Source organism: Streptomyces sp. NBC_01296 (assembly GCF_035984415.1).
Taxonomy (GTDB): Bacteria; Actinomycetota; Actinomycetes; order Streptomycetales; family Streptomycetaceae; genus Streptomyces.
This window is the reverse complement of record NZ_CP130720.1, coordinates 452,207-509,877: the sequence shown is the minus strand read 5'-3', so window position 1 is coordinate 509,877 and position 57,671 is coordinate 452,207. Positions and strand designations below refer to the sequence as shown.

Below are 57,671 nucleotides of genomic sequence, written 5' to 3'. Positions count from 1 at the left end.
GCACACCGCTCAACAGCCTCCTGATCCTCGCCCAGCTGCTCGCCCAGAATCCCACCCGCAACCTCAGCCCGAAGCAGGTCGAGTACGCGGGCGTCATCCACTCGGCGGGGTCCGACCTGCTCCAGCTGATCAACGACATCCTCGACCTGTCGAAGGTCGAGGCCGGAAAGATGGACATCAACCCCGAGGCGGTGTCCCTGCCGCAGCTGTTGGAGTACGTCGACGTCACCTTCCGGCCGATGACCGCGCAGAAGAGCCTCGACTTCACCGTCACCACCGCCCCCGACGCCCCGGACGCCCTGCACACCGACGACTCACGGCTGCGGCAGGTTCTGCGCAACCTGCTGTCCAACGCCGTCAAGTTCACCGAGCGAGGGGGCGTCGAGCTGCGGATCGAACCGGCCAAGGCGCCGGAGGTCCCCGCCGGGCTGCCCGGCCGCGGACCCGTGGTGGCCTTCCGCGTACGGGACACCGGCATCGGCATCCCCGAGCAGCAGCTGGCGTCCGTCTTCGGGGCCTTCCAGCAGGCCGACGGCACCACCAGCCGGAAGTACGGCGGCACCGGCCTCGGCCTCTCCATCAGCCGCGAGATCGCCCAGCTCCTCGGCGGTGCCGTCACCGCGGAGAGCACACCTGGACAGGGCAGCACCTTCACCCTCTACCTGCCGGTCAGGTGGGCGGGCTACGAGAAGGACCCGCTCCCCGAGGTGCCGCCGCCCGCCACACACGCCGCGGCCGGACCCGCCGAAACGGGTCGGGCCGCTGCGCCGGCCGTTCCCGCGCAGCGGCAGGCCCGCCGCCTGCTGGTGATCGAGGAACGCCAGGGCGGCCTGCTCTCCCTCGTCGCCGAGAGCGCCGACCGGGACTTCGCCCCCGGCCACCGGTCGGCCGGGAACCTCGGAGGCATCCAGGTCGTCGGCGTCACGAGCTCGCGGGAAGCCGCCGCCGCCCTCGCAACGGATTCCTTCCACTGCGTCGTTCTCGAACTCGACATGCCCGACGGCGAGGCCCTGCGCTTCCTCGACGCCCTCGACGGAGACCCGGCGCTCTCCTCCCTCCCGGTCCTCGCTCACAACAACCCCCGTCTGAACAACGGCCAGGAGACGGCGCTGCGGGAACGGGCCGCCTCGCGCCGCCTGGAGCTGCTGTCCAGTCTGGACGAGCTCCGCGAACGCATCGTGCTGCACCTGTCCGCCGACCAGCCGGGGGACGTACTGCCCTTCGTCCACGCGGGCGCGGAGCGAGCGCAGACCCCCGCGCAGGTGCTCGACGACGGCTTGGCCGGACGCACCGTCCTCGTCGTCGACGACGATGCGCGCAACCTGTACGCCCTCAGCGGCGTGCTCGAACTGCACGGTATCCGTGTGCTCCACGCGGAAGACGGGCGCAAGGGCATCGAAACGCTCACCCGCAACGAGGGCGTCGACCTCATCCTGATGGATGTGATGATGCCGGAACTGGACGGGTACGCGGCGACCGCCGAGATCCGGCGGATGCCGGCCCACGCCGGCCTTCCCATCATCGCGGTCACCGCCAAGGCGATGCCCGGTGACCGGGAGAAGAGCCTCGCCGCAGGGGCCAGCGACTACGTGACCAAGCCGGTCGACGCCGACGACCTCATCGCCCGCGTCCGGCAGTGGCTCACGAGATGAGCGCCGCCCAGCCGACACCGTCCGCCCGCGCAGCCACCCCACGGCCCGGCCATCAGAACCGGGACCGTCCCAGCAAGGAGCCGGAAACACCGTGAGCACCCCGGACACACAGTGGCACGGCGATGCACGGGCACCGGAAGCGGCCACCGAGGAGTCTTGCCGCAAGACGGTCCCGCACCAGGCCCCGACCCCCTTGGGACGCCTCGTCGCCACCGTCGAACGCCTGCGCGGCGAGGTACGGGCGGCGCACGCGGCCGCGGACGGCAGGGCCCTGGTCGAACTGGCCAAGGGCATCCTGATCGGACAACTGAGCTGTACCCCCGCCGCGGCGGCACGGCAGCTGGACGAGCTGTCCCGCGAGACCGGGCTGTCCCCGCTCGACCTCGCCGCGGACATCGTCAACCAGGCCGCCCGCGACCACGTCAGCGAGGTCGCCGCCGAGTTCGTCGAGCGCACCGGCACGCTCGGCCCGGCCAAGCCGTCCACCAGGGTGGCGGTCCGGCTGCGCACCGCCGAGAGCGGGATGCTGGCCGCCGCCGACGACACCCAGGCAGTGGCCGAATCCCTTCTGACGAACGCCCTCAAACCCCTGGGAGCGATCGCCGTCGCCGTGTGGACCGCGGCGCCCGACGGCTCCCTGGCCCTCGCCGGGTACGCCGGGTTCCCGCCCGGGGAAGCCGCCCGCTGGCGACACGTCCCCCCGGGTGTCTCCACCGTCGCCCGCCTCGCGCTGCGCGAGCGCCGACTGGTCACCCTTGCCCGCCTGCAACGCGAAGGGCTGCCCTCGATCGCGCACCTGCACTGGCCCGACGGGGGGCGGATGGCCGTACCGGCGGGGACGGGCGGCCGCATCCACGGCGTCCTCGAAATCTGTTGGCCCGGGCCCCTGGCGCCACAGCCCCCGCAGATCGAGCGCCAGGTCGAGGCACTCGCCGAACTCTGCGCCCGCACCATGGACACCTCACCCCCGGGCGATTGCGGCCTCCCCGAAGCAGTACTCCCGGACGTCTCGGAACTGACCGACCTCGCCGAGGGGCTGCACGACCCCGCCGTCGTCCTCACCCCCGTACTCGATCCCGAGGGACGGCTGACCGACTTCCGCATCCGCCACGCCAGCAGCCGCTTCGTCGACCCCGCCGGGCGGCAGCGCGCCGACGTGAACGGCGCCCTGCTGCTCGAGGCCTATCCGATGGCCGCCGGCGAGAACGGGCTGTTCGAGATCATCGAGCGCGTGCACGCCACCGGCGAACCCTTCAGGGCCGAACGCATGAGCCTGACCGCGCTCGTCGACCAGATCCCGCTCACCTCGGTCGGGGACATCAGCGTCAGCAGGCACGGCGCGGCCGTCCTGCTGATCTGGCGGATCGAGGACGAGACGGCACGACTGGCCGACCTCCTCCAGCACGCCCAGCGCCTGGGCCGGATCGGCGGCTTCGAGGAGAACCTCGTCACGGGCGAGATCACCTGGAACGCCCAGCTGTACGCGCTGCACGGCCTGCCGGCCGGCGCCCCGCCCGTACCGCTGCGGGAACTGCCCGGCTACGCCCACCCCGACGACTCCGCGGCCCTCGGCCGTTTCCTGCGGGCCGTGCTGCGCTACCGCCGCCCCGCATCCGTCGACCTCCGCCTGCGCAGGTCCGACGGGATCACCCGCCACATCCGCGTCGTCGCCGAGCCCGTCCTCGACGCCGACCGGCGCCTGCACGCCGTCCGCGGCGCCTACCAGGACATCTCCGCCCAGCACTGGACCGAAGTCGCCCTGGCCGCTACCCGGGACCAACTCGCCCACACCGCCGCCGAGTCCGCCGAACGCAACCGCCTCACCCTCCAGCTCCAGCACGCCATCATGCCCCCCACCCCGCCGGCCGTCGAAGCCCCGGGCCTGCGCGTGGCCGTCCGCTACCGGCCCGCGGAGTCCGAGTCGCTCGTCGGCGGCGACTGGTACGACACCGTGGTCCTGCCCTCCGGGCTGATCATGCTCTCCGTGGGAGACGTCGCCGGACACGGCATCGAGGCCGCCACCGGCATGGTCGTCCTGCGCAACGCCCTGCGCGGCCTGGCCGTGACCGGCGCGGGCCCCGCCCAACTGCTGTCCTGGCTCAACACGGTCACCCACCACCTGGCGAAGCACGTGACGGCCACCGCCGTCTGCGGGCTCTTCGACCCCCGTACCCGGGTGATGCGCTGGGCGCGCGCCGGGCACTTGCCGCCCGTGCTCGTCCGCGGCGGCCGGCCAGAGGCCTTCCCGCTCATCGAGGGCCTGCTCCTCGGAGCCCTGCCGGACGTCACGTACATCGAACGGGAGGTCCAGTTGGAACCGGACGACACCCTGCTGATGTTCACGGACGGGTTGGTCGAGAGGCGGGATTCCTCGGTGGAGGACTCCCTGGGCCACCTCGTGAGCGCGGCGGCCTGCGGGGCCGACGACCTGGACCACCGGTTGGACCGCCTCCTGGCCGAGAGCCGATCCGACACGGACGACGACACCTGCGTCATCGGAATCCAGGTCGGCTGACACGGCCTGCGCGGCCCCGGCGGGCTTCACCGCTGCGTCATGCCTGCCGGGGGTTCGGGTTCGGCCGTCACGATCTCGGGCTCCAAGCCCTGGGCGGGCGTGGTGCGGGGCCGGCCGACGTCGCTGCGCCACGCCTCGAAGGCGAAGGCGGTGGCGGCGACCACCGCGATGCCGAGCAGCCAGCCTCCGACCACGTCGCTCACCCAGTGCACTCCGAGCGCGACCCGCGTGCAGCCGACGCCGATCACCGAAGCAGCGGCGAGGACCCACGGCAGCGGCCGCCAGGCCCGCGGGACCAGCGGGATCAGCACCAGCAGCAGCACGGCGCAGGACGTGGTGGCCGTCATGGCGTGCCCGGAGGGAAACGAGAACCCGGGCGCGTGGGCGACGGGATCGGGCAGGTGCGGCCGGGCGCGCGCGACCGCGTTCTTCGCCAGCAGGCCCACGAGCCCGCCGGCCGTCGCCGTGCAGGCCGCCCACGCTGCCAGCCGCAGCGCCCTCCGCCACAGCAGCCACACCACCACCGCGGCCACCAGCAGACGCATCGTCAACGGGCCCCAGACGACCTGCGTGAGGAACTCCAACACCCGCACCCGGGCGGGATGGCCGAGCACGGAACGGTGCAGCCGCTCGGCGGCGCCCTGGTCGAGCCGGTGCAGCGGAGCCCACTGCGACTCCACCAGAACCAGTGCGAGGGAGAACGGCACGGCCGCCAGGGCGGTGGCGGCCGACGTCACTGCCAGCCGCGCCCCGAACCGGGCATCGGGCCCGACGCGGCGGTTCATACCCCGGGATCTTTCTTGACCGGGCCGGCCACCCCCGCCCGTACCGCCTCGAGCTGAGCGGCGAAGGACAGGCCGAGGAAGAGGGCGAGCGAGGTCAGGTACGACCACAGCAGCAGCGACATGAACGCGCTGAGCGGCCCGTACACGGTGGTGAAGGAACTGCTCGCCCCGACGTACAGGCTCAGCCCCCACGTCGCGCCGAGCCACAGCACCAGGTACACGCCGGCGCCGAAGGCCAGCCAGGTGTACCCCGGCTGCGTACGCCGGGGCGAGCGGCGGAAGACGGCGCTGGTGGCGACCACGGCCAGCAGGATCCCGACGGGCCAGCGCAGGACGTCCCACACCCGCTGCGCGGCCGCGCCGAGGTGGTAGGTCTCCGTCATGGCGAGCCCGAGGTCGGAACCGAGGACGGTGACCGAGAAGGCGAGCCCGAGGGGCAGCCCGGCCACCACCGCCATGACCAGCCCGCGGGTGTACTTGTGGAGGAACGGGCGGTCGCGCTCCACGCCGTAGATGCGGTTCGCGCCGCGTTCCACCTGGCACATGCCGGTGGTGACGTTGGCGATGGAGAACAGCAGGCCGAGCCAGAGGGCCGCCTCCCCTCCGTCCCCGGCCTGGCGGCGGCTCTCGCGCAGGGCGTCGTCCACGACGTCGTGGCTGGGGCCGCTGACGATCCGGCGGATCGTCAGCTCGGCCATGCGTCCGATGTCCTCGGTGTGCAGCACACCGGACAGGCCGATGAGCGCGATGGCGAGCGGCAGGATCGAGAGGACCGTCTGAAGGGCCAGGGCACGGGAGTGGCTGAACCCGTCGGCGTAGCGGAACCGGATGAAGGAGTCCCGTACGAGGTTCCAGCCGCCGTGACGGCGCAGTGCGGCCCATGCCTCCTCACCGGAGAGGCCCTCGCCCTCCGTGTACAACTCGGCTTCGGCGGCCTCGACTTCGATGCGTGGCGGTACCCGTGTGGCGGTGCCCATGACCGTTCCTCCCATCCCCCTGGATGTTCCGCGCAGGCGTGCGGGTTCAGTCCACGGCCCAGAGGGCGGCCGCCCCCTGCGCCCCGTCCGTCACTAGCTCGTCCGGCATACCGCTCCCCGCGGGCACGGGGAGGCACACCCGAAGCGCCCCCGGCTCGACCTCTGCGGTCACCCGCGTACCGGCCGGGAACGCGTCACCGTCGAGCTCCCGCGGTTGAGCACGGGCGAAGCGGAGCTCGATCCGGGCCGCACTGAAGTACTCCAGCGCGCCGCGTGCCGCCCGCCGCCCGGACCTGCCGGGAGATGGACGGGCCCGCCCGCCCGTTGTGCGGGAGGCGAGGTGCCCGGCCGCCGCGAGCCACCCTCCGGCCCCGCGGGGGTCGAGCAGCACCATCTCCAGCCGGCCGCTGTCGGGCCGCGCGTCCGGGAGGAGCGGCAGCCCGCCCTGCAGCGAGCCGACGTTGCCGATGACGACCATGCGGGCCCGCCGCTCCAGCGGGGCGGCCCCGTCGAGCCGGATCGTCAGCCGCATCCGGGGATCGCGCAGATGGCGCAGGGCCGAGACGATGTACGCGGCCCAGCCCAGGCGCTTCTTGAGCCGAGCCGATGCGTCCCGCACCATGGCCGCGTCGAAACCGGCACCCGCCATGACCGCGAACCTTGTCGGCGCGAAGCCGTCGCCGCCGACCCGGCCCACGTCGAGCCCGACGGCCTCTCCGGACAGGGCCTCCTGCAGGGCGGCCGCCGGATCGGCGGGCAGCCGCAGGTTGCGCGCCAGGAGGTTGCCGGTACCGCAGGGCACGATCGCCAGGGGGATCCCGGTGCCGGCCACCACGTCGGCGCAGGCCCGTACCGTGCCGTCGCCTCCGCAGACCACGACCAGGGAGGTGTCCGCCTCGGCCGTGCGCGCGGCCAGCGCGCCGCACGGCTCTTCGACGGAGGTCTGCGCCCACACCTGGTCGGCGTACCCGTGGCTGCGCAGCACGGCTCGCACCCGTGCGGCCGTTTCACCGCCGCACGCGCGCGGATGACGGACCACCACGACCCGGCCCCGAGGCCCGGACGACGTCCCGGCGCCGCCCCCGCCGGGGCGTGCCGCGGGCAGGCCGCCACGGGCTGCCGGCTCGGGTGCGGCCCCGGTGCCCGGCAGCAACAGTGCGTGCGCCACGACGAGCAGCGTGCAGGCGCCGTTCAGCAGCCCCGCCACCACGTCCGAGGGATGATGCATGCCCCGGTAGACCCGGGATCCGGCCACGGCCAAGGGGAGCAGCAGGAGCACACCCACCACGACGCTTCGCCGGGCACCGCGCAGTCGCCCCGCCGCGAGAACGGCCAGACCCCCGAAGAGCGCCACGGAGGCCCCGACGTGCCCGGAGGGGAAACTGGACGTCGGCGGCGCCGCGTCCAGGTGGGGCACATCGGGCCTGGGCCGCTCCACCACGAGCGTGACGAGCACGAACACGGCGGACTGCGCGGCAACGGAGACCGCCAGGAACACCGCCTCCCGCCACCGGGGCACGCGGGGCACCCACACCAGTGCGACGCAGGCCAGCAGCGTCAGCGCGATCACGCTGCCGGTCCCGGCCAGTAACGACACCGCGTCCGAGAGCACGGTGGCGGGCAGACTGCGCCGGGCCGCCAGGGCGCGGTTGACGCCGTCCTCCGCGGACAGCGGCCACCGGCGTGCCAGGCGCCCGGACACCAGCAGGCCAAAGCCCGCGACGCACCCCGCCTGCAAGGGCAGCAGCAGGAGAAGACGGCCGGATCTGGTGTTCGCGTCGTGTGCTTTGCTCATTGACGGCGTGTTACCCGGGAGCGCGCGGTCATGCGTGCACCGGCGCCGGAGCCCCCGAGCCCACGGCCTGAGCATCATCCGGGTTTCGCCCGCCTCACCCCCCCGATGATCCAGCCGCGTTGATCACAGCGCCGGGGTCAGGCGGTGCGGATGGCCGTGAGCAGGCGGGCGCAGCGGGTGCTCATGTCCTGGGCGGACTGTTCGGGGTGGGCGATCCACCAGCCCATCAGGGCGCTGACGGTGCCCGTCCACACGTGCTTGAGGGCGTCGGCGTCGAGGGGGTCCTCGTTGCCGTGGCCGCTCAGCAGTGCCGCGGTGCCGGTCGCGGCGAGCCCGTCGATGGCCTCGCGGTGCCGCTGGGCGGCGAGGCGCAGTTCGGATCCCGGCGGCAAGGTCCTGTCGTAGAGGACGAACCAGGCGTGGCGCCGGTCTTCGAGGGCCGTGAAGAGGCTGGTGAGGACGGCGTGGGGGAGCCGCTCCTCGGCCATGGCGGCCGGTCCGCCGGCTATCGCCGCGTCGATGGCCGCGATGACGCGGGCGGCGATGTGTTCGAGGCAGGCGAGGTAGAGCCCGTCCTTCGAGTCGAAGTAGGCGTAGAGCATCGGCTTCGTCACGCCCACCCGCCGGGCGATCGCGGCCATCGACGCGGGCGCGTGTCCGTGCCGGCCGAACTCCTCCATCGCGGCGGCGAGGATCTGCTCCTCGCGCTCGGCGCGCGGTACGCCCTTCGTCCCCGCCGGTCTGCCTCGGCGCTTGCCCGGCGGCGGCGAGGCGGTCGGCGGGGTGCCCGGTGCGGTGCCGGCGCTTGTGGAGTCCATGAGGCGAACTATACGGTGCAGTAAATTACCAAGCGGTAAATTACCGGAGGGTTATATCACCATGGCCGAGTCCGTGCCCGCCGCCCCTCTCGCCTCGCCCCGACGCCGCCGTTCCTGGTGGGGCTGGGGCGCCGAGGACAAGGCCTTGCCCGACAGCGAGTGCGCCGCCCTCGGCGCGCTGGTCCCCGGTGCGGCCGACACCCCGCTGCCGGTGCCCGGCGTCCGCTGCGTCGATCTGCCGAAGCCGCGGGTCAGCCCGCCGTCCTCCCTCGCCCACCTGATGTCCGACACCCCGCCGGACCGGGCCTCCCACACCTACGGCAAGGCCTACCGCGACGTCGTACGGGCCCTGCGCGGCGAACTCGGTGCGGCACCGGACCAGGTCGCCTTCCCCCGCTGCGAGCAGGACGTCGTGGACCTCCTGGACTGGGCCGAGAACGCGGACGCGGTCGTCGTGCCCTACGGAGCGGGCAGTTCGGTGGTCGGGGGAGTGGAGTACCGCGGGGACCGGCGCCGCGGCGTGGTCTCGCTCGACCTCGCCGCCCTCGACCGCGTGCTCGACATCGACACCGCCAGCAGGGCGGCGCGGATCCAGGCGGGCGTGCTCGGGCCCGACCTCGAAGCCCAGCTGAGGCGGCACGGGCTGACCCTGCGCCACTTTCCGCAGAGCTTCGAGTTCTCCACCCTCGGCGGCTGGCTGGCGACCCGGGCCGGCGGCCACTACGCCACGCTCCTCACCCACATCGACGATCTGACCGAGTCCTTGCGCGTGGTCACCCCGGTCGGCGTCAACGAGTCGCTGCGCGTACCCGGCTCGGGCGCGGGCCCGTCCCCCGACCGACTGTTCCTGGGATCGGAGGGCACGCTGGGCGTGATCACCGAGGCATGGATGCGGCTGCAGGAGCGGCCCCGCCACAAGGCGTCCGCCTCGGTCCTGTTCGACGACTTCAAGGCCGCGGCCGGTGCGGTCCGCGCCATCGCGCAGTCGGGCCTGCACCCGGCCAACTGCCGGCTGCTCGATCCGGGCGAGGCGGCGCTCGCGGGCGTGGCCGGCGGCGGCCGGAGCGTGCTCGTCCTCGGGGTGGAGTCCGCGCACTTCCCCGTCGCCGACCGGCTCGCCGAACTGGTCGCCCTGGCGCAGGACCACGGCGGTTCGCCGACCGGGACCCCGACCGGGACCCCGACCGCGGCCGGTGGCCGCGCCGGTGGCCCCGCCGATGACTCCGCGGCCGGCGCGTGGCGCTCCGCGTTCCTGCGCATGCCCTACCTGCGCGACGGGCTCGCGCGGATGAGCGTGATCAGCGAGACCTTCGAAACGGCCTGCACCTGGGACCGCGCCGACGCCCTGTACGAGGCCGTGCACCGGGACCTGGGCGCCGTCGTGCGCGAGGTCACCGGCGCGGAGGGGATGATCAACTGCCGTTTCACCCACGTGTACCCCGACGGCCCCGCGCCCTACTTCACCGTCATAGCCCCGGCGAGGCGCGGTTCGGAGGTCGCGATGTGGGACGCGATCAAGTCCGCTGCGATGGACGTGCTCGGCGCGCACGGGGCGACCGTCACCCACCACCACGCCGTCGGCCGCGACCACCGGCCCGGATACGACCGGCAGCGCCCGGAGCCGTTCGCCCGGGCGCTGCGGGCCGCGAAACACGCGCTCGACCCGGCAGGGATCCTCAACCCGGGAGTGCTCTTCGACGGGGAGCGGGGCTGAGCGGTCAGTCCTGGTGGGCGCTGGACAGGGCTTCGGCGATCAGGCGGGTGGCGAAGTCGTGGTCTTCGGTGAGCCGGTTGATGTGCTCCGCGAGCAGCAGGGCGGTGGCTTCGAGGGCGTTCATTTCGTCCCCGGTCCAGTCTCCGTACTGTTTGCGCCACAGGTTGGGGCTGAGGCCGGTGCCGGCGGCGATGATCAGGCCGGCCATGGTGGGGATGACCTCGGGGCGGATGCTCTTGGGCATCATGCGCATCGAGGCCACGAAGCTGGGCACCACGTATTCGATGACGTCCCTGTCGTGGTCCTCGTAGGCCATCCGCAGCCATTGCATGAACATGTAGATGATCGTGCACGCGCCGTCCACCAGGTCATCGGCCTCCACGGGGCCCAGTGAGGCGGCGAACTGGTCCATCAGCTGCTGCTGCTCGGGGTCGGTCCCGGCCTTGCCGTCGTACACGGTTTTGAGCCGGGAGTCGATCAGCAGGAGTGCCGCACCGACATCGCCGGCGGGAGCGTGCTGGGCGTCGCAGGGCGATGACACAGGATTCCTCCTCGGGTGACCGTGGGCAACGTGACGTCTCCGTACAGTAGCCCGCGGGTGCGAGGGCGGTCTGCCGAATCCCGATCAGAGGCCCCCTCGGCTGCCCTAACCGGCCAAAGGTGCCCAAGAAGCCGACCGTCGGCGCCGCGTTGTGGACCGGGTGCGCATATTGCGTCACATGTTCGATTTGCTTCGTCAGGGCGCTATGCCGTTATTGCGCAGATATTCTGGGGGGTGTGATCGAGTCTGGACGGCCGCGGCTGCCTCGGCGTTACGGCTGGGGGACGTTTATACGGCTGTCGCCGGTCTTTCTGACCGTCGTGATCGCCAGTTTGGCCTACGCCACTCCGCCGGAAATGGCCTTCAGCCGCCTCCTGCCCGCGGCGCCGGCCCTGGCCGCCGCGATGTGGCCGGTTCTCCCCACCGTCCTGCTCGGGACGGTCTGCCTCCTCCTGATGATCGGCCTCGGCTTCGTCTTCCCCGACCTGGGAACGTGGTGGACGGCCGCGGGGATCGTCGCGGTCACCGTGGCCGCCGCCTACGGAAGCCACCTCCGGCTCCAGCGGGAGCGCACCCTTTTCCAGGTGCGGCTGGTCGCCGACGCGGCACAACAGGTGGTGCTGAGCCCCATGCCGCGCCGCGTCGGGAACGTCGAGATCGAGTCGCTGTACCTCGCGGCCGCGGCGGAAGCCCGCATCGGCGGGGACTTCTACGAGGTGGTCGACACGCCCTTCGGGATCAGGCTGCTCATCGGTGACGTGCGGGGCAAGGGCCTGCCGGCGGTGGGAGCGGCCGCGGCGATCGTCAACGCCTTCAGGGAGGCGGCCTACGGCGAGTCCGACATGGTCAACGTCGCGCGCAGGATGGACGCCAGCAGCACCCGCTACAACGCCGCCTTTCCACCGGACGGGCCGATGGAGCGCTTCGCCACCGCCCTTCTCGCCGAGATCCCCCACGAAGGCCGACATATTGACATCCTCAACTGCGGACACCCCCCGCCACTGCTCCTGAACCGCGGCAAACTCCGTGTCCTCGAGCCCGCCACCCCCTCGCCGCTGCTCAGCCTCGCGGAACTGATCGGCGATCACTACAGCGTGGACACCTTCGACTTCGCCCCCGGCGACCTGCTGCTCCTCTATACCGACGGGATCGCCGAGACCCGCGCCCGCAACGGCGAGTTCTTCCCGCTGGCAGCCTGGATGGGTCGACAGCCCCCGACACCGCCCCGCGAGCTGCTCACGGCCCTTCACCGCGACCTCGTCCACTACAGCCGGGGACGCCTCGACGATGACATCGCGGCCCTCGCCGTACGCCTGCGTGAGCCCTGAGGCACGCAGTCCCGGTCGGCGGCCCGCAGCACGCCCGCACCCGGCGCGGGTCGCCCATCTGCCCTCGTGCAGGACCGCGAAACACAACGGGGCGGACCCTCCCGTCGTGCCCGGTCCGCCTCGGCTGCGGCGCGCTCCGGCAGCTGCCGACCAGCTTGGCCGCCGCCCAGGGGAACGGATTCGCCCGCCCCTCCACGGCCGCGGCCTGGTCGCCGACCAGCCGCCCCACCCGGGCCGGGAGCGCGGGGTCGAGCCTCCTTCGCAGCCGGCTGTGCGTCTCCTGCTGCTGGGGGGGAGTACAGGTGGAACGGCAGGTACAACGTGGCGTCGTCCGGCCGCGCCCCGTGGCGCGAGGTCATGCTCCAGCACAGGGTCGGGCGCACCCCCGGCGCGTCCTCCGTCCAGGTCGAGCGCGAAGAAGGCCGGCATCAGGTGTGCCATGCCCTGCGGATCGTGGCGCTGCAGCCAGCTCCACGCCCCGCCCCGGCCGAGCCGGTCGAGCGCCGTCCCGACGGTCTCCCGGCTGTGTTCGGTGCCCGCCGCCAGCGTGTCGAAGTACACCTTGGGGCGGGCGATGCCCGAGGCGCGGACCGAAGCCGCCAGGCACATCCCGAACGCCGTCCGCTCGCTGCGCGGCCGGAACAGGTCGGCGACCTCCCGGGCCCGCTCCAGGCGCGCGACGCCCAGGCGTTCCAGCCAGTCCCGCGTACCCGGACCGCTCCGTCGTCACCGGGCGACCTGGGTCGGGACCTGGGCCGGTGTCGGCGGCAGGTAGGGCTTGGAATCGATCCCGGGGTACATCCGCTCCAGGTGCCCGATCGTCTCGTCGGTCCAGTGGTCGTCCCCGGGGGCGGGAAGCCCAGGAGGTGGCGCTGGCGCGGATCCAGTTCGACCATGAGCTCGTGCAGGGTGTTCCACTTCGGTCCGGGATGTTCGGCCTTGTCGTACGAGCCCTTGCCCGCGTCGGTCAGCAGGGGGAGCCCGTGGTGCGGCGCGGTCGACGACATAGGTGGGCGCGGTGTCCACGGTCACGTCGGTCAGGTAGAGGATGCCGTACACGCGCTGGTAGACGCCGTCCGCACGCGGGTGCACCAGGCTGCTGGCCGCCCAGGCGCGTTGCGCAGCGTCTGGTCCCGGCTCTCCCCGTAGGTCGTGCCGTACTTGGCCTGGATGAAGGAGCTCGTCAGCCGCAGGTCGGTGGTGCCGAGCAGGCCCTCGACGACGTCGATCACCCGGGTGTCCAGCCCGTGCCGGTTCAGGTCGTCGCTGGTGAAGGGGAACGGAACCGCGTGATTGAGGGCGTTGACCTCCTCGGCGGTGCTCCCGCTCGCCTCCGGATCGGGGAAGCAGGTGTCGATCGCGGGTACCAGGGCGTATCCCTGGCTCGCCAGGCCTCCTGATAGCGGAGGGCGGGTCGGCTGTCCGGGCCGCTGGCGCACCGTCAGCGGCCGCGCAGCCGGGTTCGTGGTCAGCAGCCCGGACCCGTACGGGCTGGCCCAGGACCGCAGCGCCGTCCACGGGTGGGCCGGGGGGACCGGGCGCACGCCACCTGGGCTCTGGTCGGGGGCCCGGCGGGACGTCTCTACGGCGGGGAGCGGGGCTGTGCGCCACCGACCCGGTGGACGGCAGGATCTTCGCGTACGGGGGGGGAAGGGCGAAGCCTGGTCGTACGCGGGAGCGGCGGGCGTCGATCGGATCGTCACCTACGGCGCCTTGGAGAACGCCCGGACGCTCAGGGCTTCCTGATCTGGGCGAGGATATCGGCCGCGCCCTGCGCGAGGAGTTCGCCTGCGAGGCAGGACCCCAGCTTCTCCGGGTTCTCCGCCGGGCCGGCCCCGTCCGCGGTCACCTGCCTCGAGCCGTCCAGCGAAGTGACGGCCGCCGACAGATGCAGCAGCCCGTCTTCCCTGATCGTTCCCCACGCGCCGACCGGGACGGAGCACCCGCCGTGCAGCTCGGCCAGCACGGCGCGCTCGGCCCGCACGCATGCATCCACCTGCACATCACCCGTTCCGGCGAGCAGACGAGCGGCCCCGGAGTCGGCACGGACCTGGATGCCGAGGGCGCCCTGACCGGGCGACGGGGGGAAGACAGCCGGATCGAGCACCTGGTGGACCTCGGGCATCAGCCCGAGCCGGTTCAGCCCGGCCGCCGCGAGAACCACGGCGTCCAGCCGGTCCCGGCCACGGATGCGCGCGAGTCGGCCGGGGACGTTGCCCCTGATCGGCGCCACTTCCAGGTCTGGCCGCAACGCCAGGAGCTGAGCGACGCGACGCGGGGCCCCGGTGCCGACCCGGGCCCGCTCGGGGAGTTCCTCCAGCGTGGCGCCGCAGAGCACGTCCCGTACGTCCTCGCGGGGGCCCGGCGTGGTCAACAGCACGGTGCCCTCGCGTACGGAGGTCGGAAGGTCCTTGAGCGAGTGCACGATGACGTCCACCCGACCGGTCACCAGGGCGGCTTCCTGGTTCGTGGAAAACGCGGAGCCGCCGGCCGTCTTCGCCACTTCGGCGAGAGTCGGCGTGATGCGGTCCTGGTCGCCGCCTTCCAGGATGATCTCCCGCTTGAAGCGGACGTCCGGGAACCGCGCCGCCAGCGGCGTCAGCCACTCCGCTACCTGCGTCCTGGCCAGCTTGCTCGCTCTGGAACCGATCGTCACGACGTTGCTCATCGGGTCAACTCCTCGCATCCACAGGCATGTTGACGCGTCATCCTAGTTGCACCAGAACGGCCGGGTTTCCGACAGATTGTCATCAAGCGTTCCGCGGCCTGGGAGTGTCCACCGCGACCCTTGAAGGACCACCGGGTGGCGGGCGGGTAAGGCTGCCAGGAGCGCCTGCTGCCGGAACGCCGTGCGACAGACGGAATCCGCGGCCACGCCCGGCCTGCAGCACGGCGTGCCGGTCAACCGCGGGCGGCGGTGTTTCGCCCGCACACGGTAGCTGACGGACTGCCCGCCTCGGCCTGACACCGCCAGAACGCCGGAGCCCACAGCGTCGAGCGTCGTGGAAGACGGCGGTGACGGCCTCTTCGACATGGTGGCCGAGACCGTGCGCCGCGTGGTTTCACCACGCCAACGGGTGGTCGCAGGCGGTTATCGCCGAGACCGGGCACGGCGTCTGCTGGTGCGATCAAGGCGGAACGGAGGTGGGATGGAACAGCGCCCGCAGACCGTCGCGCGGCCTGCGGCTTCCCGGAGAGTGGCGGTGACCCCCGTGACCGTACGCGCCCTGACCGAAGGACGGCGGAACGCCCGCCGCCCGCGCGAGGGGAGGTGGAGGGCGGCGGCCGCGGCTGCTGTCTGCGCGCTCTGCGTCGCCTTCACCCTCGCCCCCGCCACCCCGTCGGCGCAAGCGGCCCCCGTCCCGTCCGAGCCGTGTACATCCGGCTGGGTGTGCGGCTGGACCGGCCCCGACTACACGGGCGTGGCGAGCTTCGTCTCGCACGACATGCCGCGCTACCCGGAGACGACCGCGTACGTCGGATTCAACGGCGGTGAGTCGGTGTGGAACGGTGCCGGCACGTGGCGCCGCAACGGCAGGCTGTGGGGCCGGTGCGTCACCGTGTACAGCGGCACGGAGTACCGGGGGCAGAGCCGGACCATCCGCCCTGACCAGGGCATCGCCCGAATCCCGAAGTCGTTCGGGAACATCCACTCCAACCGGTTCCACGCGTGCCGGCTGTCCTGACCGCCCCGACCGGCCCGAACGCGCGGCCGCATGCCATCACGCCGAGGGCGGTCAAGGGGTTGTCTCAGCGCTTCCCCCTTGCCCGCGGCATGCCCCCGGTCGGCGGCTGTCCGGGGTCAGGCGTTGAGCTTGATGGTTTTGCGGATCCACTCCGCGTAGGCGGGCACGTTGGTGTAGAGGCCCGGCCCGGCCGAGCAGGCGACTCCCGGGGCGCCGGGACCCGAGGTGGCTCCGGTGAGCTCCCACCGCCCCTGCCTGCCCTTCTGCAGTTGGGGCCCGCCGGAGTCCCCGACACACGCCATGGCCTGGGGCACACGGCTGATCGTGCACAACCGGGTCCGGTCCGCATAGCCGGGGGCACACTCGGCATCGGTGCCCCTGCGTGTCTCGAGCTCCTGCAACCGCTCCGCGAACTTCAGCTCGGTGTCGACGGTGGTGCCGAATCCCAGGACCCGGGTCGGGGTGCCGGGCCGCCCGGCCCGCTCCGCGATACGGACGGGCTTCTCGGTGACCGGGCGGTCGAGGCGGACCAGGGCAAGGTCGTCCTTGTTGGCCGCCTTCCCGTCACCGTTCGCATAGCCGGGATGGACGACGATCCGCTCGATGGCCCGGACGGTCCCCCCGGACTTCCGCTGCTCTCCGCCGATCCGGACGATGCCGTCCAACTCCAGGCCGTCGCCCTGCACGCAGTGGGCCGCCGTCAGCACCCACTGCGGATCGATCAGCGACGCCCCGCACGAACCGTCGTATATCCCGTACTTCGGGGCCGACTCCGGGATCGTCGCCATGAACGGGTAGCGCTCCGTGGAATCGACCCCGTTGACGATCGCTCCGGCGCTGCCGGTCATCAGGGTGGCGCACGTCGCGACCGCGAGAGCGCTGACGGCAGTGGTGCGCGCCGCCCGGCGGCGAACCGACTTCAAGCTGAACACGGAGGGCTCCGTTCCTTGTGCATCAGGGTGTGTCCGTCCACCCTGCTTGGTTCAAGATCCACCGGACCATCCGGTCAGCGGGCCCGAGTGCGGTAGGGGTACCCCCCGTCCCCCCCGTTGATGTGGCTGCGCGATGTCGCCCGGAACGCGCCGGCCAACCCGAAGGCGGCGGCCGATTTCTGACGCTCCCTTCGGGGCCTACCCGGTGGCAAGGACCTCGCCCACGGGGTCGATCACGATGAGCAGAAGGAGGCACGCTCCCAGCAATACGGCACGGCGTGTTCTGCCACGGGAACCGACGCCGAAGGCACGTGGCTGGGGGCGGAAGGGGTGGGCGGGGTGGACGGTGAGGGGGCGGCCGAGCGACACGCACAGCACCAGCCCGGAGTAGAGCAGCGTGGAGGTGAGCCGGGAGAGTCCCCCGGCGTGGGCGAGTTCGTTCAGGAGCATGTGCATCAGCACCGTCACGGTTCCCGTCAGGATCGCGGCCTGTGTCCAGGTGCCGTTGGGTCCCCTCGGATGGGCTGGGCGTTTGAGGGCACGAATCCGCCACCACCAGCCGGGATGGGTGTGCCAGGGACGGGTGGCGCCGCGCAGCGGGCGGGTCTTCCGTGCCCAGGCGAACAGACTGATCCACCCGTCATCGGGTTCGGTGTGCCAGTGTTCCAATTCCCACTTCGGCCCCATGCGGCGACTGGCCTGTTCCTCAGCCACGGCACTCCACGCTTCCGGAGCAGCGCCCCAGTCGACCGCATCCAGGTCGGCGCACAATTCGCGATGCCTCAGGATGTCGGTATAGGCCACGTACACCATCGCGACCAGAATGGCCACCATGGCCGCTTCCCACAGGGGCGACCACTGCTGCCCCGACCAGGAGTGCCGGGCGCCGGGGAACTCGCTCCAGGACAGCCACGCGAGCAGTGCCGTGTAGGGCAGGACGGCGGTGGCAACGAAGGCCAGCCACATGGCCCGCACGCCGCTGCCCAGTTCGACGTCGCGGCTGCGAAGGTGGGCCAGCTCATGGAGCACCACGGCCGCGAAGATCGCCCCGTCCCTGGACTTCAGGAACCACGGGCTGAAGTCGGGACGTATGTCGAGTCCCTCGTCGACGGTGAACCGAAGGCCGGTCACGCGCGCGCCCTCGAACATGGCCACCAGGCCGTTGTCGAGGGCGATGCAGTATCTGCCCAAGGAGCCGAAGGCGACAGCCCCTGTGCTGATGCGATGCGGATCATGGTAGAAGGCCGGGAACCGTTTGACCCCGGCCCGGAGCGTCAGCTGTAGGAGCGCGCCGTGGAGAAAGAAGCGGTCGGGGTCGATCCGGACAAGACGGTGCCTGCGCAAGGCGGGCCAGCACAGATGGAGTGCGGCGGTGGTCAGCAGCATCAGCCCGCCGGCAGTCATGGCGATCGCCTCGGCGTTGTCCAGGAGGTCGGCCTGGTAGGGCCGGGCAAGCTCCGGCTTGAACAGTCTGAGGGTGTTCAGAGGCAGGGGCCAGGAGGGACGGTTGCCCGGAGTGTCCAGGAGATCCGGGTCCTGTCCGCTGGAGACGAGGACCCGAACCGCGCGCAGGGACAGTCCCACGACGAGCGTCACGACCAAGACCAGGAACAGCGCGCATCGCCGGGTGGTGCCTTGGCCGAGCAGGCGCTGGTCGCGGCGGGGAGGGCCGCTGTCAGCCATCGCCGGGCGAAGTGGCGAGCCGGGCCACCACCGCGTCGGCCAGAGCCTCGGCCGCTCCCGCTTCCATGCCTGACGCCTGTGCGCGCTCGAGAACCCTCCGGCGTACGTCCCCCAGCTGGCCGCTGGACAATGCCGGGACCTCTGCCGGCAGATCGGGGAGACGGCGCACTCGACGGAGCCAGGCGCTGCCCCAACGGCTCGCCCCGTCCACGGCTGCTGCCGCTGACCGTTGGGCCACCTCGTTGACCACCACCCACACCACGGGCGCGATCAGCGCGACCACCTCGGCGGTCCCGAATCCGAGTGGATCCCTCCGTGAGCGGGAGCGGCGGAACACTCGCGTGATCTGCCTGTCGCTCAGCGACGCCATGCCATCGAGCAGCCTCGCCTCCTGCGGAGCCTGCTCGGCGAGGATGTCCCGAACCACTTCTCGTACGCACTGGCCAGGCACGTGCCTTCCCTCCCCATCGGTCATCTGCCCTGCTGAACGAGACGACCACGAGAAGGGGAACGCCCGGCAGCAGGCCGAATGCCATTCGCCCACGCCGCTTCCGGCCCCAGCCCTTGTCCGCTGGAGGATGACAGCGATGCCGATGCCGGGGATCATCACCACCGCGGGGGAACGATCAGACAGACATTCGTCTCATCGTTTTGTCTCTTGGAGGCTCCGCCAGTGGGTGCGGTATCGGGCAGGGCAGTGGCACGCAGGGGTGTCGGGTCAGGGGCTTCTCGCGACCGGCTTCTGGAGCGCAGTAGGGTCCAGGAACTGGGAAAGGGGGGCAAGTGGAAAAGGTGCGAGTCCTGTTGTTGGATGCGGCTCCTGGCGAGCTGCTTGACCGGGAGCTGGAGCGTCTGCTCGGCCATGGGCTGACCGTGACGCTGAACCTTCGACGGGTGGCCGACAAGGCCGGGGCGCGGGCCGCCTGGGCCGGCCGGGTGGACTTCACCGATTTCGACGGCTTCGACGAGCCGGCGCTGATCGCTGAGACCGTCAGGGACGGGATCGGCTACCACGCGGTGAAGTCCCGCGCGGGTGTCCCGCTGCGTGCAGCGTTCCTCGCGGCGGCGACCGACCACGTACTGGCCAACCGGCTCCGTGTGGTCGGCCGGGCCGGGGCGGGCACCGACCATGTCGAGCTGGCCGCCGCCGCTCACCACGGCGTGGCCGTCACCCACACTCCGGGCTCCAACGTGAACGCGGTCGCCGAGTTCGTCCTGGCCCAGTTGCTCGCCCTGATCCGGAACCTCCCGGCGCACAACGAGGCCGCGCACCGGGGCCGCTGGAGCGCTCCGGCCACCCCCGCGTTGGAGTTGTCGGAACTGACCTTGGGCATCGTCGGGTTGGGCCGGATCGGCCTGGCCCTGGCCGAGCGGGCTACCGCCTTGGGCATGGTGGTCCAGGGCTTCTCACGGCGCCCGGCCGAGACCTCGGTGCCGCAGGCGCAGTCCCTCACCGCTCTGCTGGCGACCACTGACGTGGTCTCCCTGCACCTTCCGCTGACCCCGCAGACCCGAGGGATGATCGGTCGGGCGGAGCTGGCGGTGATGCGGCCGGGGTCGATCCTGTTGAACACCGCCCGGGGTGGGATCGTCGACGAGCAGGCGCTGGCCGACGCACTGGGCGATGCGGCACACCCGCTCGCGGCGGCAGCCGTCGACACCTTCGAGCACGAGCACGCCACCTTCACCTCGCCGCTCTTCGGCCTGCCGAACGCCCTGCTCTCCCCGCATCTCGCCGGGATGACCAGGAGCGCGATGGCCACGGCGGCGATCCGATGCGCGGACCACATCGCGGCCTTGCTCGCCGGCCGCCCGGACGGCGTGCCCGTGGCGACCGTCTGACACGTGGTCCCCGGGACGCTTTGGAGGTCGGCGAAGCGGTCGAGGGCGGCGGGCAGCAGTGGCCGGTGCGGGACCGGTGACCCGTGGTATGCCGTACCAGTCCGTCAACTGCGGGCGTTTGGTGCCCTGTTCGGCCCGGTCGACGGGGCTCTACGGATGACGGTGATGGGACGGCAGGCACGGATCCCCCGGTGATCATGAAACGTGGAGTCCTCCATGATCGAGCGAACCGTGCCTGCACTACTGCCACTTGTCGCAACCCGCCCTTCCTACTGGCGGACGCCCTCAGGTCGAAACGATGACCGCAAGAGAAGGTTCGATGAGCGGCATCCAGGCCGACGGCGCCCACCGCCCACCGCCTACCGTCTGCTGCCGGCCTGATGGCCCGGGGTCACTTCAGGTGCCGGGCGAAGAACCGGTTCCCGTCGTCGACCTCGAACCACGGGGTGCCGGCGTGCCCGCCCATGTTGGCGTGCAGTGTCTTCTCCTTGGTGCCGAAGGCGTCGAAGAGGTCCAGGGCGCGTTGGCGGGGGTTGCCTTCGTCGTCCCACTGCAGCAGGAATTGCACGGGAATGGTGACCTGCCGGGCCTCCTCGCGCTGGGCGCGGGGCACGTACCCTCCGGCGAAGAAGCCGGCGGCCGCGATGCGCGGTTCGACCACCGCCAGCCGAATGCCGATGGCGGTCATCCCCGAGTACCCGACGGGGCCGCCGATCTCGGGCAGCGCAAGGAGGGCGTCCAGGGTGGTCCGCCATTCCGGGACGGCGTTTTCGACCAGCGGGACGATGAAGGACTCGAAGATCTCGTCGACCGGCTCGCCGGACTGCATCGCCCGGCGGAGGTCGGCGCGGGCCTGCTCGTCGACGGCGGAACGGGGCCGGCCGCCGTGCCCGGGGTGGTCGATGGCGGCCACCGCGTAGCCGTACTCCGCCGCGGAGTGCCGGGCCCGGGCCACCAGCCGGGCCTCCCGCTTGTGCAGGCCGCCGTTGTGGCCGATCAGGATCAGCGGGGCCGGTGCGGTGGATTCAGGCGTCCACAGGACGCCGGGGATCTCGCCGAGCGTGAATTCGCGCTCGAGGACGCCGTCGTCGAGGCGCTGTTCAGACGTGAACTGCATGGTCGTGCCTTTCGGGAGTGCTCATGAACGGCGCTCCCGGACGACCTATCGCCCGACCGTGACCCCGGAGGGGAGCACCCATGTCGATACTGTGTTCACGGGTACCACCTCCTCGTTCTCTCGCACGGCCTCCGGGAAAATAGCAGTGGTCGCCGTGGTCCGCCAACAGGCTTTTGCGGAGTCGCCGCCTACTGCCACCGAATCTCTGACTCGCGTCACCGGCTCCGGGTGTCGGTGACCGTGAAACCGCCCTCGGTGGCGTTCGCGTCGGGGCTGTTGGCCGAGCACTTCGGGAGCTCGGGCTGCCCGTCCGGGGTGGGGGCCGTGATCCCGATCCGTGTTGCGCCACCGCCGGCCGCCGGGACGTGGAAACTCAGGCCCATGCGAGCGGGCTGCTTGCGGTGGAGGAAGTCCTGCCAGTACGGACCCGCATCGACGATCCTGCCGGTCACGGCCACGTCCGGTCCGTTGACGCTCACGCAGTCGACCTTGAAGTTCCCCCAGTTGAACGACGGCTTCCCGTCGCCCTTCGGGGGCCATCGGTGCTGGATGCGGAACGTGCCCCAGGACTTGGCAGGGACGCCCTGGTCGTGTGGCGTGAACAGGCCGTACGCATCGACGAAGATCCGGATGTCCTCACCGGGGGCGGGATAGTCCATACGGGCCCACCCGCTGATGCCCGCCACGGCCGCAGGCGTGGCGGCCGTGGGGCGGTCGGTCGGATGCGGGGGAGCGGCGGTCGCCGGCAGGGCGGCCGCGACCGTTGCCGTGGCGGCAAGAGCAAACGGGACGGCGGCCAGGCGCAGGGACATTTTGATCGCCATGATGGTTCCCCTCCGAGAGTGGTGTGAGATCACCTCCGATCCTTGCGAACCCGCCCGCCCCTGCCGTCCCGCCCGGGAGTGACGCTGCCTCCCCCGGACGGGGGGAGATGCCTACGCCTGAGGGACTCCGACTACGAGGCGGGCCGTCGAGCCCCGTGGAACCGGCCGTCTTCGAGCGCCTCGACGAGTACCTCGGCCTGGGGCCACGGACCGTGGCCGGAAGCGGGGTTGAGGTGTCCGACGGGGCCGAGTTCCACCAGGCGGCTTCCCCACTCCCGCGCGAGTTCTGCGACGCGCCCCAGGGATCCCAGCGGATCGTCGGAACTGGCCGCGACGATGCTGGGGAAGGGCAGGGGCTTCCGGGGCACCGGTGTCCAGCCCTGCACTGCCAGCTCGTCGGGGGTGGGGTAGCCGTCCGGCAGCGGCGTCCCGAAATCCGGGGGCGCGGCGAGCAGGGCGCCCCGGACGTCCGCGTCGTGCCACCGGGCCCACTGCACCGTGGTCATGACGCCCGCACTGTGGGCGACGATGATCACGGGCCCGGTGATCTGCACCATCACCTCGACCAGGTTGGCGACATGGGCGTCGCGGCTGAGCCGGTTGCGCACCAGCGGGGGAACGGTGCGGACGGTGCGGCCCGCATCGCCGAGCCGCTCGGCCAGAATGGTCTGCCAGTGGTCCTCGACGTGTTCCCGCATGCCGGGAACGATCACGATCGTCGGCACTGTGGTCCCGGTCATGGAGACGTCTCCGGTTCCTCGGCCCGCCCCGTCGCGGCGGGCGCGGTGAGGCGGTGGAGATCACGTGTGTACCGGCGGCGGCCGATCAGGAAGGCCGCGGTGGCCGCGAGCGCCACGAGCGGGACGAGCCGGAGCGCGCCGAGCAGACCGAGCCGGTCCGCGAGCATGCCGGTGACGGCCGGGCCGGGGGCCAGTCCGAGCAGGCTCTGGGCCAGCGTGAGCGTGGCGAACGCCGTCGCGGCGATGGCCGCGGGGGTCAGATTCGCCACCATGGCGGCTCCGGGCCCGGCCGTACCGGCGCACAGCAGGGCTCCCAGCGCCAGCGCCAGCAGCTGCACCGGGCCGGCGGGCAGGCGGAACGCGGTCATCAGCAGTACGAGTGAGCCCACGCTGCAGCAGATGGCGACGGACCACTTGCGGATCGGGTCGCGCCGACTGAAGCGGTCCGAGGCGATTCCGCCGGTGACCATGCCGATGCCGATCATCAGGGCGAAGAGCCCCGCGGTCGCACCGGCCTTCGCGGTCGGCATCTCGTAGTAGCGGTTGAAGTAACTGGGCAGCCAGGCGATCAGGGCGCCCGCGATGAACAGCTGCAGACCGCTGCCGATGTAGGCGCTGACCACCGAGACGGAGGAGAACAGCCGCGGCAGGAGCACACGGAGCCGGTCGTCCGTGTCCGTGCGACCCGCCCCGTCTTCGGGCGGGTCCGTCCGAGGCGTCAGCCTTTTCTCGGTGACCACGACGGCGTAGACACCGGCGAGCACCAGACCGAGGACACCCATCACGCCGAAGGCCCAGCGCCAGCCGTACGCCTCGGCCACGGCTCCGCCTATGGATATGCCCAGGACCGAGCCGAACGCCCCGCCGGCGATGAAGGCCCCCGAGAGCGTCGCCCGCAAGGCGCGCGGGAAGACGCTGAGGACCACGGCGATGCCCACGCTGCCGTACGCGGCTTCACCGATGCCGACGAAGAGCCGGCCGGTGAACATCTGGCCGTAGCTCGCCGCGACCGCGCAGCACAGGGTCGCCAGGCTCCATATCGTCGCCGCTACGACGAGGGACCTCACCCTGCCCCACCGGTCGGCCAGCAGCGAGAGGGGGAAGGTGAGCAGACCGACCATCAGAGCCACGACGCCGCTGAGGGAGCCCAGCCGGGCGTCCGAGAGCAGCCAGTCGGCCTTCAGCATCGGGAAAACGGCGTTGAGCACCTGACGGGACATGTAGTCCGAGAGCAGGAGTGCGAAACTCAGTGCGAAGACCACCCAGGCGTAGCGCCGGGACACGGGCCATTCCGAGGAGCCGGTACCGGTTCTCTCCGGGGCGGGTGCCGCAGTGGTGAGAAACCCCATTGTCATCACCTCAACTGCTGTTGATGGAAAAGCAGGGTCAGAAGGTCTTGTCGCCGACGATTCCGGCGCGCTCCATCTTGCGGACGGCGGGCCAGTAGTCCTGGACGGCGTAGTGCTGGGTCGAGCGGTTGTCCCAGATGGCCACGCTGTTCTTCCGCCAGCGCCAGCGGACCTGGTACTCGGGCACCGAGGCCTGGCTGATCAGGTAGTTCAGCAGCTGCGCGGCGCCCGGCGCGTAGTCCTGGCCGAAGCGGACGTTCGCGGGCGTGTGGTAGTTGACGAAATGGGTCGTGAAAGCGTTGACGAAGAGGATCTCCTCGCCGGTCTCCGGGTGGGTGCGCACCACCGGGTGCTCCGCGTCCGGGAACCGGGCCGCCAGCGCGTGACGCTGCTCCCCGGGCATGACCGCGCCGAAGGTCGCCTCTATGCTGTGCCGGGCGCGCAGGTCCTGGATCTGCGTCTTGATGTGCTCCGGGAGGCGGCGGTGGGCCTCGACCATGTTGACCCAGATGGTGTCACCGCCCACCGGGGGCGACTCGACGCAGCGGAGTACGGCTCCCATGGAAGGGTTCTCGCGCCAGGTGCCGTCGGTGTGGAGAGCGTTCTCGTAGTGCTCGGCCGGGCTGTCCATGTCCTTGTAGATCCGGACCAGGCCCGGGTGCTCCGGGTCGCTGCCGGCCACCGGGTGGTCCTCCAGCGGTCCGAAGCGTTCGGCGAAGGCGACGTGGTCGGCGCGCGTGATGTCCTGGTCGCGCAGGAACAGCACCTTGTGCTCGAGCAGCAGCATCTTGATCTCGGCGAACAGGTCGTCGTCACGCGCGGCGTCGGCGAGGCTCACGCCGGAGAGCTCGGCGCCGAGGGAACAGGTCAGGGGCTCGACGGCGAGGGAGGTGCGGAGCGCCTGTGGGCGCACCAGGGCCAGAGCGTGTTGCTTCGGCCGGAGGGTTTCGGGCATGGTGCTCACTCCTCGTGTGGCGTGTGGCGTGGGGCGGGGTGTCCTCAGAGGGCGAAGACGGAGGATCCGGTGGTCCGCCCGGCTTCCAGATCGCGATGTGCCCGTGCGGCGCCCTCGAGGGAGTAGCGCTGGTTGATCTCGATCGTGATGCGTCCGGAGGCGACGTGACCGAACAGCTCACCTGCAAGGGCGTCGCGCTCCGCCGGTTCGGCGATGTAGTCGGCCAGCGCCGGACGGGTGACGAAGAGCGAACCGTTCACGGCGAGCTGCATGGCGTTGATCGGTGGCACCGGACCGGAGGCCGTGCCGAAGCAGACCAGCAGTCCGCGGCGCGACAGCGAGGCCAGCGAGCCGGTGAAGGTGTCCTTGCCGACGCTGTCGAAGACGACCGGCACGCCGGCGCCGTCGGTCAGTTCGCGCACCCGCTCGGCCACGTCCTCGCGCCGGTAGTGGATGATGTGCTCGCAGCCGTGAGCGCGTGCGAGCTCCGCCTTCTCCTCGCTCGACACCGTTCCGATCACGGTGACGCCGAGGAGCCTGGCCCACTGGCTGACGATCAGGCCGACACCGCCCGCCGCCGCGTGGAGCAGTACGGTGTCACCGGCCTTCAACGGGTGGATCCGGCGCAGCAGATATGCCGAGGTGAGGCCGCGCATGGTCATGGCGGCGGCGGTCTCGAAGCCGATCTCGTCCGGCAGCTTGATCAGGTGCGAGGCGGGCATGACCCGCTCCGTGCTGTACGCCCCCAGCGGGCTGCCGGTGTAGGTGACGCGATCGCCTTCGGCGACGTGGGTGACGCCCTCGCCGACGGCCTCGACCACTCCCGAGGCCTCGACGCCGATGCCGTCCGGCAGCCGGACCGGGTAGAGACCCGTACGGAAGTACGTGTCGGCGAAGTTGAGGCCGACGGCGGCGTGCCGGATGCGCACTTCGCCCGGACCCGGGTCACCGACGGTCACCCTTTCCCAGGTCAGGACGTCGGGTCCACCGGTTTCGTAGAAGCGGACGGCGTGGGCCACGGGGTTGCTCCGATTGCTCGTGTACGGGGGCTCGTGCGGGGGCTCGTGTCCGGCTGCGGGGGCCGGGTCAGCTCTTGAGGTCGCGCAGCATGAAGCCGCGCTGCCCGGGCCTGCGGTTCGGGACCATGCCGAGACGCTCGATGGTCTCGTCGGCGTCGGGGTAGTACTCGCCGATCTTGTAGATCCTCTTGGCCTCCGGGCCGGTCGCGATGTCGCGTCCGAGGGTGTTCGCGATCCGGACCATCTGCTCGACCTGCTCGACGGAGGACATCCGCTCGCCCTTGCGCCGCCACAGGTTGTCCTCGTTGCCCACGCGGACGTGCACGCCGAGGGCGATGGCGATCGCGTTCATCGGCGCCACGGCGCGCATGGAGCTCTCGATGGTGAGGACCGCGCCGTCCGGCACGCGGCGGATGAACTCGATCAGGTCGGAGGGGTGGCGCCCGGCGAAACCGCCGCCGATCGCGACGTAGTTGAGGACCAGGGGGCCGGTGTACGTGCCGGCGCGGATGAGCCGCTCGACGGTCTCGAGCTGGGCGATGGTGGCGAGCTGGAAGTGCGGCTGGATGCCGTTCGCGTGCAGGCGCTTCAGGTGCTCGAGGTAGAACTCGGGACCGGCCTCGACGACCATGTCCCGGTAGGCCCGGTGGTACTCCGGCTTCGCGATCGAGGTGCCCTCCAGGTCGTCGTCGGTCATGATCTCGACGATGTTCATCTGGCTGGTGTTGATCGCGATGGTCACCTGGTCCGGCGCCGGTGTGAGGTCGGCCAGGAGGTGCCGGGTGTCGTAGGAGAGCCACTTGGCGTCGCCGCCCTCGCCCTCGGGGGCGAAGGAGATCGAGCCGCCGATCTGCAGGACCATGTCCGGCACCGCCTCGCGCAGCCGGCCCATCAGCTCGTTGAACATCGACATCCGCTTGGAGCCCTTGCCGTCGAGCTCACGCACGTGGATGTGGAGCACCGTGGCGCCGGCGTCGTAACAGTCGACGGCCGCCTGGACGTGCTCGTCCATGGTCAGGGGCAGATCGTCGGCGTCGCCGGGCAGCCACTCCGGCCCGTACGGGGCGGCCTGGATGACGAGCTTCTCCTGGTTCTCGGGGAAGAGCGAGTCGTCGTGAAAATGCACGGTCTTTCTCCTTCGCGTACGGGTGATCACCGCGCCGGCAGTCGGTTAGCTGCGGAGTCGGATCTTTTGGACGGCAGGGACCGGCGCGGGCGGGTCGGGGAGAACACCGGGCGTGCGGGCCCGGGTGTGTTCGGCTGGTCCGGAGGAGAGCGAGCCGTAGGGGAACGGCCCGTCTCACCTCCGGCAGCCGACCGCCTTGAGCGGTGCAGCCAAGGTAGGGCCGGGCGGGTATGGCTGCTTGACCCGTGGTGACGGGCGACTTGTCATTTGGGGACAGGGGCGAGCGGCGGCCGAGGCGCCGTCCGCGCTGCGTGCCGGCGTGGGCGTCAGCCCGGGCCCGCGTGCTGCTCCTGGCCCTTTTCCTTGCGCCACTGCCTCGGACTGCACCCGAACTGTTCGTGGAACCACCGGGAGAACGCGCTCAGGGACGAGAAGCCCAGGAGGTCCGAGATCTCCGTCAGCGAGCGGCGGGGATGGGCCACGAACTGCTCCGCGAGCCGCTTGCGCGTGGCGTTGAGCAGCGAGGAGAACGTCTCTCCCGAGTGGGCCAGATGACGGTGGACGGTGCGCCGGTCGACGCCGAGGCTGCGGGCGACCTGCTCGACGGAGCATCGGCCGGTGGGCAGCAGGGCCTCGATGAGTTCGCGCACCCGGTCCGCGACCGAGGTGTCCCGGGGAGTGGCGGCGATGGCGTCGAAGTACTGCCGGGCGTAGTTCCGCAGCTGCGGGTCCGCCATGGCGTTGGGGGCGTCGAGGTCGTCGGCGTAGAAGACGATGCCGTTGAACTCGCGGTCGAACTCGACCCCGGGGCCGAACAGGCGGCGGTGCCTGCCGGAGTCCGCCGGAGGGCTGTGGGTGAACCACACGGACAGGGGCTGCCAGCGCGTGTCGAGGAATCCTCGCAGGATGCGGGAGAAGGCGCCCACGACCAGTTCCGTGGCCTGCCGGGCCGGCGTCGCCTCGCCGACCCTGAGGTCCACCTTGATGGTGGCCAGGCCGTTCCCCTCGGCCAGGCGCGTGTGCAGGAGCTCGTTGTACATGTGCTCGTGGCGCAGCAGCAGTGCCAGTGCACTGCGTACGTCGGGTTCCTCGCGGACGACCAGGCTGATGGGGCCCAGGTTGGAGAAGCGGCGCAGCTCGGCCATGCGCAAGCCGAAGTCGTCGTGGTGCGAGGCGGCCGCGGAGATCTCCAGGAGGCGGACGGCGGCCGGACCGGAGATCCACCGGTCCTGGACGGCGAGGTCCGCGGTGTCCAGCCCCACGCTCTTCATCAGCGCGCGCGGGTCGACGCCGAGGGAGCGGCTCAGCTCGACGTAGCCGTTCAGCGCTGCGGTGCGGACGAGGGGCCTCATCGAAATGCTCCAGGTGTTCGGTCCCCAGAAGTTAAGTTTCCCGTCCCGGCACGTCAAGCATCGGGAGCGCGCCCGCCTTAGCATCCCCTCAGCGCGGCCCCGACGAACGGCGTGCGGAGCCCCGGGTGCGCCCGGGACGGACGCCGGTCCAGGGGCGGCGGCGGATGCCACCACGGCCGCCTGCACCCTGCCGACGGCTGAGATGAACAGAACGAGAGAGGAGACTGTCGGCATGACCAACCTCGCCGCATTTCTGGTGAACTCCGCGGCGGCCCGCCGCGATCACGTCGCCGTGCGCCACGACGACACCACCCTGACCTACGCCGAACTGGACGACGCGAGTGCCAGGTTCGCCGCGGTGCTGCAGGGCCGCGGCGTGCGGCCGGGTGACCGCGTGGCGATGACCATGCCCAACGTGCCGTTGTTCCCCGTCGTCTATTACGGGGTCCTGCGGGCCGGGGGCGTGGTCGTGCCGATGAACCCCCTGCTCAGGGCCCGGGAGGTGGCGTACGTCCTGCGTGACTCGGGGGCGCGTGTCGCAGTGGCGTCCCCGCTGTTCGCGCAGGAGGTCGCGAGCGCCGCCGCCGAGCTGGGGACCGAGTGCCTGGTGACGGAGCCCTCGGCGTTCCACGCCCTGCTCACGGCCGCCGAACCGCTGTCCGGCCTCGTCGACCGGCAGGACGGGGACCCTGCGCTGATCCTCTACACCTCGGGCACCACCGGTACGCCCAAGGGAGCCGAGCTGACGCACGGCAACCTGGTCTCGAACACGGCCACCACCGCCGAGACCCTGATCCAAGTCGGCCCCGACGACATCCTGTTCGGCGGCCTGCCGCTGTTCCACGCGTTCGGGCAGACCTGTGCGCTCAACGCGTCCGTGGCCGCGGGGGCGACGCTGACCCTGCTGCCGCGGTTCGATCCGCAGCGGGCGCTGGAGGTCATGCACCGTGACCGGGTCACCGTGTTCCTCGGCGTACCCACGATGTACTCGGCACTGCTCCACGCCGCACTCCCCGACGGCTTCGACGCCTCCCGGCTGCGCCTCGCCGTCTCGGGCGGTGCCGCGCTGCCCGTCGAGGTGCTGCAAGGGTTCGAGCGGCGCTTCGACGCCACGGTGCTGGAGGGCTACGGCCTCTCCGAGACGTCGCCGGTGGCTTCCTTCAACCACCCGGACCGCCCGCGCAAGGCCGGCTCCATCGGGGTACCGATCCGCGGGGTCGAGATGAGGCTCGTCACAGAGGACGGCTCCGAAGCGGGCCCGGGCGAGGTCGGCGAGATCGCGATCCGCGGCGAGAACGTGATGAACGGCTACGTCAACCGCCCGAAGGAGACCGCGGAGGCCGTACGCGACGGATGGTTCCACACCGGCGACCTGGCCCGCGTCGACGAGGAAGGGTTCTACTTCATCGTCGACCGCAAGAAGGACCTGATCATCCGCGGCGGGTACAACGTGTACCCGCGGGAGGTAGAGGAAGTCCTGTACGAGCATCCGGCAGTCGCCGAGGCCGCAGTGGTCGGCGTGCCGCACGAGGTGCACGGGGAGGAGGTGGCGGCGGTGATCGCCCTGCGCGAGGGCGCCGACGCGACGGCCGAAGAGATCCGGGCCTACGTCAAGGAGCGGGTGGCGGCGTACAAGTACCCGCGGATCGTCACCTTCACGACCGAACTCCCCAAGGGCCCCACGGGGAAGATCCTCAAGCGCGAGATCGTCGTCACGCCCTCCGGAGGAGGCGCCTGACGGCCGGAGTCACCCCGCCGTCCTACAGCACCACGACCCCCAGGGGCCGTGCGCCCGCCTCGAGTCGGCGTGTCGTACCGCTCGGCAGGTCCACGACGGTGATCCCGTTCCAGTGGCCGTCCCGGGTGAAGCCGCCCGTGACGTACGCGGTGCGGCCGTCCGCGGTGACCGCGACGTCCTCGTGCGGCCCGTCCAGCGGGACCGTGCGCTCCGTCCCACCGGGGGACCGGACCGTCAGCGAGGCCGTGTCCTGGTCCTCCGCCGCGCCGACCACCAGCAGCGTGCCGTCGGGGGCGAGGGCGGCCCCGTGCTGGTGGATGTCCGCGGTCATCGGCTCGACGGCGACCCGGCCCGTACCGGGGTCGAGGACCGCCAGCCTCTCACCCTCGAACGGCAGCAACAGCCGCCCGTCGGAGGGCCGCACCACCGCGTAGTGCGGTTTCAGCCAGGAGCCGAGGCCCTGCTCCCCGTAAGGGGCGACCACCAGTCGCCGCGCCGCCAGCGTGTCGGCGCGCACCGCCGTCACGTCGTAGGAGTCGTGCCCGGTCGCGTACACCTCGCCGCCGTCCGCCGCGACGTCCACGTCGAAGGGGCGGCGGCCGACGGGCACGGTGGCGGTCACCGTACGGGTGGCCGTGTCGATGACCTCCAGCACCCCCGGGCCGCCGGGCACGTTGACCCCCACGTAAAGGCGCCGCCCGTCGGGCGCGAGCGCGATGCCCATCCCGCCGCCCCGGTACTCGCCGGTGGTCACGGGCCCGCTGCGGGTGCGGTACGGGATGCGGCCCAGGCCGGTACGCGTGGCGGTGTCCACCACCGCGACGCCCTCCGCCGTCGCGACCCACGCCCGCCCGTCCGCGCCGAGCGCCAGCCCGTACGGACGGTCCCCACCTCCACCGAGCCGACCGGGCCGCGCGCGGGATCCACGAAGGTCACGGTCGAACCGCCGAAGTCGTGACCAGGAGCGTGCCGCGCGCCGTGGGCACGGCCGCGTCGGCAGCCGATGGCTCGATCCGTGGTGCCGCCGCGGCCCCGGCTCCCTCCGGGCTGCTCGTACGACCGCCACCGCCACCGCCCGCCGCGCACCCGGCGAGCACGCCGACCCCGGCCAGGACCAGCGCCAGCCGATGCCTTCCGGGCCGGGGAACGCGCGGCGCGCTCACCGCAGCAACTCCGCGATCTCGGTGTACCCGCGCCGCTCCGCGTGCGCGAGCGCCGTCACCCCGTCGCCGTCCGCCAGGTCCCGGTCCGCTCCGGCCGCGAGGAGCAGCCGTACGATCTCCTGGTGGGCCGGGCCCCCGTCGCCGAGGATCACGGCCTCCAGCAGGGCGGTCCAGCCGAGCCGGTTGACGTGATCGACGTCGATGTCCGTGACCGCCAGTACCTCCCGTACGTACGCGACGTGCCCGCGCTCGCTCGCCGGGATGTGCGACACGCCGCCGAAGCGGTTGGTGCGCCGCAGGTCCGGCCCGGCCGGAAGCAGCACGCGCAGCATCGCCACGCTGCCGGTCACCCCGGTGACCAGCCAGGCGCTGTCCTGGCGGGCATCCTGGGCGTCGACGTCGGCGCCTGCCGCCACGAGTACCCTCGCCACCTCCACGCGGTTCCCGAGGGAGGCGAGCAGCAGCGGCGTGCGCAGTTCCTCGTCGCGCACCTCGATGTTCGCGCCCCCTTCGACCGCCGCCCGTACGGCAACGGCGTTCCCGGCCCGCGCGGCGTCCAGCAACCGGCGATCGACGTCCTTCATCCCGTACCCCTCATCCGCTCCACGGCCTCGCGGCCACCTGTTCTGACTTCGATCCTCTCCCCGTGCTCAAGACCGCCCCGCCCCCGGACCGGCTCCTGCTCGTCATCCGATCGGCCGATGCGCAAAGGACCGCTGTCCGCTTTCATCGGCGACCGGTACCGTCAGGCGCCCTTCGCCCCCGCGAAGCGCAGGCACGAGCGGACGTCGCGGCGGAGCGAGCGGACCGCGGGCGGTGGGGCGTACGACAGCCGGACCAGGATCAGCTCGGCGTTGTCGGGGCGGTGCGGCAGGATCTTGGCCAGCCTGGTGCGCAGGGCCTGCAGGGTCGCGATCTCCTCGGGGTCGAGCCCGGCTCCGCCGCCCCGCTCGACGCGCGCGAGGAGGTAGAGCAGCGCGGTGAGCGGCTGCACCGCCAGCCCGCGCGAGGCGGCGGTCAGCCACAGCCGCTGGAGCGCCCGGCCCCCGCGCGCGTAGGCGTCGGGCGTCGTGCCGGGAATGCTCAGGACGCCGATCGCCGAGGACGCGGCGACGAGTTTGCGGGCGCCCTCCTCGAACGAGGCACCGCCCCCGATCCGCCGGATGAAGGCGAGGTTCGGCCAGTGCCGGGCGATGGAGATGCCGGCCAGGTCCGTCCGGTCGAGCTGGAGCGTGGCGACGTCGATGCCGTCCCGGGTGCGCCGGACCTCCTCCTCGTCCCAGCGCATCTCGGCCATCATGTCGCGGTGCAGCGCCGGTGACATGATGCGCAGCCGGTCGCAGGCGCCCAGGATGCGGCCGGCCTCTTCCAACCCGTCCCGTTCGGTGACCAGGTCGAGCAGTGCTCCGCTCTCCTGCGCGCACCGCGTCAGCGCGTCGGCGTCCGGACCCGCGAGCGGAGTGTCCGTGCCCGGGGCGCGATTGGTCGTACGGCGCCCGATCCACCGGGCCAGTGGCACCCGCGGCCCGTCCGCCGCGCCCGCCTCGTCGTCCCCGTCGTCCCCGTCGTCCCCGTCCGTGAAGGAGAGTTCGAAGACCAGGCCGGGATCGGCCGGATCCGGGAAGACGCGGGCTCGGCAGGCCCATCCGGCGGCGCGGGCGGCCAGGTCGATGTTCTCCACCGCCGCTCCGATCGCCAGATGGCTGCCCGACCGCTCGAAGTCGAGCAGCGTCGGCGCCAGGTCGTCGTCGATCCGGCACTCCAGCACCCGCCCCCGCGAGACGAACCGCCACGGCTGGACGTTGCCGCCGGACGGGGCCTGTATCCCGTACGAGACGAGGCGGCGTACCGCCTCCTCGTCCAGCGGACGTCCGGCCTCGGGGAGGTGGAGGGGCGCGGCGGCCTCCTGCGCCGCCACCTCCCGCGCGGCCCGGGCCGGGGGAGGCTCTTCGGATCGCAGAATCGTTTCCGTGCCGTCGCGAACCAGCTCCGCGGGATCGACGAAGTAGCGCCCCGACGCGGTGAACGTCCCCAGGAGCAGACGACGTGCCGTGTCGGTGACCAGTGCGGCGCCGAGCGCCACCCCCGAGGCGAGCTGCGGCCAGGAGGAGATGGTCTGCCCGATCTCGACCAGCGACGGTACGAACCGCTCCGACGGCCGTTCCTGGTCGAGGATCCGCAGGACGTACGGCACCTTCTCGCGTGTGGACAGCGTCTTGAGGTCGGCGGCCGCCACGCCGCTCAACAGCCCGTGCAGCAGCGGGCGGTGCGGCTCGCGGTCGAACCGCTCGACGTCCAGCATGCCGCGCTCGTTGGTCTCCATCAACACGGGGATGCGGTGCGCGCGGGCCCGCTCGCGGGCGTACACCTTGATGTACAGGTCGTCGCACTCCTCCACCAGGAGATCGGCGCGCCCGCCGCCGGTCAGGAACGCGTCGACGTTCTCCTCGGTGAGCCCCTGCGGCCAGACCTCGATGTCGAGATGGGGGTCGATCTCGTACATCTGGCGTGCGGCGATCACCACCTTGGGCAGGCCCACATCGGCGACCGAGGCCCGCAGGCGGTTGAGGTTCGAGAGCGACAGCCGGTCGAAGTCGGCGAGCCGGAACCGGCTGCCCACACCCTCCTGGGCGAGCGTGACCGCGCTCGCCGCCCCGACCGAGAGGCCGATCACGGCGATCGTACGGCCCGTGAGGAGCTCCTGCTCCTCGGCCGTGATCTTGTACCGGTTGCGGGACTGCCGCAGCTCGCGGTACTCGTCCCGGGGCAGTACGTGGACGAGTTGCCGTGACCACGGGTACCAGGCCCACGACCCGTACGCGCTCGCCGGCCGCCCACCCAGGTGCGCCTCCACGGCGGCGGCGAGCTCATCCGGGTCGGGGGACCAGTCCGGCCTGCGTGCGGTCAGCAACTCCGCCACCTGCTCGGCCAGCGCGTCCCGGACGGCGGCCACCTCGCCGCGCTCCACGAGCGCACCGAGGGCCGTACGCTGCGCGGGGTCGTCGAGCGAGTACAGCGTGGGCCGCAGCGGGGCGTCTTCGTCGGCGGTGGCCGCGGTGAGTGAACCGATCAGTGTTTCCAGGCTCATGGGGCACTTTCGTGAAGTCCCGTGCGGACACGGGCAAGGGGCGCCCGCCGTCGGCTGCCGTCGGCGGTTACGGGTACGAGGCGGAGCCTACGATCCGGCCGTCCTTCCCTGTACGGAAAGAGCCGACATCCTGAGCAAGTCTGTCGGCGCTCGTGCGGGTGGTCCTGCGGTACCACCCCCGGATGGGGGAGAGCGGGTGCGGCCGGCGGGGGATGTGGCCGGCCGGGGTGACGTTCGAGGATGGGATTCCTGCTGGCGGAGGGGGAGTTCGGGTGGATCGGTGGGATCGGGTCGGGCGCAGTGCGGCTTATGGGGCGGCGTTGGCGCTGCTGCCGTACTTGTTGATCAAGGTTTCGTGGGTGGTCGGCTCTCTGGTGGGGGTACTGCCGGTCGGCAACGGGTTCGGTGTGGCGGAGTGGGTGGTACTCAATACCGTGACGATCGGCATGGCCGCGATCGGGATCGCGTTGGCGCTTGCTCTGGTGCGGCCATGGGGGATGCGGATACCGGGGGCGCTGGTCGCGTTCTGTGCGTGGGTGGGGTCGGGGTTCCTCGTCTCGATACTGCCGTTCGCTGTGTTCGGTGCACTCCTGGACGGGGGCGGCGGTTCACAGGGCGGCGGCGAGGATCCGGCCATGCCGGTCTGGGAAGGCGTACTGGTCCAGTTCAGCTTTCTGGGGATGGGGCTGGGGCTGGCCCTCGCAGTCCCCGCGTACCTGCGGCGGCGCTGGCCGGAAGCGTTCGCCGGGCGAGTCGGCGACGGCCCGCGCACGGCGTCGCCATGGGCGGCTGCCGTCGGTGCGGCGGTCGGGCTGGTCTGGCTCTACTGGGCGGTCGGCGGCACGGTGGGAATCGCGCACCCGGCCGGGCGGGTCACCGACTGGTACGTGCTGGGAGCCGTCTCCGGTTTCTGGGCGCTCGCCGGATCCGCCGCCGTCGGGATGGTCGCCCGGGCGCGACCTGCCCGGTTGCCCCGCTGGCTGCCGCTGGTGTTCGGCTGGGTCGGGTCGGGGTCGCTGTTCGCGTGGAGCAGCTGGAAGCTGCCGATCACGCTGTATACGGCGTGGGCGGACCCGGTTGGCGCCGGCCGGCCTGAGAGCCTCGCTGTCGTGGTGGTGCTGCTCCTCTGCGCCGTAGCGGCGGGCGCGGCGATGCTGCGGACGCTCGTCCGCACGCGTATCCGCGTCCCATGACCAGCCCGAGACCGCCGATCCCGAACCACTGACGCGCCTTCGGTACCGCGCCTCCGCTCCGCAGCAGCCTGCCGCTCACTCCGTCTGGCAGCACCGATTGCACCGTCTCCACGGGCAACCGGTGGTAGCGACCGCCAACTCATGCATGATTACCCACACTTAAGGATTCCCATGAATCGCAGGACACTCTTGAAAAGCGTCGCGGCCGTGACCGTCGGCGCTCCCCTCGAGTCACTGGCGACAGCAGCGAGAGCGGGAGCCGCCGGCACCTACCACGTGGCCGTCTGCGAGCAGACGAGGAATCAAATCCTCATCCATCCGGGCGGTCCGGTGCTCTGGACCCCGGCCAATCGGCTGTGGAGGTGGCAGGCGCCCGCCACTTCCGACTGGAATCTCCTGTCGGACATCAAGTTCCGCGAGACGACCGCGTTCGGCTGGGTTGCCCTGGTCACCGCCTCGGGGGGCCGGGTAGGCATCGTGAACATGGGCGACGGAGACGAATTGCTGTGGTCCGCCGCTCCCAAGGGCAACCCGCACTCCATCGAACGGATCCCCGGCATCAGCGCCGTCGTGACCGCCTCCACATCCCCTTCGGGCAAGATCACATACCCGGGGTTCCTCACCGTGTACGGGCCCACCGACTCGGATGACCCCAGCACTCTCACCAACGTGCAGGAGATCGCTGTCGAAGGCGCCCACGGGCTCTGGTACGACGGCAACTACCTGTGGGCGTTGGGCACCTGGACCATCACCAAGTACCAGGTCACCGGCAGCCACCTCGACACCAGACTCGTCAAGGTCTGGGGACACACCTTCCCCGCCCCCGACCCCTTCAACGGTCACAGCCTGGACGCCGACTACAGCGACGCCGCTTACCTGCTCGTCACCGGAGGCGGCTCCGTCCAACGGTTCAACAAGGCCACCGGCGCCCTCACCAGAATGCCCCAGTCGGATTCCGGCGTGAAATCCTTCTCCCGCATCGCATCCGGTGAATCCTTCTGGCAGCAAGCCAGCGGCATCGGGAAGTACAGCTGGTGCAACAGCGAAATACAGTTCTTCGACAGTGTCGGCAACAAGTCCTTCCGCCGCTCCTTGGAGGGCTACGGGTATACGGGCCAGTTCTACAGAGCGCGCCTGTCCAGCGTGAACTTCAGCTGAGACCGCGCAGGATTTCGGGCTGTCTCACGCCGCGGCCGGTCACTCTTGTCTCAGGACCCAGGGCGGTGGTGAACCCCCGGACCGGGGCTCATCACTCGCATTCGTTGTCGAAGTCGTAGGGCGGGATGGTCCATCGCATCACCATCTCTCCCGCCTTGTCGGCTTCGAACGTGACCGGATAGGCCTGGCCGGCATCCCGCTCACCGCGGTGCCTGATCGAGTGGTCGCCTTGGTCCCATTCGATGCCGAGCACATGGCAGCCGCCGACCTCGACCGCGCCGACGCGAAGCGGATGGTGCCACCCGGCCCGCCGGAAGAGGTGGAAATCGGTGTGCTCGTCGACCGAGACCATGAGGCCCCGGCCCCAATAGGACACATCGGCGAGCCCGTCGGCCGGCTCGTCGTCCCTTCCCCCACGCGTCCAGCCCTGTGGCGTCGCCGACAACCATGCCGCACCGGTCGACGGGCAGGTCCTCGAGCCGGACCGGGACCGTCCGGTCCGCGGTCTCGGGCCACGGAAGACCAAGACTGACCTCCAGGGTCGCGATCGTCGGTTCCTCGTCGAACGGGGACGGCGAGGACTCAGGTCACTGGCGGACGGCCGGGATGCGTTCCGCCTCGGGCGCGGAGGCCTGCGCGGGAAGCAGGTCGACCAACGGCCCGCACGGGGTGCCCGACCGGATGTCCTGCACCCCGCGGCGCAGGCGGTCGCGCAGCAGCCGGCCGAGCGGGCGCTCCACGAGCCGGTGGATGAGCCAGGCGAGCAGCAGCATCGAGGTGGTCACTGCGATGACCAGGGGTACGGGCGCCATCTCGCGGCGGAAGTGGTGGATGAAGGTCAGCCCGGCCATCATGTGGATCAGGTAGAGCGGGTACGTGAGCGCACCGGCGTGCGGGAGCCAGCGCCACTGGATGCCGTCGAGGGCGCCGAGCGCTATGGCCGCCATGACGGCGAAGCCCGCCGCGATGATCAGATGGGCGGGCCAGGCGGGCGTCCGGTCGGTGGCGGCCCGGCCCAGACTGGAGATCATGCGGGCGTGCACATGGTGTTGTGCGAGGAGGAACTGGACGCCGACGACGGCCCACAGGACGGCGTTCGGCCGGAATCGGCGCATCAGGTAGAAGGCGATTCCGGCAATGAAGTACGGGGACGCGGACGAGGCCGCGAAGAAGGACAGCACGCCGTCGTCGGCGGAGGGGGCCACGATGCCCGCGAGGGTCCAGGCCGCGCAGAACAGGACGCAGTTGCGGTAGGTCACGCCGCGCATGACCACGATCGCGAACAGTACGTAGAACTTGAGCTCGACGAAGAGGGTCCAGTAGGCGTCGTCGATGTTCGGGACCCCGATGCCGCTCTGGAGCATCGACAGGTTCACCATGACGTCGCTGAACGCCTTGACCTGTCTGACCTCGGGCCAGCCGAACAGCACCAGGGAGGTGAAGACGACGGCCGCCCAGTACGCGGGGAAGAGCCGGGAGACCCGGGACACCGCGAAGTCGCCCGCGGTGCGGCCCCAGGCGCTCATACAGATGACGAAGCCGCTGACCAGGAAAAATATCTCGACGCCGAGCCAGCCGTAGACGGCGAGCCGGTGGGCGGTCGGGAAGATGTCCTCCGGCGGTTCGCCCCAGGCGGTCGCGAGGGCGAAGTAGTGGTAGAACAGCACGCCGAGTGCCGCGAGGACCCGGACCCCGTCGAGGGCCGCCAGGCGCCCGCCGGGGGCCGCGGGCGCCGCTCCGGCGGGCGTGCGGCGGCCCTGGCCGCCCGCCCGCGAATCTCCGGCTGAACTGCTCGAGTTCATGCCCCGACCGCCCCCTTGAATGTACGACTGCCCGATCAACGACTCGGATCAGCGGAACATTACAGCGCACGTACAAGCAGCTCACAGCGCCTGCCCGGCAGCTGGGGAGGGGTACGCCCGGTTTGTCGGACGCCCCCCTGACGAGCTCGTGCACGGTTGGCGGTCGGGCGCCGAAGGCTACGGCGGGACTCGGTGTTCACTCCTGCCGTGCCGGGGCGGCTGTTCAGAAGCCGGCGCGGCTTCGGTCCCCTACGCCACCGTGTGCGGCACCCAGACGGCGGCATGGAAAGGGCCGTTGGCAGTGAACGGGTCAGCGGGCGGAAGTGCCGCACTGCCTGCGACGACGCCGCGGGAGTTGACCTGCGTCGCGGAGGAGTTGAGGCCGCCGAGGGAGGCCAGGTAGGTGAAGTCGCTGTTGTCGACGCGGGTGACGAAGGCGAAGGAGTTGGGGGCGAAATTGTCACCGACCATGACGTTCCCCGTGATCTGCTTGACCTCGGTGACACCACGCCCGGAGCCGATCATGGCGCTCGCGTGCGTCATGAGGTCGAGCGAGCTGGAGAGCAATCCGTCGCCGCCGACCACGGTGCTCCCGCTGATCAGCTGCGCGGTCAGGAAGTGGGACCCCAGGTCCGTGCGGATGCCGGTGCGGAGGTCGTAGGCGTATCCGGTGAGTCCGTTGCCGGCCGTTCGGGACTGGCCGACCACGGTTGAGCCGCTGATGTCGTTGGCTGTGCTGGAGCTGCCGCCGAGGGTGCCGAGATCGGTCATGGTCCGGGTGCGGAGGTTGTACGCGAACCCGTGCTGTGTGGCGGCGGGCGTGTTCGGCAGGGAGGAGCTGCCCACGACGATGGCACCGCTGACGGCCGCCGCGGTGCTGTTGCCCGACGGGCCGGCGAGGCTGCCGAGATCGGTCATGGTCCGGGTGCTCAGGCTGTACGCGAACGCGTGGGTGACCATGTCGCCGGAGAGCGAAGACGTGCCCACCACGGTGTCACCGCCCAGGCCGGTGACGTTGGTGGTGCTGCCGCCGAGCGTGCCGATGTCGAGGAGCCGGCGGGTGCGGACGTTGTAGGCGAATCCGTGCGTCGGGCCGTGGGCGGAGAGGTCTGACTCCCCGACGATGTAACCCCCCTCCACGCCGGTCGCCCGGCTGGAGTCCCCCAGCGTCCCGAGATCGGTCATGGTGTGCCGGCGCAGGTCGTACGCGAAGGCGTGTTCGGCGGCGTTGCCGCTCGTCTGCGAGCTTCCGACGACCGTGTTGCCGTCGATGGCGGTCGCCTTGCTACGGGTACCACCCAGGGTGCCGAGGTCCTGCACGGTGTACTGCACGGACCCCGCCGCCGAATCGGCCGAGGACGTGTCAGCCCCGTACGCCGGACCGGCCCCCGCGGCGAGCAGGCCCGCGCCCACCAGAACCCAGGCACGTAAACGCATGCGCATGTTGCCCCCTGAAATGATCGGACGAAACGAGCACGGTTCGGCCGACCGCTGTGCCTTCCCCGAGCACGGGCCGGCCGGATGTTGCACGGCCTTCACTTGTACGTCAGTTCCGATCGACCAAACAGTGGGCGGTCGGCCACAAATGAGACGCTCGTGCCGATCAGGCGCTCGCCGCGGTCCGCGCCTCGGCGATGACCACGTCGAGCAGGGTCAGCAGGGCGTCGCGGGCGTCCGTACGGGAGCGGGCGTCGAGCAGGCGAACGGGCGTGGCCGGGTCGCGCAGGTGCAGTGCAGCGGCGATCTCCTCGGCGGTGTACGGCTGCTCGCCGTGGAAGCAGTTCGCGCCGACGATGAACGGCAGCCCCCGGCTCTCGAAGAAGTCGATGGCCGGGAAGCCGCGGTCCAGGCACCGCGTGTCGACGAGTACGAGTGCCCCCAGGGCCCCGTTCAGCAGGTCGTCCCACATGAACCAGAACCGCTCCTGGCCGGGTGTGCCGAACAGGTAGAGGACGACTCCGGCGTCGGCGAGGGTGATCCGGCCGAAGTCCATTGCGACGGTGGTCAACGTCTTGGACTCGATGCCGTCAAGGTCGTCGACACCGACGCCCGCGCTCGTGAGCCGCTCCTCCGTACGCAGCGGCTCGATCTCGGAGACCGCCTCGACCAGAGTCGTCTTGCCGACCCCGAATCCACCGGCAATGAGGATCTTGACGGGGGATGCCTCCGGGGCCGGAGCATCGGAGGTGTCATATCCGGGCAAGGTTGTCCCTGATTTTCATGAGCAGGTGGACATTGGTGGTCTCGGCCTTTTCCAGGGGCGGCCGATGGTGGATGAGCCCCCGGTCCGCGAGTTCGCCGAGGAGAAGCGTCATCGGAGTGAGGCGGATCTGCATCCGCGCGGCGATCTCGGCGACCGCCAGTCCGCCCGACGGCGCGCACATGGCAAGGACGGCACGCCATTCGGTGGGCAGGCCACTGAGTGCGTCGTCCTCGGAGACCGCCGCCACGATCGTGGTGTCCATGGTCAGGACGGTCTGCGGAGCGGCGGCTGTACGTCCGTCGGTCAACGCGTACAGCCGGGTCCGGCGGAGGCTTCGGCGAGGCTGCGGCTCGTCCGGCATTACGACGTCGACGTCGGTGTCGACGTCGGCAGCGGGGTGCGCTCGGGGGTGCCCAGCCACTCGCCGAGCGCCTGGGCAGTGCGGACCGCCTCGCCTCCCAGCTCCCCGAGCCGTGCCTTGCGGGAGGTCACCACGATGAGCGTGCTGCCCTCCCCGCACCCGACGATGCAGAGATACCGGTCGTTCATCTCCACCAGCTGGCGGATGACCCCGCCGCCGCCGACCTCCCTCGATATCGCCTTCATCGTGGCGGCGATCCCGGAGGACGCGGCCGCGATGCGCTCCGCCTGGTCCCGCTCGAGCAGGTAGGCGCTGAGCTTGATCCCGTCGTTGGACAGGAGCACGGCTCCCTGGATGCCGGCGATCCTGCTCAGGTTGTTGTCCAGGACGCTGTAGATCATGTCGTTGGCTGTCGTGGTCATGGCTGATCCTGTCTGAGCTCTGCTTCCACTTTCTGGGTCCCCTCTTCGTAGTCCGCCCAGGCGTCGGCCACCTCTTCGGGTGTCGCCGTGTCCTGGCCGGCATCCGGCTCCGGGGCGCGGGGCCCGCGGAGTTGCCGGGTGAGGTGGGTCTGCGGGACGCGCTCGGGCAGGGGCGGCCGCGCGCCGTCACGGGGTCCGGAGCGAGCGGGCAACGCCCGCTCGGTTCGCAGCCGTACGGGCATGAGGGCGGGGGCCGCCAGGGCCTCGGGGGCGGGGCCCCGTACGGGCATGAGTGCGGTGGCGGGATCCGGATTCCGGTCGGGTGCCGGCCCGGGCCCCGACGCAGGGACCAGCGCCCGCTCGCCCTTCCGTTCGGTCGGCACGAGCAGCTCGCCCGGCAGGACCACCACGGCCGCCGTCCCCCCGTACACCGAGCGCCGCAGCGTGACCCGGGCCTGGAGCTGGTCGGCCAGGTGGCCCACCACGAACAGGCCCAGCCGGTGCGCGTTCTCTGCGAGGACGGAGTACGGCGGCGCCGTGTGCAGGCGCCGGTTCATCTCCTCGTACCCGGCGGCCGCCACGCGCGGTCCGCGGTCCTCGATCTCGATCGACAGCCCGTCCGCCGCCAGTTCGGCGCGCACGACCACCTTCGAGCGCGGGGGCGAGAACCGGGTCGCATTGTCCAGCAGCTCGGCCAGCAGGTGGCTGATCTGACTGATCACGTGCGGCTGCACGCTCGCCTCGTCCAGCGCATGGCGTTCGATCCGCCGGAAGTCCTCGACCTCCGCGGCGGCTTCTCGCAGCAGGTCGGCCAGGCGCATGGGCTCGGTGTGCGGGTCCGGGATCTCACCACCGGCGAGGATGAGGAGGTTCTCGATCTGGCGCCGCATTCCCACCGTCAACTGATCGGACCGCATCAACTGGGCCAGGAGCGCCTCGTCGTGGCCGAAGGCGTCTTGGAGTTCCTCGGTCAGGCTCAGCTGGCGGCTGACGAGGTTTCCGGTGCGTGAGGCGATGCCCGAGGCGAACAGGCCGAACCCGTGCCGCTCGGCCGCGAGCTGCCGGTGTCCGTCGACGGACACGGCGACGACACGGGCGAAGGCGTCGCTGATCCGCCCGACCTCGTCCTGGTGCCCGCCCACGGTCGGCAACACCTCGGCGTCGACGGCCTGCCCGCGCTGGAGCCGGGCCACCACGTGGGGCAGAGTCTCCTCTGCGATGGCGACCGTACGGGTGTGCAGGCGGTTCAGCCTGCGCAGCACCGACCGCGTGGTGAGGACGACGACCGCGGTGACCAGCAGGAGGGTGCCGCCGCTGCCCCCGACCAGCCAGTACACCTCGGTCTCCAGGTCGGAGGCCTTCGCATCGGCGTGCGCGAGCACGCTCCGCGACCGGTCCGCGTTGAGCGCGGCCAACTGCGGCGCGAACGCGTCGTGGGCGGCACGCCAGCCGCTGACATCGGCCGGCAGCTTCACTCCGGACGCGGTGTCCTGGTGGTTGCTGACGACCGCATTCTCGATGCGGATCTTGGTGCGCCAGGCGTCCGAGGCGGTGAGCTTGTCGTACGAAGCCTCTTCCGCGGGCGACAGGTACGGCACGATCCAGGTGTCGTAGAGGTACCGGTGGGTGCCGAGAGCATCGAGCAACTCGGAGAAACCGGTGGCCGCCAGCTCCTTGGACGGCCCGGCCAGAGCGAGGAGGGTGTCTTCGCGCGCGACCATCTCTCCCGCGGAGTACAGCGCGACGGCGGGCCTGCTCTCCTGGGCGAGTTCCGCATCCTCCGCGTGGCTGAATTCATACTGGTATGCACGGATGATGTCGCCGATCACACCGGTGTAGTAGTCGACCACCTGGTCGGCGCTGCCGCTGTGGGCGTCCGCGCGCTTACGGAACGCGGCCAGCTGGTCAAGCCGGGCGCTCACCTCGTCGAGGTGCCCGCCGCCCTGCCCTGAAGGCTCCGCAGCGTCGCTGCCGTTGCCGGAGACCCGCCGGATCTCCACCACCGCACGGTCCGTTGCCGCCCGCTTCTCGCGCAGGTCGTCTTCGGCGACGGAGGTGCCCGCCCAGCGCGCCGCCGTCATCACCCGCTCCGCCTGCAGCTGGGTCATGAGCCCGACCAGCGGTACGCCGATGCGCTCGCCGGCTTCCACATCGGTGCGCAGGTGCTCGGACTGGGCCAGCAACCGCTGGGCGGTCACGGTCACCTGGGCGGCCATCGCCACGGTCGGGACGACGGCCAGGCAGACCAGCATGGTGCGCAGGCGCACGGTGCGGCGGCGCCGAGGGGGAGGCGGGCTTGGTGGACCTTCGGGTTCCATCGGAGACATCGGTCCTCGGGAGCGGTGGAACGGGGAGGGGCCCACGGACGGCCGAGCACGGTCCTCGGGAGAGGGCATGGGGGAACTGCCGACGCGGCCCCGTGGGGTGAGGGTGCAGATCGATCATATCCAGCCAGTCCGAATAAACGGAGAGCTTACTTCCCTGCTTATGCGTGGTATGGGTACCGATACGTCACCGGCCGACACATCTGCTGCGGCCCGTATCGCCAGATCCTGCAGTGGGTGCCTGCGGGCCGCAGGTCACGGGTCATTGTCGACGTTGCGGCTGTGGCAGCGCACCTGCGGCCCGTCGGCGAAGCGCAGGGCGATCAGGGTGCCGGGGTCGGCCCGGGTGTGCACGAACCCGACGGCGCAGCCTGCGCGTTGCGGGTCTCTCCGGCTGCTGCCGGGTACCGGCACGCCCGTTCCCGACGGCCCGCCCGTCGCAGCGGCGGCCGCCCGCTCCGCGTAGCTGGTGCGTCGCTTGGCAGCCCAAATCGCGACTGGATCGAGGCTGACCTGCTCGCCGAAGGGGCGTCCGCGAAGGCGGTGTGGAAGGCCGACGCCCCGGCCGCCGTACGCCGGTGACCGGCGTCGACCGGGGGCGGGCCACGAAGTTGCGCAGGCAGAAGTCGAAGTAACGTTTTGGCATACTTCTGTCGGTAGGGTCCGCCACTTCGGCGGGACCGCGCTGACCAGGGGATTTCAGTCATGAGCAACGGGGGGTTCGCCGCGCGCCTGTATGCCCTGCGGACGGGCGCAAGGCTCAGCCAGGAGGAGCTGGCACAGGCCGCGGGGGTGAGCGTGCGGGCCCTGTCGGACATGGAACGCGGGCGCTCCCTGGGCCCACAGCGACGCACCGTCCAGGCCCTGGCCACCGCCCTGTGCCTGGACACCGCCGCCGCCGGGGAACTCGAACACGCCGCCGCCCTGGGCCGTCCCCGCTCTCGCCGCGCAGCCGGTCCCGCCGGGCCCGCCGGCCCGTCGGCCGACCGCTCCAGGACACCGGCCGCCCCGCACCACATACTCGAATTGCCGCGCGATCTCAGCGACTTCACCGCCCGCGGCCCCGTCCTGGACCGGCTGCGCACCCTGGTCGAAGACCTCGACCCCGCCCACCCGCCCGTCGCGGTGGTTTGCGGACAGCCCGGCCTGGGCAAGACCGCCTTCGCCGTCCACGCCGCCCACTCCCTCGCCCCCCACTTCGCGGACGGCCAGTACGCCCTCGACCTGCGCGGCATGGACCCCCGGCCCACCCCGCCGCGTGACGCACTCGCCCGGCTCCTGCGCGCCCTCGGCACCCCCGATAGCGCCATCCCCACCACCACGGACGACCGCAGCGGCCTGCTGCGCTCCCTTTTGCGCGACCGCCGGGTCCTCCTCCTCCTGGACAACGCCGCCGACGAGGACCAAGTCCGCCCCCTGCTGCCCGGCCACAGCCCCACGCTCACCCTCATCACCAGCCGCAACACCCTGGCCGGCCTCGAATCCGTCCACCGCCCCGAACTCGCGCTGCTGCGCCGCGAGGAAGCAGTCGAGCTCCTCACCCGCGTCATCGGACCGCACCGGGTCCAGCAGGAGAGCCAGGCCGCCCGCGACCTGGCGGACCTGTGCGGGCACCTCCCCCTGGCCGTCCGTATCGCCGCACAACGCCTGGCCTCCCGCCCCGGCGAACACCTCGCCAAACTCGTAGCCCAGCTCGCCGAACACACGACGCGCCTGGACATCCTGCAAGCCGGCTCACTGCAGGTCCGGGCCGCCTTCGCCCTGTCCTACCGGCAGCTGTCCGGGCCCACGCGCGCTCTCTTCCGCCGGGCCTCGCTCGCTGCCGGCCCCGACTTCAGCCCCCAGAGCGCCGCACTGCTGACCGGCCTGCCGCTGCGACAGGCAGCCAGGTGCACACAGGAACTCACCGAAGCAGGACTGCTTCAGCCCCACCCCACCGCCGACCGCTACCGCTTCCACGACCTCCTCCACCTCTTCGCCACGGAACAACTGGCCGAAGAGGACGAGCCTGCGCACCTCACCACGGCCCAGAGCCGGGCCGACCTGTGGACACTGCGCCGGGCCACCGCCGCCGCGCGGCTCTTCGACACCGAACCCCACCCCGGCGCCACCCCCGACGCCGACCCCGACCCCGACCCCGCCACCGCGCCCGCCGACCACGACCAGGCACGAACCTGGCTGGAGGCCGAGCGGGCCCAGTGGCTCGCGGCCTTGGGCCGTGCCCACGCCGACGGCCTGCACCAGCAGGTCATCGACACCGCCGAGGCGATGCACTGGTTCTCCGACCGCACCCTGCACTGGGAACTGTGGGCGCAGGTCTTCCAGTGGGCCGTCGACTCCGCCCGCGCCCTGGGCAGCAAACGCGACGAGGCCATCCACCTCAACTACCTGGCCTGGGCCTACAACATGTGCCTCTACGACCACGCCGCCGCCCTGACCACCGCACAGACCGCCCTGGCCGCGGCCCGCGAATGCGGCGACCAGCTCCAGGTCGGTTGGGCCCTGGGCTACGCGGCCGGAGCACTTCACCGGCTCGGACGGACCGAAGAGTCCATCACCCGACTCCGAGAAGCAGCGGACCACCTCGGCAAGCAGACCGGCGCACAAAGCCGCCTCGCCGAACTGACAGCCCTCAATACCCTCGGCCAGCACCTGCGCCAGGCCGGCCGCGCCCGGGAAGGCCTGACCATCCACCGACGCAGCGAAGCCATCTGCCGCGCCGGCGTCCCGGGAAAACCACAAGAACTGATCGGCCTCTACCTGGCAGTCACCCGCCAGCACATCGGCAACGACTACGCGGCCCTCCACCGATGGAACGACGCAGAAGGCCCCCTGCGCTATGCGCTCACCCGCTTCGAAGCGGCCCAGATGCCTGCTTGGAGCGCACCGGCACGCCTCGACCTCGGCATCGTCCTGCGCCACCTGGCCCGGCACCAAGAGGCCCTCGAAACCCTGACCGCGGCCCACGAGGCCCTGGTCGGGCTGAACAACCCCCGCCAGATGGAAGCAGCCGACGAACTTCACCGACTCGACTCAGCGGTTGACGTTGTTGGTCACTCGACAAGCTGAGGGAGAGCGCGCCGCCCATCCTGAGCGCGAGAAATACGCGCGGATGCGCGAGACGTGAGGGTGGTGTCCAGGGTCCGGCCCGGAGTGGATATGTTCGTCCGGTGGCGTGTTCGAAGCGCTTCGGGAGGGGAGACTGCCGGTGGACGTTGTCGCGATCATGGAAGCGCTGGCTGAACAGGGCGTAACGGTGCTGTTCAAGGCCGACGCCGAGCGGATGGCAGAGCGCCGCAAGCCTTGGACCTTCGTCGCCAGCGGAGCCCCGTTGCGTGAGGACGTCCTCGTGCGAACCGATGCCGCATCAGTGGAGCAATGCCTTGCAGCGTGCCTGCCTCGCCTTCGTGAGCTGGGCTTTTCGTTCCCCGAGTGAGAGAGCCTCGTCGTAGTCCACCGTGTGCGGAGGGACACCGATCTCACGCAGGTGGACTTGGAGGGCGCCCCTTCATCGGCTGTCTGGGCCGGAGCCCGGGGAAGAGCCGCCGTGAGCTCCTGCTGCTGGCGGGACCGGATGAAGGCCGGCATCAGGTCGGCGACGGGCTCGGGCTGACGACAGGAGCCGAGCAGGCGCCACTCGCCCTTACCCGCCCACCCGCTGTCATCCCGTCCGTCCGGACTCACCGGCCCTGAGGAACAGGACCCCGCCGTGACCAACGCCCTTGCCCGTCTTCTCGAAATCGCCCCGGCGCCGAGCCGGCCCCGCCACAAGGATTGGGGCGAGGTCGAACGCGCCCTCGCGGTCGAGCTCCCCGACGACTACAAAGAGCTCATCGGCGTCTACGGAGGAAGCCACTGGGACGACTACCTCTACGTCCTGGAGCCCCACTGCCCCAACGAACACTACGACCTCCTCGAGTGGGCCACGTACCAGTTCGAAGACCTGGAAGGCCTGTGGGAGTTCGAGAAGAAGCCGGCAGAACTGGACACCGAGGGATCCCGGGTCATCCCATGGGCGACCACGGACAACGGCGAATGCCTGTATTGGCTGGTGCTTCCGGGCCTTGACCCGAACGAATGGACCGTCATGGTGAACGAGGCGCGCGGCCCCCGATGGGAACATCACTCCGTATCGTGCACGCAGTTCCTCGCGTCTTCCCTCGATGGAGAGCTGCAGTCGAACATCCTCTCGTCATTGTTCCCCCGTGCCACCCATGAATTCAGCCGCCTCGATGAGGTGTGACGATGCGCCGCTCTGTCGACCCCAACGGACTCGGCGAGCTCCAATGACGCCGGACTGCTGACGCTGCGTCGGGTTGAGGTGGCCCTGCCGGCATCCCAGCGGCCGTCTCGGTCGCGGGGCGTAGGACCTCGGCGTACACCCGCGCGTATGCCCGGCTCACGGCGGGACGGGCGCGATACCGGAGGCCGCCCCCTGCTTCCCCAGCGCCCGCCTCACGGGGAGGACGGTGTCCTCTCTACGGGGATTCGGAGGCGCACCGGCCTTCGGTTGGGTCGGGATGTGCACGAGTCTCGGCGGTGGGCGGGGTCTGATCGGGGCGGGGTGCAGGCCTTGTCTGTTCGACTGCGAGGAACATGGATTTCGGGGTTGAAGTTGCCGCAGCGGCAGCTTCTACCGTCGTGACCAGGGCCGGAGAGACCGGCCCGGCGACACACACGTGCGGGAGGGGCGATGGACTGGCCGATCTCGGAGGTGGCCCGGATGTCGGGCGTGACCGCCCGGACACTGCGCCACTACGACGAGACCGGCCTGCTGCCGCCGGCCCGGATCGGCGCCAATGGGCACCGCTATTACGAGGAGCGCCAGCTTCTGCTGCTGCAGCAGATCCTCGTGTTGCGGGCGCTGGGCGTCGGGCTGCCGGAGATCGGCCGGATCCTGTCCGAGCAGGTCGACGAGGTGGACGCCCTGAGTGTCCACCACCGGCGCCTGCTCGAGGAGCGGGACCGGCTCGACGCCCTGGCCGGCACCGTCTCCCGCACCATCGCCGAACTGGAGCAGTCCAGGAAGGACGGCAACCCCATGGCCATCAACCGACCGGAGAACCTGTTCGAGGGCGTCCAGCCCTCCCAGTACGCGGAGAACATGCGCGACTTCCCCGAACTCGCCGAGGCGGTCGGTCGGCGCGCTGCGGAGATGAGTCAGGCAGACGCCGACGACGGGCACCGTGACCGCACCGCGCAGATGATCCGCCTGGCCGAACTCATGGCTGGGGGTCACGCGGCCGACGCCGAGCCGGTGCAGGCCGAGATCGACGCCCAGTACCGTGCACTGATGCAGCTGCGTGCCGTCTCCGCCGAGGAGTACCGGGCCATCGGACGTTCCTGCGTGGACAACGACGTCTGGCGCACCGCGTACGAGGCGATCGCCCCGGGTCTGGCCGCGTACCAGCGCGATGCCATCGAGGTCTATGCCACCACCCGGCTGAGCTGAACAGCGGCACAGCCGCCATCGCGGCAACGACCGCGATGGCGTCGGCCGCACGCCACGACCGTTTCCATGCCACGGGCGCAGACCAGACCGCCGAGGTCGAGGATGTCGGTCCAGCCGTAGCACCGGAGCAGTTCGGTGACGGTCTGCTTCGCGTCGGCGTCGTCGCCCGCTATGAACATGGTGTGGTCGCCGCCACCGATGGCAGCACACCGCACGGCCTGACGCGCACGAGGGTGGCGACAGCCGGCCACGGCGGCCATGGCCGACCGTCACGACCCGCCGAGCCAGCTCGTGGCGTCCAGCCGGTACGCCGTCTCCGCCGGTACGACGGTCCGCAGCGCGGCCTCCATGTCCCGTACGCGATCTGCGCCCAGGGTCGCGGCCCACTCTGCCCGCAGCTCGTCGAAGATCGCGGCTGAGCGAGCCAGTGCGTCGTAGCCGCGCTCGGTGAGGCGGACGAGCTTGCGGCGGGCGTCGGCGGGGTCGTCGGTCCGTTCCGCGTAGCCGACGGCGAGGAGGCGGTCCACGGTTTTGCCCGCGGCCTGTTTCGAGACGCCGAGCCGGCGTCCGATGTCGCTGGCGGTCGCCCCTTGCGTGCCGATGGCCTGCATGGCGAAGCCGTACGCGGGCCGCAGGCCGGGGTGGCCCTCGGTCGCGAGGCGGGTGTGGAGGCGGTCGATCAGGGTGCGAAAGCCGGCGAAGAGGAGGAGCGGCAGCTCGTATCCCGGTTCATACCTCTTGCCATCATCGACAACCTGGTTTACGTTCCCCTTGTCGGCGTAGTCAACCATGTTGTCTATCCTAGTCCACCTTGTCTGGAGCTGCCTTGCGTAACGACCTGACCGCCCGCACCGCCAACGCCGTCGCCCTCCTGAAGGACTCCCCGCACACCCTGGACGGCTTCCTGAAGCTCAGCGAGATCTTCGAATCCACGACACTGGACCCGCACTCCCGCGAGACCGTCATCCTGACCGTCGCCGCCCGCAACCAGTGCCATCTGTGCGTGGACATGCACGAGACGAAGCTCAGCTCGCTGGGCCCGGCTCCGGACCCGGAACGGCTCGAGGCCGTACGGCAGTTCACCCTGCAGGTCCTCGCCTCGTCGGGTGCGGTGAGCGACGAGGAGCTGGGGCGGTTCCAGGGCTTCGGCTACACACGGCAGAACGCCCTGGAGGTGGTCCTGGGCATCGGCACGTACACGGTGTCGACGTTTGCGAACCGGCTCACGCGAGCCGCTTGACGCGGAGCAAACCGGCTGCCGCCTGATGGCTGCGTGATGATGACGGGGAGAACGCGGGGGACCTCAGTACAGCGGGCCGGAGGGAAACCCGTGATCCGGCGGGAACGGATCGGGCAGGACGGGAGCCGGCTGATCGGCCCCCTGCACCCGCCCGACGGCCAGACGCGCGGGCCACTCCGCCGCCCACATGATCGCGGCGGCCCCGGCCAGCTGCCAGAAGCCGTCGGCGTGAAGACGGGGGTCCACGAACGCGAAGGCCGCGCAGATCAGCCACAACACCAGGCAGTGGTAGCCGACGAGGACGATCGAGGCGATTCCCGGTACGGGCAGTGACAGTGTGATGCGCGGCAGCATGAAGAGACACGCCACCGCACACAGGGCGAGCGCCTGCCGCCACCCCGGCGCAGAGTCGAGCCGGACGCCGTCCAGGACGAGCGAGGCGAGCGCAAGTCCGGCGGCATTGAGCAGTACGGCGGCCAGCGAGCGCGCGGCCGCGCGGCTGGTGCGGCGGCGGAACAGGGCGAGGAGGGTCCTGGCAGTAGTCGCAACGGCCGCCACCAGCAGCCCCGAGACGAAGGCCGGCCACAGTCCGGTCAGGCGCGCCGGCAGCCCTACGGCGCCGCAGGTCAGCACGCTGGCCCAGAGGGCGAGCGGATACACGGTGAGCCATATCAGCAGGTTGACGAGAGTCTGCAGCGCACCGAGGAGCATCAGGCGGCGCACCGGGGCGAAGAACTCCCGGTCCGAGCCCCAGAGGTCGGCTTCCTCGGCAAGGAGCCCCTGGGCCCGTCGCAGGGACGGCCGCATCAGGAGGGCCGTCAGGCTCGTCGTCGCCCACACGGCTGCGCTGATGAAGGCGGCCATCAGCGCCACCGCGGGTATCTGCCGGCTTGCGGGGCCGGTCAGCCGGAAGTCGACGACCAGAAGCGCGGCCACCACCACGCCGGCAGCCACGGAGGCCAGTCGTAGCAAGACGCTGACGCTCCCTCCCGTACGTCCATGCCTGAGCCCGGTATCGACCGTCATCAGCCCGCCCCCTTGTGAGTTGCGACGTCTGATAGAAGGAATGCCCTGCTTGAAACCTCACCAGCCATGTGGGGCCGCGCCGGTCCGGCGAAGCTGAACCGGCCCTGTTGGTACGAGGCCGTCTCCCGGTGCGGAAGCGGCCCAACTGCCTGCTTGATGCGCCCGGGTCAGATCCGGATTCCGCTCGCCCCGGCGGTCCTTCGTGCGCGCAACCGCCCCCATGCCCGCCCGGGTTCCGTGGCTGCGAGCCGGTGCCGGCCTGTCATTGCGTGATCCAGCGACGCTTCTCGCTCAGCCGGTGGATCGTCGCCGCGGAGTCGTACGGGGTGACACGGAAGGGCCGGCAAGGTGCAGGCACCCCTCTGGCGGTGTTCCGCCCGTGCGCGTGCGAAGCGACAGACCGGATGCGAACATTTGTTCGCCACTGCTCTTCGGGTCGTCGCGCCGGGATCCGGGAGCGTTCTACCATGAAAGACAAGGTCTTCTTGATCCCCGCACCTGCTCTCGGCGAGACGGTAGGGAGGTGGGCATGGATTTCGGGACCGGATCCGGGGGAGTGGACGGCGCACGCTACCTGCCGATTTCCGAGCATGGCCTGATCGGTGATCTTCGCACGGCCGCGCTCGTTGGGACCAACGGAACGATCGACTGGTACTGCTGCCCGCGCTTCGACGCGCCGAGTGTCTTCGCGTCCATCCTCGACGCCGACAAGGGCGGATCGTGGGAGCTGGCCGCCGAGGTGTCGGCGCGTACGCGGCAGTTCTACTTCCCCGACACCAACGTGCTGATCACGCGGTTCTACGCCGCCGACGGGGTGGCGGAGATCCAGGACTTCATGCCGGTCGTCGATGAATCGCGCGAGGCGTCCCGGCACCGGCTGGTCCGGCGGGTGATATGCGTTCGGGGCACGCTCCCCTTCAGGACACGGATAGCCCCTCGCTTCGGCTACGGCGCCGAAGCGCACACCGTACGCGCGCAAGCCCATGAGGCCGTCTTCGAGTCCCCGTCCCTGTCGTTGGCCCTGTCCGCCACCGCGCCGCTCGAGTGTGACGGCACGGACGTGTGGTCGCACTTCAAGCTCCTCGAAGGCGAGTCCGCGGTCTTCGCCCTCGACCGGATCAGCGGTGACGTTCGCCCGCGGGCCTGTCCGCGCGTCGAGGCGGAGGAGCAGTTCGAGGCGACGGTCCGGTTCTGGCGCCAGTGGCTGGGTCGCTCGCGCTACCGCGGCCGGTGGCGGGAGATGGTGCACCGTTCGGCGCTGGCGCTCAAGCTGCTCACCTATGTGCCGACCGGTGCGATCGTGGCCGCGCCGACGACCAGCCTGCCCGAGCGGGTCGGCGGTGAGCGCAACTGGGACTACCGGTACGTGTGGGTCCGCGACGCCGCCTTCGCCATCTATGCCATGCTCCGCCTGGGCTTCACGACGGAGGCCGAGGCATTCATGGGCTTCCTGTCCGACCGGGGCATCATGCGGGGCGTAGGCCCCACCGGTCCGCTGCAGATCATGTACGGCATCGACGGGCGCACCGACCTGCCCGAATCCGAGCTCCTTCACCTCGAAGGGCACCTGGGCTCCGCTCCGGTGCGGGTCGGGAACGCCGCCACCAAACAGCTCCAGCTGGACATCTACGGCGCGCTGATCGATTCGGTCTACCTGTACGACAAGTGGGGCCAGCCCATCAGCAGTGATCACTGGGACGAGGTCGGCGCAGTGGTGGACTGGCTCTGCGACCACTGGGACCAGCCGGACGAGGGCGTCTGGGAGACCCGGGGCGGCCGGAGGAACTTCGTCTACTCGCGGCTGATGTGCTGGGTGGCGATCGAACGGGCCATCCGGATGGCCAACCGCCGCGGCCTGCCGGCCGACCTTCCCCGCTGGCAGCAGAGCCGGGACGCGATCTACCGGCAGATCATGCGGGAGGGCTGGTCGGCCGAGCGCGGAGCGTTCGTCCAGGGGCTGGGGGACGACGTACTCGATGCCTCGGTGCTGATGATGCCGATGGCCAAGTTCATCTCGCCCACCGACCCGAAGTGGCTCTCGACCCTGGATGCGCTCACCACGGATCTGGTATCCGACTCGCTGGTCTACCGCTACGACCCCGAGGCCAGCCCGGACGGCCTGCGGGGCTCCGAGGGCACGTTCTCGATCTGCTCCTTCTGGTACGTCGAGGCGCTCACGCGCGCCGGACGCCTGGAAGAGGCCCGGCTGGCCTTCGAGAAGATGCTCACCTACGCCAACCACCTCGGCCTCTACGCCGAGGAGATCGGCCGCAGCGGAGAACAACTCGGCAACTTCCCCCAGGCGTTCACGCACCTCTCGCTGATCAGTGCCGCCTTCAATCTCGACCGCACCCTCGGCTGAGTCCCACGGCGGCCGACCTGGCCGCCGCGTACGGTATGGGGGCGCGGCCCCGGTGATGGCGGGCCGGCTTCTTCGTCACCCCGGCGATCGGCGGACGCTTCGCGCAGTCGGGGGCCTGGAGAGCGGCGTTCGCCGTGGTGACAACCCTCGCACCGGAGCCCCTCGTACGGCGGGTGGCTCCTGCGGGTCGCCGGACGCAGGCCTCCGGCCTGTGTCGGTGATCAAGAATCCGGCCAATGCCCGTCAAGTGCAGGTGCGAGGGTACGTACCTCCTGTGCACGCGGGGGCGAGGCGGGGCGGCTGGTGACGCTCGGGGACCGGCCATCGGCTCGTTCTCGCGGAACGGGACCACCTGGATGTGGCCGAGTCCGAAGAGTCCGTACGCCTCGGGCGGGAGCACCTCCGTCGACGGGACCACGGTCGGGTCGAGGAGCTACTACGCATTGGGCTGGCCCTGTGGCAGGGGAAGGCCTTCGAGGAGCTGACGGGCAGCGTCTCCTACGCGTAACGCGCCCGCCGGTCTGGAGCTCGGCAGGCAGAGCAGCTCGTCCCGGAACTGACCGGTTTGCTGGCCGGCCACCCACTGCGGGACGAACTGCGGCCGGCTGCTGCTCGCGCTGTACCGCTCGAGCCGGCGAACGGACGCACTGGAGGTCTTCGACGACGGAGAGCGGATCCTGGACGCCGAACTCGGCCCGGGCACCCTCGCCCGAGCTCACCGCACTGCGTACAGCCACCAGGGCACAGGCCCAGGAGCCATTCCTGCCGGGGGAGCGGCGTACGGTGCACGGTGCAGAGGCTCCCCGGCCGTCGCGGCAGCCTGTGCGGGGCCGCGCTCGGCACCGCATGCGCAGCCCCGCTGGGTCCACGACGGACCAGGCCGGCTGACGGTCACCGACCAGCGCGCGTGCAAACGGTTCAGCTCGTTGGGCATACGGGGCTCGCTGATTGTCCCGGCAGGTATGTCGTGCGTTCCTGTGAGGTGAGGTCGCGGTTGACGGCACGGCAGATCTTGTGGATCGCGGCGGAGGGTTTGGGTAGTACGACATCCCATGGCCGCACGGTCTTGTCGTCGCTGGCGGTGGCGACGGTTTTGCCGTCAGGGCTGTACGCGACTGCATTTACCGCGTCGGTGTGTCCGGTAAGGGTGGTGCGGGTTCTGCCGGTGGCCGGATCCCACATCGAGACGCACGGCGAGCCCTTTGGCCGCCGCCTGTTCACCCATCGACTCGTCGACCCGATCCAGCGCCTCCCAGCCACCAGCCGCCTGGCAGTGGGCCACGCCCCCTGGGGACAGGGCCGAGCGCACCGGCATCAGCCGGTGCGCGGCCACGGGAAAAAAGGGGTTGGGCGCGTCGATTGCCGGTTGGTACCGTGCCGGAGGACGTGACAGGACGCGAGGAGGTGAGACCCATGAACGCTGTATGCAGGTGGGTGCTCCCCCTTTCCGTCACGGTGGGCGGCTGACATAGGTGTCGCCGGGAGTGCCTCAACAGCTAGGCACTCGCGAAGGGTGAAACCTATGAATCGTACGTATTCCACTCCCGGCACGGCCGATCCCGCCGTAGCGATCACGCGGGTCTCGGAGGACCAATGGCACGCCGTGCAGGACGGTCGGGAGGTCGGCCGCAGCGATGCGTTGAGCCGGCCCGACGGGCGCCTCTTCCTCAGCATCGACGCGTGGCACGGTGTGGCCTTCGACCGGCTCGCCGCTGCGATGGTGGCGGACCTGCCGACACCCCTCCACACGCTGGTCGGCGAAAGCGACCTCGACTCGACTTCCAGGTGGCAGCGGGCCGGCTTCACGATCGGACGACGTGAGCGGGAGTACCTGGTGCCCACTGACCCGGCGGCCACGGGCCTCGGTTCCGCGCGGCCGCCGTCGGACGTGACGATCCTGCCTGTCGGAGAGGCGGAGCAGGGTCCCCTGCAGGCCTTGGACCTTGTGATCCGCGACGAGGTCGAGGCCACGGTCGGCTGGCAGCGGATGCCGGCCGAGGTGCTGCCGCGTCCGGCCGGGGTCACCGTGGTGGACCCGGCGAAGTACGCGGTGGCAGCGCGGGCCGGTCGCTACGTGGGGCTGGTCCGGTTGGCGCCCGTGCCCCGACAGCCGCGGATCGGGCTGATCGCCGTCCGGGCCGATGAGCACCGCCGCGGCATCGCCAGGGCGATGCTGGCCTCGGTCCTGGGTGCGCTGCACCGCTCCGGGGTCGCGACAGCACGGGCCGAAGTCGACGTATCCAACGAGGCGGCCGTTGCGCTGTTCGAGGGCGTCGGCGCTGAGCGTGCGGGCTGCAGCCTGGAGCTGGTGTGCCGCTGACGCGTCACCGAGCCCGCTCCGTACACCGCAATTCATTCCTTTATCGACCTCACCGTTACTGAACGGGGAAGTGAGCAAACTTGCCAAGAACAGCAGGCGCCCTCGAGACCGAGGGCACCGTCGTCGAGTGTCTGCGCAACGCCACCTTCAGGGTGGAGCTCGAGAACGGGCACAAGGTGCTCGCCCACATCAGCGGGAAGATCCGGAAGAACTACATCAAGATCCTTCCGTTCGACCGGGTGATCGTGGAACTCAGCCCGTACGACCTCACCCGCGGTCGCATCCTCTACCGCTACAGGACGTGACAGCTACTCCCAGCTCACCTGGATCAGCAGTCCCCGATGCGGTGACGGGTCAGTTGGAACGACACACAACAGAGCACCGTCGCTGCTGCCAAAAATCCTGACAGGTCGTTGGACTGCCCCATCGAGGGGGCCGAGGCAAACGGCTAAGGGTCGCGACGCCCTTGAAGCACTGGGCCCCGATGGTGACAGACCGTCGGGGCCCAGCGGTGTGCCGGCGGATCTTGCCCACCATCCTCCCGACACTGACTCGGCGTTCCAGTAGGCCACCCGGTGGGCCGTGCCGAGCGTGTCCGGGTGCTCGGGGCCCAGTACGCGGAGCCGGTCGCGCGGCAGTTCCTCGGCCAGCCGGGCCGCCGAGGCGGGGTCACACTCAAGGGCCGCGAAGGCTGGTCGAACGAGCATGAGGCGCGACCGATGCCTTCCGCCGACTGACCCGGTACAACACCCGACAACTCCACAGCAGCCTCGGCTGCCAAAGCCCTGCCGAGTACGAAGCCACCGCACTGAGCATCACATCGCACCTGTCCGCCAAACAGGATCAACCTCAGGGCCGGCCGGACGAGATCCAGACCTTCACCGTGCCGCCAGGGCTGATCCGATCGCTGCTTGTCGGCTCCTGCCGGACGACCTGCCCGGCGGGCCAGAGCGGATCGGGGCCGGTGTGCTCTTCCAGCTTCAGGCCGGCTATCTCCGCGCAGGCCCGGGCGTTCTGGATCGTGAGGAGTTCCAGCATGGGGGCCTGCGGTTTCTCGCTGGTGGTGTAC

51 protein-coding genes and 1 pseudogene (2 of these 52 running past the window's edge) are annotated in these 57,671 nt (G+C 70.9%); 19 read left to right on the top strand and 33 right to left on the bottom strand.

All coding sequences use genetic code 11. The features are described 5' to 3' along the window. Both OG299_RS02475 and OG299_RS02470 read left to right on the top strand, forming a co-directional pair. Positions 1-1,652: the 3' portion of a hybrid sensor histidine kinase/response regulator gene (locus OG299_RS02475; protein ID WP_327360262.1), read on the top strand. The gene continues 1,804 nt to the left of window position 1, outside the view; the window shows 1,652 of its 3,456 coding nt (coding positions 1,805-3,456); the start codon falls outside the window, past its left edge; it ends in the stop codon at positions 1,650-1,652. Between the two features lie 91 nt (positions 1,653-1,743). Next, positions 1,744-4,167 carry a SpoIIE family protein phosphatase gene (locus OG299_RS02470; RefSeq protein ID WP_327360261.1) on the top strand — a complete coding sequence of 808 codons (2,424 nt, stop codon included), beginning with the start codon at positions 1,744-1,746 and terminating at the stop codon, positions 4,165-4,167. A 26-nt stretch (positions 4,168-4,193) separates the two neighbouring features. Here the strand turns inward: OG299_RS02470 and OG299_RS02465 are convergent, their stop codons facing one another. The 4 genes from OG299_RS02465 to OG299_RS02450 all read right to left on the bottom strand — a co-directional run bounded on the left by OG299_RS02465 (position 4,194) and on the right by OG299_RS02450 (position 8,542). Further along, entirely contained in the window at positions 4,194-4,952 is a 759-nt protein-coding gene (locus OG299_RS02465; protein WP_327360260.1) for a phosphatase PAP2 family protein, read from the bottom strand. Continuing rightward, positions 4,949-5,929: a YihY/virulence factor BrkB family protein gene (locus OG299_RS02460; RefSeq protein WP_266637597.1), complete on the bottom strand. Its 981-nt coding sequence runs from the start codon at positions 5,927-5,929 to the stop codon at positions 4,949-4,951. The genes OG299_RS02465 and OG299_RS02460 overlap by 4 nt, the downstream gene beginning before the upstream one ends. A gap of 46 nt (positions 5,930-5,975) precedes the next feature. Continuing rightward, a complete protein-coding gene (locus OG299_RS02455) occupies positions 5,976-7,724 on the bottom strand; it encodes a bifunctional phosphatase PAP2/diacylglycerol kinase family protein (RefSeq protein ID WP_327360259.1) in 1,749 nt (582 codons plus the stop codon). A gap of 137 nt (positions 7,725-7,861) precedes the next feature. Continuing rightward, complete coding sequence (locus OG299_RS02450) at positions 7,862-8,542, bottom strand: TetR/AcrR family transcriptional regulator (protein ID WP_327360258.1); 681 nt, start codon at positions 8,540-8,542, stop codon at positions 7,862-7,864. 61 nt (positions 8,543-8,603) lie between these two features. Between OG299_RS02450 and OG299_RS02445 the strand changes: the two genes are divergently transcribed. Next, on the top strand, positions 8,604-10,256 hold the full coding sequence (locus OG299_RS02445) for an FAD-binding oxidoreductase (protein WP_327360257.1): 1,653 nt from the start codon (positions 8,604-8,606) through the stop codon (positions 10,254-10,256). A gap of 4 nt (positions 10,257-10,260) precedes the next feature. On the opposite strand, the gene OG299_RS02440 is transcribed toward OG299_RS02445, so the two are convergent. Continuing rightward, positions 10,261-10,797: a hypothetical protein gene (locus OG299_RS02440; protein WP_266637604.1), complete on the bottom strand. Its 537-nt coding sequence runs from the start codon at positions 10,795-10,797 to the stop codon at positions 10,261-10,263. A 236-nt stretch (positions 10,798-11,033) separates the two neighbouring features. Between OG299_RS02440 and OG299_RS02435 the strand changes: the two genes are divergently transcribed. Further along, a complete protein-coding gene (locus OG299_RS02435; protein WP_266637606.1) occupies positions 11,034-12,125 on the top strand; it encodes a PP2C family protein-serine/threonine phosphatase in 1,092 nt (363 codons plus the stop codon). 1,037 nt (positions 12,126-13,162) lie between these two features. On the opposite strand, the gene OG299_RS02430 is transcribed toward OG299_RS02435, so the two are convergent. After that, positions 13,163-13,669, bottom strand: a complete 507-nt coding sequence (locus OG299_RS02430) for a hypothetical protein (protein WP_327360256.1) — start codon at positions 13,667-13,669, stop codon at positions 13,163-13,165. A 188-nt stretch (positions 13,670-13,857) separates the two neighbouring features. Continuing rightward, complete coding sequence (gene hemC, locus OG299_RS02425; protein WP_327360255.1) at positions 13,858-14,793, bottom strand: hydroxymethylbilane synthase; 936 nt, start codon at positions 14,791-14,793, stop codon at positions 13,858-13,860. 535 nt (positions 14,794-15,328) lie between these two features. On the opposite strand from hemC, the gene OG299_RS02420 reads away from it, so the two are divergent. Further along, positions 15,329-15,811 (top strand): peptidase inhibitor family I36 protein, encoded by a 483-nt coding sequence (locus tag OG299_RS02420; protein WP_327360254.1) that lies wholly within the window; start codon positions 15,329-15,331, stop codon positions 15,809-15,811. A gap of 116 nt (positions 15,812-15,927) precedes the next feature. On the opposite strand, the gene OG299_RS02415 is transcribed toward OG299_RS02420, so the two are convergent. From OG299_RS02415 to OG299_RS02405, 3 genes are all read right to left on the bottom strand, one after another. Further along, positions 15,928-16,743: a S1 family peptidase gene (locus tag OG299_RS02415; protein WP_327360253.1), complete on the bottom strand. Its 816-nt coding sequence runs from the start codon at positions 16,741-16,743 to the stop codon at positions 15,928-15,930. 198 nt (positions 16,744-16,941) lie between these two features. Beyond that, a complete protein-coding gene (locus OG299_RS02410; protein WP_327360252.1) occupies positions 16,942-18,426 on the bottom strand; it encodes a M48 family metalloprotease in 1,485 nt (494 codons plus the stop codon). Next, positions 18,419-18,877, bottom strand: coding sequence for a hypothetical protein (locus OG299_RS02405; RefSeq protein WP_327360251.1), 459 nt, complete (start codon positions 18,875-18,877; stop codon positions 18,419-18,421). The genes OG299_RS02410 and OG299_RS02405 overlap by 8 nt, the downstream gene beginning before the upstream one ends. A gap of 332 nt (positions 18,878-19,209) precedes the next feature. On the opposite strand from OG299_RS02405, the gene OG299_RS02400 reads away from it, so the two are divergent. Beyond that, positions 19,210-20,268, top strand: a complete 1,059-nt coding sequence (locus OG299_RS02400) for an NAD(P)-dependent oxidoreductase (RefSeq protein WP_327360250.1) — start codon at positions 19,210-19,212, stop codon at positions 20,266-20,268. Between the two features lie 391 nt (positions 20,269-20,659). On the opposite strand, the gene OG299_RS02390 is transcribed toward OG299_RS02400, so the two are convergent. The 8 genes from OG299_RS02390 to OG299_RS02355 form a co-directional block, all read right to left on the bottom strand. Next, entirely contained in the window at positions 20,660-21,385 is a 726-nt protein-coding gene (locus tag OG299_RS02390) for a dienelactone hydrolase family protein (protein WP_327360249.1), read from the bottom strand. A gap of 215 nt (positions 21,386-21,600) precedes the next feature. Next, positions 21,601-22,209: a hypothetical protein gene (locus tag OG299_RS02385; RefSeq protein ID WP_327360248.1), complete on the bottom strand. Its 609-nt coding sequence runs from the start codon at positions 22,207-22,209 to the stop codon at positions 21,601-21,603. A 131-nt stretch (positions 22,210-22,340) separates the two neighbouring features. Next, entirely contained in the window at positions 22,341-22,949 is a 609-nt protein-coding gene (locus OG299_RS02380; RefSeq protein WP_327360247.1) for an RBBP9/YdeN family alpha/beta hydrolase, read from the bottom strand. After that, complete coding sequence (locus tag OG299_RS02375) at positions 22,946-24,232, bottom strand: MFS transporter (RefSeq protein ID WP_327360246.1); 1,287 nt, start codon at positions 24,230-24,232, stop codon at positions 22,946-22,948. Before OG299_RS02375 ends, OG299_RS02380 begins: the two co-directional genes overlap by 4 nt. A 103-nt stretch (positions 24,233-24,335) precedes the next feature. Beyond that, positions 24,336-25,253 (bottom strand): TauD/TfdA dioxygenase family protein, encoded by a 918-nt coding sequence (locus OG299_RS02370; RefSeq protein WP_327360245.1) that lies wholly within the window; start codon positions 25,251-25,253, stop codon positions 24,336-24,338. A 44-nt stretch (positions 25,254-25,297) separates the two neighbouring features. Beyond that, complete coding sequence (locus tag OG299_RS02365) at positions 25,298-26,272, bottom strand: quinone oxidoreductase family protein (RefSeq protein WP_327360244.1); 975 nt, start codon at positions 26,270-26,272, stop codon at positions 25,298-25,300. A gap of 67 nt (positions 26,273-26,339) precedes the next feature. Further along, positions 26,340-27,398 carry a beta-keto acid cleavage family enzyme gene (locus OG299_RS02360; RefSeq protein WP_327360243.1) on the bottom strand — a complete coding sequence of 353 codons (1,059 nt, stop codon included), beginning with the start codon at positions 27,396-27,398 and terminating at the stop codon, positions 26,340-26,342. 326 nt (positions 27,399-27,724) lie between these two features. Further along, entirely contained in the window at positions 27,725-28,750 is a 1,026-nt protein-coding gene (locus OG299_RS02355) for an AraC family transcriptional regulator ligand-binding domain-containing protein (protein ID WP_327360242.1), read from the bottom strand. Between the two features lie 232 nt (positions 28,751-28,982). On the opposite strand from OG299_RS02355, the gene OG299_RS02350 reads away from it, so the two are divergent. Continuing rightward, a complete protein-coding gene (locus OG299_RS02350) occupies positions 28,983-30,488 on the top strand; it encodes a long-chain-fatty-acid--CoA ligase (protein WP_327360241.1) in 1,506 nt (501 codons plus the stop codon). Between the two features lie 22 nt (positions 30,489-30,510). Here the strand turns inward: OG299_RS02350 and OG299_RS02345 are convergent. From OG299_RS02345 to OG299_RS02335, 3 genes and pseudogenes are all read right to left on the bottom strand, one after another. Then, positions 30,511-31,585 (bottom strand): annotated as a pseudogene (locus OG299_RS02345) (YncE family protein). A gap of 62 nt (positions 31,586-31,647) precedes the next feature. Next, the gene (locus OG299_RS02340) at positions 31,648-32,235 is read right to left on the bottom strand and encodes an ankyrin repeat domain-containing protein (RefSeq protein WP_266637982.1); all 588 of its coding nucleotides are present in this window, start codon (positions 32,233-32,235) and stop codon (positions 31,648-31,650) included. 161 nt (positions 32,236-32,396) lie between these two features. Next, positions 32,397-34,739, bottom strand: a complete 2,343-nt coding sequence (locus tag OG299_RS02335) for an Rv1355c family protein (protein ID WP_327360240.1) — start codon at positions 34,737-34,739, stop codon at positions 32,397-32,399. A gap of 272 nt (positions 34,740-35,011) precedes the next feature. Here OG299_RS02335 and OG299_RS02330 point away from each other — a divergent pair, with 272 nt between their 5' ends. Further along, positions 35,012-35,932 carry a hypothetical protein gene (locus OG299_RS02330; RefSeq protein WP_327360239.1) on the top strand — a complete coding sequence of 307 codons (921 nt, stop codon included), beginning with the start codon at positions 35,012-35,014 and terminating at the stop codon, positions 35,930-35,932. Between the two features lie 171 nt (positions 35,933-36,103). After that, a complete protein-coding gene (locus OG299_RS02325) occupies positions 36,104-37,090 on the top strand; it encodes a hypothetical protein (RefSeq protein ID WP_327360238.1) in 987 nt (328 codons plus the stop codon). Positions 37,091-37,181: 91 nt separating this feature from the next. Here OG299_RS02325 and OG299_RS02320 read toward each other — a convergent pair whose 3' ends face one another. The 7 genes from OG299_RS02320 to OG299_RS02290 form a co-directional block, all read right to left on the bottom strand. Next, positions 37,182-37,442, bottom strand: coding sequence for a hypothetical protein (locus tag OG299_RS02320; RefSeq protein WP_266637990.1), 261 nt, complete (start codon positions 37,440-37,442; stop codon positions 37,182-37,184). Between the two features lie 235 nt (positions 37,443-37,677). After that, positions 37,678-38,892: an acyltransferase family protein gene (locus OG299_RS02315; protein ID WP_327360237.1), complete on the bottom strand. Its 1,215-nt coding sequence runs from the start codon at positions 38,890-38,892 to the stop codon at positions 37,678-37,680. A gap of 249 nt (positions 38,893-39,141) precedes the next feature. After that, positions 39,142-40,335 (bottom strand): hypothetical protein, encoded by a 1,194-nt coding sequence (locus OG299_RS02310; RefSeq protein WP_327360236.1) that lies wholly within the window; start codon positions 40,333-40,335, stop codon positions 39,142-39,144. 160 nt (positions 40,336-40,495) lie between these two features. After that, the gene (locus OG299_RS02305) at positions 40,496-41,095 is read right to left on the bottom strand and encodes a GTP-binding protein (protein ID WP_266637995.1); all 600 of its coding nucleotides are present in this window, start codon (positions 41,093-41,095) and stop codon (positions 40,496-40,498) included. Further along, positions 41,082-41,456 carry a DUF742 domain-containing protein gene (locus tag OG299_RS02300; RefSeq protein WP_266637997.1) on the bottom strand — a complete coding sequence of 125 codons (375 nt, stop codon included), beginning with the start codon at positions 41,454-41,456 and terminating at the stop codon, positions 41,082-41,084. The genes OG299_RS02305 and OG299_RS02300 overlap by 14 nt, the downstream gene beginning before the upstream one ends. Beyond that, entirely contained in the window at positions 41,456-41,878 is a 423-nt protein-coding gene (locus OG299_RS02295; RefSeq protein WP_266637999.1) for a roadblock/LC7 domain-containing protein, read from the bottom strand. The genes OG299_RS02300 and OG299_RS02295 overlap by 1 nt, the downstream gene beginning before the upstream one ends. After that, positions 41,875-44,145: a sensor histidine kinase gene (locus OG299_RS02290; protein WP_327360235.1), complete on the bottom strand. Its 2,271-nt coding sequence runs from the start codon at positions 44,143-44,145 to the stop codon at positions 41,875-41,877. The genes OG299_RS02295 and OG299_RS02290 overlap by 4 nt, the downstream gene beginning before the upstream one ends. A gap of 762 nt (positions 44,146-44,907) precedes the next feature. On the opposite strand from OG299_RS02290, the gene OG299_RS02285 reads away from it, so the two are divergent. From OG299_RS02285 to OG299_RS02270, 4 genes are all read left to right on the top strand, one after another. After that, positions 44,908-47,271 (top strand): helix-turn-helix domain-containing protein, encoded by a 2,364-nt coding sequence (locus OG299_RS02285; protein WP_327360234.1) that lies wholly within the window; start codon positions 44,908-44,910, stop codon positions 47,269-47,271. 139 nt (positions 47,272-47,410) lie between these two features. Beyond that, a complete protein-coding gene (locus tag OG299_RS02280) occupies positions 47,411-47,638 on the top strand; it encodes a hypothetical protein (protein ID WP_327360233.1) in 228 nt (75 codons plus the stop codon). Between the two features lie 273 nt (positions 47,639-47,911). Further along, positions 47,912-48,445 (top strand): SMI1/KNR4 family protein, encoded by a 534-nt coding sequence (locus OG299_RS02275; protein ID WP_327360232.1) that lies wholly within the window; start codon positions 47,912-47,914, stop codon positions 48,443-48,445. Between the two features lie 450 nt (positions 48,446-48,895). Next, entirely contained in the window at positions 48,896-49,654 is a 759-nt protein-coding gene (locus OG299_RS02270) for a MerR family transcriptional regulator (protein WP_327360231.1), read from the top strand. Here OG299_RS02270 and OG299_RS02265 read toward each other — a convergent pair. Then, positions 49,630-49,914 (bottom strand): NAD(P)-binding domain-containing protein, encoded by a 285-nt coding sequence (locus tag OG299_RS02265; RefSeq protein ID WP_327360230.1) that lies wholly within the window; start codon positions 49,912-49,914, stop codon positions 49,630-49,632. The genes OG299_RS02270 and OG299_RS02265 overlap by 25 nt on opposite strands. 9 nt (positions 49,915-49,923) lie before the next feature. After that, positions 49,924-50,445, bottom strand: coding sequence for a MarR family winged helix-turn-helix transcriptional regulator (locus OG299_RS02260; protein WP_327360229.1), 522 nt, complete (start codon positions 50,443-50,445; stop codon positions 49,924-49,926). Positions 50,446-50,480: 35 nt separating this feature from the next. Between OG299_RS02260 and OG299_RS02255 the strand changes: the two genes are divergently transcribed. After that, positions 50,481-50,894 carry a carboxymuconolactone decarboxylase family protein gene (locus tag OG299_RS02255; RefSeq protein ID WP_327360228.1) on the top strand — a complete coding sequence of 138 codons (414 nt, stop codon included), beginning with the start codon at positions 50,481-50,483 and terminating at the stop codon, positions 50,892-50,894. A 63-nt stretch (positions 50,895-50,957) separates the two neighbouring features. Here the strand turns inward: OG299_RS02255 and OG299_RS02250 are convergent, their stop codons facing one another. Then, positions 50,958-51,848, bottom strand: coding sequence for a hypothetical protein (locus OG299_RS02250; RefSeq protein ID WP_327360227.1), 891 nt, complete (start codon positions 51,846-51,848; stop codon positions 50,958-50,960). 601 nt (positions 51,849-52,449) lie between these two features. Between OG299_RS02250 and OG299_RS02245 the strand changes: the two genes are divergently transcribed. The 3 genes from OG299_RS02245 (at position 52,450) to OG299_RS42635 (ending at position 55,268) form a co-directional block, all read left to right on the top strand. After that, on the top strand, positions 52,450-54,282 hold the full coding sequence (locus OG299_RS02245; RefSeq protein ID WP_327360226.1) for a glycoside hydrolase family 15 protein: 1,833 nt from the start codon (positions 52,450-52,452) through the stop codon (positions 54,280-54,282). A 358-nt stretch (positions 54,283-54,640) separates the two neighbouring features. Then, positions 54,641-54,790, top strand: coding sequence for a BTAD domain-containing putative transcriptional regulator (locus OG299_RS02240; RefSeq protein WP_327360225.1), 150 nt, complete (start codon positions 54,641-54,643; stop codon positions 54,788-54,790). A 97-nt stretch (positions 54,791-54,887) separates the two neighbouring features. Further along, on the top strand, positions 54,888-55,268 hold the full coding sequence (locus OG299_RS42635; RefSeq protein WP_442817576.1) for a BTAD domain-containing putative transcriptional regulator: 381 nt from the start codon (positions 54,888-54,890) through the stop codon (positions 55,266-55,268). Here the strand turns inward: OG299_RS42635 and OG299_RS02235 are convergent. Further along, positions 55,201-55,464: a WD40 repeat domain-containing protein gene (locus OG299_RS02235; RefSeq protein ID WP_327360224.1), complete on the bottom strand. Its 264-nt coding sequence runs from the start codon at positions 55,462-55,464 to the stop codon at positions 55,201-55,203. The genes OG299_RS42635 and OG299_RS02235 overlap by 68 nt on opposite strands. Positions 55,465-55,804: 340 nt before the next feature. Here OG299_RS02235 and OG299_RS02230 point away from each other — a divergent pair, with 340 nt between their 5' ends. Beyond that, on the top strand, positions 55,805-56,602 hold the full coding sequence (locus OG299_RS02230; RefSeq protein ID WP_327360223.1) for a GNAT family N-acetyltransferase: 798 nt from the start codon (positions 55,805-55,807) through the stop codon (positions 56,600-56,602). An 80-nt stretch (positions 56,603-56,682) separates the two neighbouring features. Further along, positions 56,683-56,907, top strand: coding sequence for a translation initiation factor IF-1 (gene infA, locus OG299_RS02225; protein ID WP_327360222.1), 225 nt, complete (start codon positions 56,683-56,685; stop codon positions 56,905-56,907). 544 nt (positions 56,908-57,451) lie between these two features. On the opposite strand, the gene pknB is transcribed toward infA, so the two are convergent. Then, on the bottom strand, positions 57,452-57,671 hold the end of the coding sequence (pknB, locus tag OG299_RS02220) for a Stk1 family PASTA domain-containing Ser/Thr kinase (RefSeq protein WP_327360221.1). 1,787 nt of this gene lie beyond the right edge of the window; the window shows 220 of its 2,007 coding nt (coding positions 1,788-2,007); its start codon lies off the right edge, out of view; it ends in the stop codon at positions 57,452-57,454.

What these genes read in the sequence shown, in the direction of transcription:
- OG299_RS02390 (WP_327360249.1), bottom strand. Translation starts at nt 21,385, where the DNA reads ATGCAGTTCACGTCTGAACAGCGCCTCGACGACGGCGTCCTCGAGCGC.
- OG299_RS02285 (WP_327360234.1), top strand. Translation starts at nt 44,908, where the DNA reads ATGAGCAACGGGGGGTTCGCCGCGCGCCTGTATGCCCTGCGGACGGGC.
- OG299_RS02355 (WP_327360242.1), bottom strand. Translation starts at nt 28,750, where the DNA reads ATGAGGCCCCTCGTCCGCACCGCAGCGCTGAACGGCTACGTCGAGCTG.
- OG299_RS02265 (WP_327360230.1), bottom strand. Translation starts at nt 49,914, where the DNA reads ATGGCCGCCGTGGCCGGCTGTCGCCACCCTCGTGCGCGTCAGGCCGTG.
- OG299_RS02370 (WP_327360245.1), bottom strand. Translation starts at nt 25,253, where the DNA reads ATGCCCGAAACCCTCCGGCCGAAGCAACACGCTCTGGCCCTGGTGCGC.
- OG299_RS02385 (WP_327360248.1), bottom strand. Translation starts at nt 22,209, where the DNA reads ATGGCGATCAAAATGTCCCTGCGCCTGGCCGCCGTCCCGTTTGCTCTT.
- OG299_RS02315 (WP_327360237.1), bottom strand. Translation starts at nt 38,892, where the DNA reads ATGAACTCGAGCAGTTCAGCCGGAGATTCGCGGGCGGGCGGCCAGGGC.
- OG299_RS02380 (WP_327360247.1), bottom strand. Translation starts at nt 22,949, where the DNA reads ATGACCGGGACCACAGTGCCGACGATCGTGATCGTTCCCGGCATGCGG.
- OG299_RS02350 (WP_327360241.1), top strand. Translation starts at nt 28,983, where the DNA reads ATGACCAACCTCGCCGCATTTCTGGTGAACTCCGCGGCGGCCCGCCGC.
- OG299_RS02260 (WP_327360229.1), bottom strand. Translation starts at nt 50,445, where the DNA reads ATGGTTGACTACGCCGACAAGGGGAACGTAAACCAGGTTGTCGATGAT.
- OG299_RS02455 (WP_327360259.1), bottom strand. Translation starts at nt 7,724, where the DNA reads ATGAGCAAAGCACACGACGCGAACACCAGATCCGGCCGTCTTCTCCTG.
- OG299_RS02450 (WP_327360258.1), bottom strand. Translation starts at nt 8,542, where the DNA reads ATGGACTCCACAAGCGCCGGCACCGCACCGGGCACCCCGCCGACCGCC.
- OG299_RS02245 (WP_327360226.1), top strand. Translation starts at nt 52,450, where the DNA reads ATGGATTTCGGGACCGGATCCGGGGGAGTGGACGGCGCACGCTACCTG.
- OG299_RS02270 (WP_327360231.1), top strand. Translation starts at nt 48,896, where the DNA reads ATGGACTGGCCGATCTCGGAGGTGGCCCGGATGTCGGGCGTGACCGCC.
- OG299_RS02410 (WP_327360252.1), bottom strand. Translation starts at nt 18,426, where the DNA reads ATGGCTGACAGCGGCCCTCCCCGCCGCGACCAGCGCCTGCTCGGCCAA.
- OG299_RS02310 (WP_327360236.1), bottom strand. Translation starts at nt 40,335, where the DNA reads ATGCGCATGCGTTTACGTGCCTGGGTTCTGGTGGGCGCGGGCCTGCTC.
- OG299_RS02320 (WP_266637990.1), bottom strand. Translation starts at nt 37,442, where the DNA reads ATGGTCTCGGTCGACGAGCACACCGATTTCCACCTCTTCCGGCGGGCC.
- OG299_RS02465 (WP_327360260.1), bottom strand. Translation starts at nt 4,952, where the DNA reads ATGAACCGCCGCGTCGGGCCCGATGCCCGGTTCGGGGCGCGGCTGGCA.
- OG299_RS02460 (WP_266637597.1), bottom strand. Translation starts at nt 5,929, where the DNA reads ATGGGCACCGCCACACGGGTACCGCCACGCATCGAAGTCGAGGCCGCC.
- OG299_RS02235 (WP_327360224.1), bottom strand. Translation starts at nt 55,464, where the DNA reads ATGTGGGATCCGGCCACCGGCAGAACCCGCACCACCCTTACCGGACAC.
- OG299_RS02445 (WP_327360257.1), top strand. Translation starts at nt 8,604, where the DNA reads ATGGCCGAGTCCGTGCCCGCCGCCCCTCTCGCCTCGCCCCGACGCCGC.
- OG299_RS02325 (WP_327360238.1), top strand. Translation starts at nt 36,104, where the DNA reads ATGAATCGCAGGACACTCTTGAAAAGCGTCGCGGCCGTGACCGTCGGC.
- hemC (WP_327360255.1), bottom strand. Translation starts at nt 14,793, where the DNA reads ATGAGCAACGTCGTGACGATCGGTTCCAGAGCGAGCAAGCTGGCCAGG.
- OG299_RS02335 (WP_327360240.1), bottom strand. Translation starts at nt 34,739, where the DNA reads ATGAGCCTGGAAACACTGATCGGTTCACTCACCGCGGCCACCGCCGAC.
- OG299_RS02230 (WP_327360223.1), top strand. Translation starts at nt 55,805, where the DNA reads ATGAATCGTACGTATTCCACTCCCGGCACGGCCGATCCCGCCGTAGCG.
- OG299_RS02300 (WP_266637997.1), bottom strand. Translation starts at nt 41,456, where the DNA reads ATGCCGGACGAGCCGCAGCCTCGCCGAAGCCTCCGCCGGACCCGGCTG.
- OG299_RS02295 (WP_266637999.1), bottom strand. Translation starts at nt 41,878, where the DNA reads ATGACCACGACAGCCAACGACATGATCTACAGCGTCCTGGACAACAAC.
- OG299_RS02340 (WP_266637982.1), bottom strand. Translation starts at nt 32,235, where the DNA reads ATGAAGGACGTCGATCGCCGGTTGCTGGACGCCGCGCGGGCCGGGAAC.